Source organism: Candidatus Mycobacterium wuenschmannii (genome assembly GCF_030252325.1).
GTDB classification, from domain to species: domain Bacteria; phylum Actinomycetota; class Actinomycetes; order Mycobacteriales; family Mycobacteriaceae; genus Mycobacterium; species Mycobacterium wuenschmannii.
This window is the reverse complement of sequence record NZ_CP126981.1, coordinates 113,794-169,454: the sequence shown is the minus strand read 5'-3', so window position 1 is coordinate 169,454 and position 55,661 is coordinate 113,794. Positions and strand designations below refer to the sequence as shown.

The 55,661-nt window shown below is 65.6% G+C and carries 58 protein-coding genes, 1 tRNA gene and 1 pseudogene (2 of these 60 only partly in view); 34 read left to right on the top strand and 26 right to left on the bottom strand.

What is annotated here, in order from left to right; genetic code table 11:
- Positions 1-573 carry the final stretch of a cytochrome P450 gene (locus PT015_RS00885; RefSeq protein WP_285188153.1) on the top strand. 906 nt of this gene lie to the left of the window's left edge, so only the last 573 of its 1,479 coding nucleotides appear in the window; its start codon lies off the left edge, out of view; its stop codon occupies positions 571-573.
- A 70-nt stretch (positions 574-643) separates the two neighbouring features.
- On the opposite strand, the gene PT015_RS00880 is transcribed toward PT015_RS00885, so the two are convergent.
- From PT015_RS00880 to PT015_RS00870, 3 genes are all read right to left on the bottom strand, one after another.
- Complete coding sequence (locus tag PT015_RS00880; RefSeq protein ID WP_285188152.1) at positions 644-1,126, bottom strand: 2-isopropylmalate synthase; 483 nt, start codon at positions 1,124-1,126, stop codon at positions 644-646.
- Positions 1,127-1,292: 166 nt separating this feature from the next.
- Positions 1,293-2,654 carry a FadR/GntR family transcriptional regulator gene (locus PT015_RS00875; RefSeq protein ID WP_285190852.1) on the bottom strand — a complete coding sequence of 454 codons (1,362 nt, stop codon included), beginning with the start codon at positions 2,652-2,654 and terminating at the stop codon, positions 1,293-1,295.
- A 79-nt stretch (positions 2,655-2,733) separates the two neighbouring features.
- Positions 2,734-3,927: a thiolase family protein gene (locus PT015_RS00870; protein WP_285188150.1), complete on the bottom strand. Its 1,194-nt coding sequence runs from the start codon at positions 3,925-3,927 to the stop codon at positions 2,734-2,736.
- A gap of 60 nt (positions 3,928-3,987) precedes the next feature.
- Between PT015_RS00870 and PT015_RS00865 the strand changes: the two genes are divergently transcribed.
- On the top strand, positions 3,988-4,338 hold the full coding sequence (locus tag PT015_RS00865) for a Zn-ribbon domain-containing OB-fold protein (protein WP_390887909.1): 351 nt from the start codon (positions 3,988-3,990) through the stop codon (positions 4,336-4,338).
- A gap of 31 nt (positions 4,339-4,369) precedes the next feature.
- Here the strand turns inward: PT015_RS00865 and PT015_RS00860 are convergent, their stop codons facing one another.
- Together PT015_RS00860 and PT015_RS00855 are read right to left on the bottom strand one after the other, a co-directional pair.
- Positions 4,370-6,535 (bottom strand): acyl-CoA dehydrogenase, encoded by a 2,166-nt coding sequence (locus PT015_RS00860; protein WP_285188147.1) that lies wholly within the window; start codon positions 6,533-6,535, stop codon positions 4,370-4,372.
- Positions 6,536-6,642: 107 nt separating this feature from the next.
- Positions 6,643-7,401 carry an SDR family NAD(P)-dependent oxidoreductase gene (locus tag PT015_RS00855; RefSeq protein ID WP_285188145.1) on the bottom strand — a complete coding sequence of 253 codons (759 nt, stop codon included), beginning with the start codon at positions 7,399-7,401 and terminating at the stop codon, positions 6,643-6,645.
- A 97-nt stretch (positions 7,402-7,498) separates the two neighbouring features.
- Here PT015_RS00855 and PT015_RS00850 point away from each other — a divergent pair, with 97 nt between their 5' ends.
- From PT015_RS00850 to PT015_RS00840, 3 genes and pseudogenes are all read left to right on the top strand, one after another.
- Complete coding sequence (locus PT015_RS00850; RefSeq protein ID WP_285188144.1) at positions 7,499-9,034, top strand: ATP-dependent DNA ligase; 1,536 nt, start codon at positions 7,499-7,501, stop codon at positions 9,032-9,034.
- Between the two features lie 44 nt (positions 9,035-9,078).
- Positions 9,079-11,340: a carbon starvation CstA family protein gene (locus PT015_RS00845; RefSeq protein WP_285188142.1), complete on the top strand. Its 2,262-nt coding sequence runs from the start codon at positions 9,079-9,081 to the stop codon at positions 11,338-11,340.
- 203 nt (positions 11,341-11,543) lie between these two features.
- Positions 11,544-12,617: pseudogene (locus PT015_RS00840) on the top strand (phosphatase PAP2 family protein); the annotation flags it as partial.
- Here the strand turns inward: PT015_RS00840 and PT015_RS00835 are convergent.
- Positions 12,603-13,535 (bottom strand): D-2-hydroxyacid dehydrogenase family protein, encoded by a 933-nt coding sequence (locus PT015_RS00835; protein ID WP_390887908.1) that lies wholly within the window; start codon positions 13,533-13,535, stop codon positions 12,603-12,605. The pseudogene PT015_RS00840 and the gene PT015_RS00835 overlap by 15 nt on opposite strands.
- Positions 13,536-13,632: 97 nt before the next feature.
- Here PT015_RS00835 and PT015_RS00830 point away from each other — a divergent pair, with 97 nt between their 5' ends.
- Both PT015_RS00830 and PT015_RS00825 read left to right on the top strand, forming a co-directional pair.
- Positions 13,633-13,806, top strand: coding sequence for a CsbD family protein (locus PT015_RS00830; protein ID WP_285188137.1), 174 nt, complete (start codon positions 13,633-13,635; stop codon positions 13,804-13,806).
- A gap of 110 nt (positions 13,807-13,916) precedes the next feature.
- Complete coding sequence (locus PT015_RS00825) at positions 13,917-14,360, top strand: SRPBCC family protein (protein WP_285188135.1); 444 nt, start codon at positions 13,917-13,919, stop codon at positions 14,358-14,360.
- Positions 14,361-14,380: 20 nt separating this feature from the next.
- Here the strand turns inward: PT015_RS00825 and PT015_RS00820 are convergent, their stop codons facing one another.
- A complete protein-coding gene (locus PT015_RS00820; RefSeq protein ID WP_285188134.1) occupies positions 14,381-14,863 on the bottom strand; it encodes a VOC family protein in 483 nt (160 codons plus the stop codon).
- Positions 14,864-14,944: 81 nt separating this feature from the next.
- On the opposite strand from PT015_RS00820, the gene PT015_RS00815 reads away from it, so the two are divergent.
- Positions 14,945-15,721 (top strand): enoyl-CoA hydratase/isomerase family protein, encoded by a 777-nt coding sequence (locus PT015_RS00815; protein WP_285188132.1) that lies wholly within the window; start codon positions 14,945-14,947, stop codon positions 15,719-15,721.
- Here PT015_RS00815 and PT015_RS00810 read toward each other — a convergent pair.
- The 3 genes from PT015_RS00810 to PT015_RS00800 all read right to left on the bottom strand — a co-directional run bounded on the left by PT015_RS00810 (position 15,718) and on the right by PT015_RS00800 (position 16,915).
- Positions 15,718-16,458 carry an SDR family NAD(P)-dependent oxidoreductase gene (locus PT015_RS00810; protein WP_285188130.1) on the bottom strand — a complete coding sequence of 247 codons (741 nt, stop codon included), beginning with the start codon at positions 16,456-16,458 and terminating at the stop codon, positions 15,718-15,720. The genes PT015_RS00815 and PT015_RS00810 overlap by 4 nt on opposite strands.
- Positions 16,445-16,708, bottom strand: a complete 264-nt coding sequence (locus PT015_RS00805; RefSeq protein WP_285188128.1) for a hypothetical protein — start codon at positions 16,706-16,708, stop codon at positions 16,445-16,447. Before PT015_RS00805 ends, PT015_RS00810 begins: the two co-directional genes overlap by 14 nt.
- A gap of 63 nt (positions 16,709-16,771) precedes the next feature.
- Positions 16,772-16,915 (bottom strand): long chain fatty acid-CoA synthetase Faa4p, encoded by a 144-nt coding sequence (locus tag PT015_RS00800; RefSeq protein ID WP_285190850.1) that lies wholly within the window; start codon positions 16,913-16,915, stop codon positions 16,772-16,774.
- Between the two features lie 536 nt (positions 16,916-17,451).
- Between PT015_RS00800 and PT015_RS00795 the strand changes: the two genes are divergently transcribed.
- Complete coding sequence (locus tag PT015_RS00795; RefSeq protein ID WP_285188127.1) at positions 17,452-18,141, top strand: cutinase family protein; 690 nt, start codon at positions 17,452-17,454, stop codon at positions 18,139-18,141.
- Between the two features lie 266 nt (positions 18,142-18,407).
- On the opposite strand, the gene PT015_RS00790 is transcribed toward PT015_RS00795, so the two are convergent.
- Positions 18,408-19,457 carry an aldo/keto reductase gene (locus PT015_RS00790; protein ID WP_285188126.1) on the bottom strand — a complete coding sequence of 350 codons (1,050 nt, stop codon included), beginning with the start codon at positions 19,455-19,457 and terminating at the stop codon, positions 18,408-18,410.
- A gap of 74 nt (positions 19,458-19,531) precedes the next feature.
- On the opposite strand from PT015_RS00790, the gene PT015_RS00785 reads away from it, so the two are divergent.
- From PT015_RS00785 to PT015_RS00770, 4 genes are read left to right on the top strand one after another with little or no spacing between them, the layout of a single operon-like run.
- Positions 19,532-20,059, top strand: coding sequence for a TetR/AcrR family transcriptional regulator (locus PT015_RS00785; protein ID WP_285188125.1), 528 nt, complete (start codon positions 19,532-19,534; stop codon positions 20,057-20,059).
- Positions 20,060-20,097: 38 nt separating this feature from the next.
- Positions 20,098-20,439: a VOC family protein gene (locus PT015_RS00780; protein ID WP_285188123.1), complete on the top strand. Its 342-nt coding sequence runs from the start codon at positions 20,098-20,100 to the stop codon at positions 20,437-20,439.
- A 28-nt stretch (positions 20,440-20,467) separates the two neighbouring features.
- Positions 20,468-21,169, top strand: coding sequence for a DUF6308 family protein (locus PT015_RS00775; protein WP_285188121.1), 702 nt, complete (start codon positions 20,468-20,470; stop codon positions 21,167-21,169).
- Positions 21,166-21,459: a hypothetical protein gene (locus PT015_RS00770; RefSeq protein ID WP_285188120.1), complete on the top strand. Its 294-nt coding sequence runs from the start codon at positions 21,166-21,168 to the stop codon at positions 21,457-21,459. Before PT015_RS00775 ends, PT015_RS00770 begins: the two co-directional genes overlap by 4 nt.
- On the opposite strand, the gene arr is transcribed toward PT015_RS00770, so the two are convergent.
- From arr to PT015_RS00750, 4 genes are all read right to left on the bottom strand, one after another.
- The gene (gene arr / locus PT015_RS00765; RefSeq protein WP_390887907.1) at positions 21,456-21,905 is read right to left on the bottom strand and encodes an NAD(+)--rifampin ADP-ribosyltransferase; all 450 of its coding nucleotides are present in this window, start codon (positions 21,903-21,905) and stop codon (positions 21,456-21,458) included. The two genes, PT015_RS00770 and arr, sit on opposite strands and share 4 nt — an antisense overlap.
- The gene (locus tag PT015_RS00760; protein ID WP_285188116.1) at positions 21,886-22,497 is read right to left on the bottom strand and encodes a hypothetical protein; all 612 of its coding nucleotides are present in this window, start codon (positions 22,495-22,497) and stop codon (positions 21,886-21,888) included. Before PT015_RS00760 ends, arr begins: the two co-directional genes overlap by 20 nt.
- A gap of 303 nt (positions 22,498-22,800) precedes the next feature.
- Positions 22,801-23,031 carry a hypothetical protein gene (locus PT015_RS00755; protein ID WP_285188115.1) on the bottom strand — a complete coding sequence of 77 codons (231 nt, stop codon included), beginning with the start codon at positions 23,029-23,031 and terminating at the stop codon, positions 22,801-22,803.
- 266 nt (positions 23,032-23,297) lie between these two features.
- The gene (locus PT015_RS00750) at positions 23,298-23,591 is read right to left on the bottom strand and encodes a hypothetical protein (protein WP_285188114.1); all 294 of its coding nucleotides are present in this window, start codon (positions 23,589-23,591) and stop codon (positions 23,298-23,300) included.
- A gap of 241 nt (positions 23,592-23,832) precedes the next feature.
- On the opposite strand from PT015_RS00750, the gene PT015_RS00745 reads away from it, so the two are divergent.
- Positions 23,833-24,708: an alpha/beta hydrolase family protein gene (locus tag PT015_RS00745; RefSeq protein ID WP_285188113.1), complete on the top strand. Its 876-nt coding sequence runs from the start codon at positions 23,833-23,835 to the stop codon at positions 24,706-24,708.
- Between the two features lie 125 nt (positions 24,709-24,833).
- On the opposite strand, the gene PT015_RS00740 is transcribed toward PT015_RS00745, so the two are convergent.
- From PT015_RS00740 to PT015_RS00720, 5 genes are all read right to left on the bottom strand, one after another.
- Complete coding sequence (locus PT015_RS00740) at positions 24,834-25,091, bottom strand: DUF3297 family protein (protein ID WP_285188111.1); 258 nt, start codon at positions 25,089-25,091, stop codon at positions 24,834-24,836.
- A 175-nt stretch (positions 25,092-25,266) separates the two neighbouring features.
- A complete protein-coding gene (locus PT015_RS00735) occupies positions 25,267-25,560 on the bottom strand; it encodes a hypothetical protein (RefSeq protein WP_285188110.1) in 294 nt (97 codons plus the stop codon).
- A 70-nt stretch (positions 25,561-25,630) separates the two neighbouring features.
- Positions 25,631-25,753 (bottom strand): hypothetical protein, encoded by a 123-nt coding sequence (locus tag PT015_RS00730; RefSeq protein WP_285188109.1) that lies wholly within the window; start codon positions 25,751-25,753, stop codon positions 25,631-25,633.
- A gap of 778 nt (positions 25,754-26,531) precedes the next feature.
- Entirely contained in the window at positions 26,532-26,687 is a 156-nt protein-coding gene (locus tag PT015_RS00725; RefSeq protein WP_285188108.1) for a hypothetical protein, read from the bottom strand.
- On the bottom strand, positions 26,687-27,772 hold the full coding sequence (locus tag PT015_RS00720; protein WP_285188107.1) for an S-(hydroxymethyl)mycothiol dehydrogenase: 1,086 nt from the start codon (positions 27,770-27,772) through the stop codon (positions 26,687-26,689). Before PT015_RS00720 ends, PT015_RS00725 begins: the two co-directional genes overlap by 1 nt.
- Before the next feature lie 246 nt (positions 27,773-28,018).
- On the opposite strand from PT015_RS00720, the gene PT015_RS00715 reads away from it, so the two are divergent.
- From PT015_RS00715 to PT015_RS00705, 3 genes are read left to right on the top strand one after another with little or no spacing between them, the layout of a single operon-like run.
- Entirely contained in the window at positions 28,019-28,585 is a 567-nt protein-coding gene (locus PT015_RS00715) for a TetR/AcrR family transcriptional regulator (protein ID WP_285188105.1), read from the top strand.
- 60 nt (positions 28,586-28,645) lie between these two features.
- On the top strand, positions 28,646-30,322 hold the full coding sequence (locus PT015_RS00710; protein WP_285188104.1) for an acyl-CoA synthetase: 1,677 nt from the start codon (positions 28,646-28,648) through the stop codon (positions 30,320-30,322).
- 30 nt (positions 30,323-30,352) lie between these two features.
- On the top strand, positions 30,353-31,966 hold the full coding sequence (locus PT015_RS00705) for a 4Fe-4S binding protein (RefSeq protein ID WP_285188103.1): 1,614 nt from the start codon (positions 30,353-30,355) through the stop codon (positions 31,964-31,966).
- A gap of 47 nt (positions 31,967-32,013) precedes the next feature.
- On the opposite strand, the gene PT015_RS00700 is transcribed toward PT015_RS00705, so the two are convergent.
- On the bottom strand, positions 32,014-33,369 hold the full coding sequence (locus PT015_RS00700) for an alpha/beta hydrolase domain-containing protein (protein WP_285188101.1): 1,356 nt from the start codon (positions 33,367-33,369) through the stop codon (positions 32,014-32,016).
- Positions 33,370-33,519: 150 nt separating this feature from the next.
- On the opposite strand from PT015_RS00700, the gene PT015_RS00695 reads away from it, so the two are divergent.
- The 4 genes from PT015_RS00695 to PT015_RS00680 are packed head-to-tail and all read left to right on the top strand — an operon-like array spanning position 33,520 to position 36,477.
- The gene (locus tag PT015_RS00695; protein ID WP_390887906.1) at positions 33,520-34,746 is read left to right on the top strand and encodes a cytochrome P450; all 1,227 of its coding nucleotides are present in this window, start codon (positions 33,520-33,522) and stop codon (positions 34,744-34,746) included.
- A gap of 15 nt (positions 34,747-34,761) precedes the next feature.
- Positions 34,762-35,382, top strand: a complete 621-nt coding sequence (locus tag PT015_RS00690; RefSeq protein ID WP_285188099.1) for a TetR/AcrR family transcriptional regulator — start codon at positions 34,762-34,764, stop codon at positions 35,380-35,382.
- A 26-nt stretch (positions 35,383-35,408) separates the two neighbouring features.
- The gene (locus tag PT015_RS00685; protein ID WP_390887905.1) at positions 35,409-35,828 is read left to right on the top strand and encodes a cupin domain-containing protein; all 420 of its coding nucleotides are present in this window, start codon (positions 35,409-35,411) and stop codon (positions 35,826-35,828) included.
- Positions 35,829-35,832: 4 nt separating this feature from the next.
- Positions 35,833-36,477: a TetR/AcrR family transcriptional regulator gene (locus PT015_RS00680; protein WP_285188098.1), complete on the top strand. Its 645-nt coding sequence runs from the start codon at positions 35,833-35,835 to the stop codon at positions 36,475-36,477.
- 31 nt (positions 36,478-36,508) lie between these two features.
- Here PT015_RS00680 and PT015_RS00675 read toward each other — a convergent pair whose 3' ends face one another.
- Together PT015_RS00675 and PT015_RS00670 are read right to left on the bottom strand one after the other, a co-directional pair.
- Positions 36,509-37,429 (bottom strand): alpha/beta fold hydrolase, encoded by a 921-nt coding sequence (locus PT015_RS00675; RefSeq protein WP_285188096.1) that lies wholly within the window; start codon positions 37,427-37,429, stop codon positions 36,509-36,511.
- Positions 37,426-38,337: a helix-turn-helix domain-containing protein gene (locus tag PT015_RS00670; protein WP_285188094.1), complete on the bottom strand. Its 912-nt coding sequence runs from the start codon at positions 38,335-38,337 to the stop codon at positions 37,426-37,428. Before PT015_RS00670 ends, PT015_RS00675 begins: the two co-directional genes overlap by 4 nt.
- Positions 38,338-38,442: 105 nt before the next feature.
- Between PT015_RS00670 and PT015_RS00665 the strand changes: the two genes are divergently transcribed.
- The 13 genes from PT015_RS00665 to PT015_RS00605 all read left to right on the top strand — a co-directional run bounded on the left by PT015_RS00665 (position 38,443) and on the right by PT015_RS00605 (position 53,917).
- Positions 38,443-39,912 carry an aldehyde dehydrogenase family protein gene (locus PT015_RS00665; RefSeq protein WP_285188093.1) on the top strand — a complete coding sequence of 490 codons (1,470 nt, stop codon included), beginning with the start codon at positions 38,443-38,445 and terminating at the stop codon, positions 39,910-39,912.
- Positions 39,913-39,968: 56 nt separating this feature from the next.
- Positions 39,969-40,406 (top strand): nitroreductase family deazaflavin-dependent oxidoreductase, encoded by a 438-nt coding sequence (locus PT015_RS00660; RefSeq protein ID WP_285188091.1) that lies wholly within the window; start codon positions 39,969-39,971, stop codon positions 40,404-40,406.
- A 3-nt stretch (positions 40,407-40,409) separates the two neighbouring features.
- Entirely contained in the window at positions 40,410-41,678 is a 1,269-nt protein-coding gene (locus tag PT015_RS00655; RefSeq protein WP_285188089.1) for a cytochrome P450, read from the top strand.
- Positions 41,679-41,716: 38 nt separating this feature from the next.
- Positions 41,717-42,133, top strand: a complete 417-nt coding sequence (locus PT015_RS00650) for a carboxymuconolactone decarboxylase family protein (RefSeq protein ID WP_285188088.1) — start codon at positions 41,717-41,719, stop codon at positions 42,131-42,133.
- Positions 42,134-42,183: 50 nt separating this feature from the next.
- A complete protein-coding gene (locus PT015_RS00645; protein ID WP_285188086.1) occupies positions 42,184-43,623 on the top strand; it encodes an MmgE/PrpD family protein in 1,440 nt (479 codons plus the stop codon).
- Between the two features lie 4 nt (positions 43,624-43,627).
- Positions 43,628-44,404: an SDR family NAD(P)-dependent oxidoreductase gene (locus PT015_RS00640; protein WP_285188085.1), complete on the top strand. Its 777-nt coding sequence runs from the start codon at positions 43,628-43,630 to the stop codon at positions 44,402-44,404.
- 97 nt (positions 44,405-44,501) lie between these two features.
- Positions 44,502-45,698, top strand: a complete 1,197-nt coding sequence (locus PT015_RS00635) for an MCE family protein (RefSeq protein WP_285188084.1) — start codon at positions 44,502-44,504, stop codon at positions 45,696-45,698.
- Positions 45,699-45,763: 65 nt separating this feature from the next.
- Positions 45,764-46,750 (top strand): MCE family protein, encoded by a 987-nt coding sequence (locus PT015_RS00630; RefSeq protein WP_285190847.1) that lies wholly within the window; start codon positions 45,764-45,766, stop codon positions 46,748-46,750.
- Positions 46,737-47,801, top strand: a complete 1,065-nt coding sequence (locus PT015_RS00625) for an MCE family protein (RefSeq protein WP_285188083.1) — start codon at positions 46,737-46,739, stop codon at positions 47,799-47,801. The genes PT015_RS00630 and PT015_RS00625 overlap by 14 nt, the downstream gene beginning before the upstream one ends.
- Positions 47,798-49,057 (top strand): MCE family protein, encoded by a 1,260-nt coding sequence (locus tag PT015_RS00620; protein WP_313825632.1) that lies wholly within the window; start codon positions 47,798-47,800, stop codon positions 49,055-49,057. The genes PT015_RS00625 and PT015_RS00620 overlap by 4 nt, the downstream gene beginning before the upstream one ends.
- A 44-nt stretch (positions 49,058-49,101) precedes the next feature.
- A complete protein-coding gene (locus tag PT015_RS00615; protein WP_285188082.1) occupies positions 49,102-50,280 on the top strand; it encodes an MCE family protein in 1,179 nt (392 codons plus the stop codon).
- Positions 50,280-51,947 (top strand): MCE family protein, encoded by a 1,668-nt coding sequence (locus PT015_RS00610; protein ID WP_285188081.1) that lies wholly within the window; start codon positions 50,280-50,282, stop codon positions 51,945-51,947. The genes PT015_RS00615 and PT015_RS00610 overlap by 1 nt, the downstream gene beginning before the upstream one ends.
- A 101-nt stretch (positions 51,948-52,048) precedes the next feature.
- Positions 52,049-53,917: an exonuclease domain-containing protein gene (locus tag PT015_RS00605; RefSeq protein WP_285188079.1), complete on the top strand. Its 1,869-nt coding sequence runs from the start codon at positions 52,049-52,051 to the stop codon at positions 53,915-53,917.
- A gap of 112 nt (positions 53,918-54,029) precedes the next feature.
- On the opposite strand, the gene PT015_RS00600 is transcribed toward PT015_RS00605, so the two are convergent.
- From PT015_RS00600 to pgm, 3 genes are all read right to left on the bottom strand, one after another.
- Positions 54,030-54,105: transfer RNA gene (locus tag PT015_RS00600), tRNA-Ala, on the bottom strand.
- Positions 54,106-54,160: 55 nt separating this feature from the next.
- Positions 54,161-55,426, bottom strand: coding sequence for an MFS transporter (locus PT015_RS00595; protein ID WP_285188078.1), 1,266 nt, complete (start codon positions 55,424-55,426; stop codon positions 54,161-54,163).
- Positions 55,423-55,661, bottom strand: partial view of a phosphoglucomutase (alpha-D-glucose-1,6-bisphosphate-dependent) gene (pgm, locus tag PT015_RS00590; protein WP_285188077.1) — the 3' end only. 1,393 nt of this gene lie beyond the right edge of the window; 239 of the gene's 1,632 nt are visible here — the last part of the coding sequence; the start codon falls outside the window, past its right edge; it ends in the stop codon at positions 55,423-55,425. Before pgm ends, PT015_RS00595 begins: the two co-directional genes overlap by 4 nt.

Sequence of the window (55,661 nt, the reverse complement as noted above, 5' to 3'; positions counted from 1 at the left end):
GCGGCGCACGACACCTCGACGTCGACGACCACCACGATGGCCTACAACCTGGCCGCTAACCCGGAGTGGCAGGAGCGCTGCCGCGACGAGTCGGACCGGCTCGGCGACGGGCCGCTGGACATCGAGGCATTGGAGAAGCTGGAGACGCTCGACCTGGTGATGGACGAGTCGCTGCGCCTCGTCACCCCGCTGCCGTTCAACATGCGCCAGACCGTGCGCGACACCGACCTGCTCGGCCACTACCTGCCGGCCGGCACCAACGTCGTCACCTGGCCGGGTACCAACCACTGGCTGCCCGAGCTGTGGACCGACCCGCTGAAGTTCGACCCCGAGCGGTTCCTCGAGCCGCGTAACGAGCACAAGCAGCACCGGTATGCGTTCGCGCCGTTCGGCGGCGGTGCGCACAAGTGCATCGGCATGGTCTTCGGCCGCCTCGAGGTCAAGACGATCCTGCACCGCCTGCTGCGGCGCTACCGCCTCGAACTCGCCCGGCCCGGTTACCAGCCACGCTGGGACTACGGCGGCATGCCGATTCCGATGGACGGCATGCCGATCGTGCTTCGTCGCCTCTAGTTCTGCGCTCCGAACGTCGACTTGTTGTGGCAGAGAAGCGGTCTCGAGGCCGAAAAGTCGACGCTCGCGGTCAGCGGCTCGTCGAGTACAGCCGGTTCGCGCAGGCGATGACGGCCGACAGGGCGGACTGCGTCGGGTCGGCAGCGTGGCCCATCGCCCACTCGGCGCGGCAGCCGTCGGTGCCGCGGATGAACGTCGCGGTGGTGTCGTCGGACTGCAGCTGATGGAACTTCAGCATCTCGACCGCAACCCCGCGCTCGTGCAGCATCGCGGTGAGCGCGGCGACCGGGCCGTTCGCGGTGGCCGTCGCGGTTTCGATGCGGTCACCGAGCGCCAGGGTTGCCTGAAACGTGCGTGGTCCGAGCCGGGTGGCGGGCCGGCCGTCGTCGGCGCAAGCCCAGTGACGTAAGCGCAGCGGTCCACCGCTCGGTGCATAGGTGGCGGTGAAGGTGCTCCACGACATGGTGTCGGCGTCTTCGCGAAGCCCGCGCGGCAACGGAACACCGTCGAAGAGCAGCGTCGGAGATTCGGGTGAAGCGAAGGTGATGGTCATGTGCCGGTCGTCTTCTCTGGTCTGAAGGAGTGACCGACGGGTAGTAGCTTCCGACCCACAGCGGGGGGTCGGTCTGGATCAGACCCCGCTGCGGGTGCTGGCTACTACGAGACGATGTTGCACGTCGCCGAGGGTAGACGCTGCCGGGCGGGCGCTGCAACCTCTTTTACAGCCACCAGGAGGCGGCGGCGTCCAGATGACGGCGGATGCGGTGTCGCGCCAGGCTGTCGTCACCCCGGCCGATCGCCTCGACGATGCGCAGGTGGGCGCGCCGCACTTCGACCAAGTCGCCATGGCTGGGAACCGGCTGGTCGGTGCTCGCCCAATAGCGGCGGAAGACCTCGACAAGGATGCGCAGGAACAGCTCCAGCACGGCGTTGCCGGCCAGCGTGGCCAGCCCGGCGTGGAACAGGAATTCCTCGACACCGGCCTTGCCGGGGTCGTCGCCGGCGGCCTCGATCGTCCGCCGTTGCCTGTCCAGGAAGTCGCGAACCTCCGGCTCGTCGTGGCGGGCGACGACCTTGGCCACGTTGTCGATCTCGATGGCGTCGCGGATGAGGGTCAGGTCCTCGCGGCGGGGGCGGCGGTACTGGAGATACAGCGCGATGGTGTCGATGCTGGCCTGCGCCTGGGGTTCGGCAACCACCAGCCCGCCGCCGGGCCCGCGCCGGGTGGTGGCGACGGCGTGATACTCCAGGAGCCGCACCGCTTCCCGCAACACGGCGCGGCTGACCTGATAGCGCTCCAGCAGCGCCACCTCGCTGCCGAACACCTCTCCCACCGGCCAGCCGCTGCTGGCGATGTCGTCGCGAATGGCAGCGGCCAATACCTCGGCCAGCTTGCCTTGCGGCGCTTCATGATTCACACGACGTCGACGTGCGCGGGGCCGGTGGTGATCCTGCAGCCACTTGGTCACCGACGCCGCGTGCTGCTCGCTGAGCGTCATGGCGCGGGCCGCATCCCCGGCGGTGACGGCCGCGACGATGGCCGAGTGGTCGCGGTGCCGGTGCTCGATCGCCTCGAACGCGTCGTGGGCCGAGTCGAGTCGCGAGTCTTGCGCGTACCGGACGGTCAGCCGCATCAGGATGTCGATAAACAGTTGCAGCACCGGGTTTTTCGATTGCTCCGCTAGGGCCGCGTGGAATTCGTCGCTGGGCGGACCGGGCTGCCGGTGCTCGGTACGAACCACCTCCCGCAACCGCTCGATGCCCGATTCATCGATGAGCTGCGCGGCCCGCGACGCCGCCAGCGGCTCCAGCAGCAGCCGGGCGTCGAGCAGATCGCCGATGGTGATGCCCAGGTACTCCAGGTAGATGATGATCGCGTGGGTGGCCGGAGCGGCGTCCGGTTCGCAAATCAGCAGGCCGCCGTTGGGCCCGCGCCGCATCTGCGCGACCCGATGATGCTCGACGAGCCGAACGGCTTCCCGCAGCACCGAGCGGCTCACCTGGTAGCGCTCCTGCAGTGACTGCTCCGAGCCGAGCGACTCCCCGACCGGCCAGCCTCGGCGGATGACGTCGGCCTCCATCAGACGGGCGATCTGGGACGCCCGCTTGTCGGCTCCGGCGTGCGCAGGAGAGCTCGATGGAGCTCTCACACAACCGGATTCAGCATGTGAACAACATGCATCCGGCGATCGGTCCACCGCCGACCGCGGCGACAGCGACCTCGGGACGACGCGTCACCTGCCGCTCCCCCGCCTCGCCACGCAACTGCAGACAGGTCTCGTGCAGCAGCCAATAGCCGTGCATCCGTCCCGCCGAGAGTTGGCCGCCGTAGGTGTTCAGCGGTAGCGCACCGTTCAGTGCGATCCGCTCCGCACCCTCGACGAACGGTCCGGCTTCGCCGTCACCGCAGATGCCCAGCGCTTCCAGCCACGCGAAAGTGAGGAAGGTGAACCCGTCGTAAAGTTCCGCGAGTTGCAGGTCGGCCGGCGTCAGGTTGGTGCGTGACCACATCTGCGCGGCGGCATCGGCGGACGCCATCTTCGGGTAGTCGGCGCGGTGGAACCAGCCGCCCGCGCCGTTGCTGCCACCGACCGCCTCGACCTTGACGGCCCGGTGCGGACAGTCCTTGGCGTACTCGGCGGAGGAAACAACCAGCGCGACCGAGCCGTCGATCGGCACGTCGCAGTCGAGCAACCCCAACGGCAGCGACACCGGCCGCGCGGCCAGGTAGTCGTCCATCGTCATCGGATCGCGATACACCGCGCGGGGATTCAGCGCGGCGTTACGCCGGCTGTTGACCGCCAGCCAGCCCAGCTGTTCCTTGGTGGTGCCGTACAGCTCCATGTGCCGACGGCATACCAGCGCCAGCCAATTCGCCGCCGAATACGCTTGGGCGGCAACAAGATCCTGAACGTCGTCCATGGGCCCGACAATGGGCGGAATCTCACCCTCGACGGGATCGAACATCTTTGCCATCGGCGGTGGTTCGGCATTCTCGTCCGGCTTCACCGGGACCGTGCCGCCCAGCATCTGGATCGTCCGATAAACGAGGACGTGTCGCGCGTGGCCCTCGGAGACCGCGCGGCACGCGGAGATCACCGGATTCAGCAGACCGCCGTGATTGAAGCCCGTCCCGCAGTCGCCCGCTTGGATACCCAGTTCGGCGTTGACCTCGGCGGCGGGAGTGTCACCGAGGGTGGCGATCCCGTCGATATCACTCGGCGTCAGGCCGGCGTCCTCGATGGCCTCGTGCACCGACTCCATTGTCAGCTCGAGCCCGGGAATGCCGGTGCGACGGCCGATTCGGGAGATACCGATGCCGGAAATGATCGCGTCTTTTTCGAAGTAGCTCATCTGCGCCGTCCGTTAGACCAACCCGCTGCTCACCAGCCCAAGGCAATTGAGTGTACTGTATTGCCCGTGTCCACCGAGGCGACCTCTCAGCTGCAGATCGAGCACTGCGAGAACTGCGCACACTGGGTCCATCCCGCGGCCGACACCTGCCGGGACTGCGGCGGCGCGTTACAGGCCAAGCCGGTCTCCGGGCAGGGCAGCGTGTTCACCTACACGATCAACTACCACGCCTTCAACCCCGAGATCCCGACGCCATACGTCATCGCTCTGGTCGAACTCGCCGAGCAGGACGGGCTCAAGGTTGCGGCCAATATTGTTGACTGCGAACCCGATTCGGTGAGATGCGGGATGCGGGTCGAAGTATTGCCGGAGCCAGGCCCCGGCGGCGCGCCCCAATTCGCCCCGGCCTGATCCGTCGCCGAGCGTAGCGCTGCGGCGAGGCCTAGTTGATCAGCGGGTCGCGCGGCATCCCGAGAATCCGCTCGGCGATCTGGTTACGGGTCACTTCCGAAGTGCCGCCGGCGATGGCCATCGCCCGGGCGCTCATCACCAGCCGGCCCGCCAAAGCGCCGGCCCCGTCGTACAGCGCGGTCTCCGGTCCGGCCAGCGCCGCGGAGATCGCACCGCCCTCCACCATGTGGTCGGCCAGTTTGAGTTTGGTGACGTTGCCTTCCGGCCCCGGGCCCGCGCCCTCCACGCTGCGCGCGACCCGACGTAGGTTCAGCAGCCGCAGGGCGTTCTCCTCGGCCAGGTAGACCCCCACCCGAGTTCGCCCACCCGACAACCGATCTGGCTGCGCCTTGACCTGCTCGACCAGCTGGGTGGCCAGACCCGCGTAGAAGGACCCGCTGCCGCCGATGCTCACTCGCTCATTGCCCAGCGTCGCCCGCGCCACCGTCCATCCCGTGTTGGGCTCGCCGACCACGTCCTCATCGGGCACGAACAGGTCGTTGAAGAAGACCTCGTTGAAGTCCGATCCGCCGGTGATCTGACGCAGCGGCCGCACCTCGACCTCGGGGGCGTTCATGTCGACGATCACCGTGGTGATGCCGGCGTGCTTGGGCGCATCGGGGTCGGTGCGTACGGTGGCGAGACCGCGCGCGCAGTAGTGCGCCCCGCTGGTCCAGACCTTCTGGCCGTTGATCTTCCAGCCGCCATCCACCCGGGTGGCCTTGGTCTTGATCGACGCCGCGTCCGAACCGGCTTCGGGCTCGGAGAACAGCTGGCACCAGATTTCGTCCTTGCGCAGCGCCTTCTCGACGAATCGCTCGATCTGCCAGGGTGTTCCGTGCTGCACCAGGGTCAGGATCACCCAGGCGGTGATGCCGTAGTCGGTGCGCTTGATGTTCGCGGCGCGGAACTCCTCCTCGATCACCAGCTGCTCCACCGGATCTGCGGCCAGGCCCCACGGCTTGGGCCAGTGGGGCATCACGTAACCGGTCTCGATCAGCTTGTCGCGCTGCGCCTGCTTTTCCAGACCGGCGAACTCGGCGACCTCCGTGTGGATCCGCGCCCGCATCTCCTCGGCCTCGGGCGGTAGGTCCAGGCTGTTCTCCCGGGTGACACCGGCGGAGGTGCGGTCGAAGACGTCCTCGGCGGGCGCGTCGCCGCCGAACAGCGCCGTCGTGACCAGCGCGCGGCGCAGGTGGAAGTGCGCGTCGTGCTCCCAGGTGAAACCGATACCGCCGTGTACCTGAATGTTCAATTCCGCATTGCGCGCATACGCTGGAAATGCCAGTGCCGCAGCCGAAGCCGCGGCAAGCCGGAACTGTTCCTCGTCTTCGGACTCGGCCCGCGATGCGTCCCACACCGAGGCGATGCCCGATTCCGAGGCGACGAGCATGTTGGCGCAGTGGTGCTTGATCGCCTGGAAGGTGGCGATGGTGCGGCCGAACTGCTGACGCACCTTGGCGTAGTCGACCGCGGAGTCGACGCAGTCCGCCGCTCCCCCGACCGCCTCGGCGGCGAGCAGCGTCCGGGCGCGCGCCAGCGCCGAATCGTGGGCGCCGGACAGGATGTCGTCGTCGCCGACGCTGACCTTTACCAGCTTCACCCGCCCCGAGCGACGGGTCGGGTCCAAGTTTTCCGGCACCTCGATCGAGACGCCCGACCGGTCGCGCTCGATCAGCAGCACGTCATCGCCGGCCGCGATCAGCAGCAGGTCGCCGAGCCCCGCGCCCAGCACGATGCCGGCATCACCGTCGGCGACGCCGTTGCTGACGCCGACACTGCCGCCCAGTCCGATGCCGGCGGTGACAGTTCCGTCGATCAGTCCCGGCAGTAGCCGCGACTTCTGTTCCGCGGAACCGTCTTTGGCGATGATCGACGATGCGATGACGGTCGGCACGAATGGGCCGGGTGCCACCGCGCGGCCGAGTTCATCGATGACCACCACGAGTTCCGGCAGCCCGAACCCCGAGCCGCCGTGCTCCTCGTCGATGTGCAGGCCGAGCCAGCCGAGCTCGACGATGCCCTGCCAGAACGGCGGCCGACTCTCCTCGGGTGCGTCCAGCAGCGCCCGCGCCGCCGCGCGGACCTTCTGCGACGTGAGGAACCCGCGGGCTACGTCGGCGAGTTCGCGATGATCGTCGGTCAGTGCGATACCCATGACAGGGCCTTCCTCTAGGACGCCATTGGCCGGTTTGGAAAGAGTGTACTTAAATGCGGAACGCCTCCCAACCGGGTGGTCGGTCGGGAGGCGTCGTCGCTAGCGCATCACTTCGGGGCGAAGCGCTGGCCGGCGTCGAGCCGCAGGCACTGGCCGTTCAGCATCGGGTTGTCGACGATCGCGGCCACCAGCTTGGCGTACTCCTCCGGGCGGCCCAGCCGCTTCGGGAACGCCGCGTCTTTGGTCAGCGCCGTTGCGAATTCGTCCGGGATGCCCTTGGTGAGCCCGGTCGCGAACAGGCTCGGTGCGATCGCCAGCACGCGGACGCCCACCGACCCCAGGTCACGGGCCATGGTCAGGCACATTCCCGCGATCCCAGCCTTGGCAGCGGTGTAGGCGACCTGCCCGATCTGGCCTTCGAACGCGGCGATCGAGGCGGTGTTGATGATGACGCCGCGCTCCTCGTCCTCGGGCTCGTTCTGGCTCATCAGGTGCGCGGCGATCCGGCTGATGTTGAACGTGGCGATCAGGTTGAGATCGATGGTCTGCTGGAAGGACTCGAGGTCGTGCGGACCGGTCTTCGAGATGGTCCGCTTGCCGATGCCGCCGCCCGCGGTGGTGACCGTGACGTGCAGCCCGCCGAGCTTCTCGGCGGCCGTCTTGAGGGTCTCCTCGGTGGCGGCGAAGTCGGTGACGTCGACCGGGTAGAAGTCGCCGCCGATGCCGGCCGCCACCTCCTTGCCGTCCGAGCCCTCCCGGTCGAAAATCGCCACGCTGGCACCGCGGGCGTGCAGCAGCTCGGCGCTCGCGCGGCCCATGCCCGAGGCACCGCCGATCACGATGACCTTCTTGCCGTTGATCTCCATCCAAACCTCCTTGTTTGTCCGGGGCAGCGCCCGCAGGTTAGCTGCACGTTATCGCGGTGACGCATGACGTTGTCGGTCAGGCATGTAAAGGTGGGTTGTGCTGCTGATCGACGTCGCGACCGCTTCCACCGAGGTGGGCGGCTCGGCGTCGCGGAAGGCCAAGACCGCGCGGATTGCCGAGTTGCTCGCCCAGGCCACGTCCGAACCCGCCCTGGCGGCGATCGTCGTCGCCTGGTTGTCCGGCGAGCTGCCACAGCGCCAGATCGGTGTGGGTTGGGCAGCGCTGCGGTCCATCCCGCCGCCCACGGCCTCGGCCAGTCTGACCGTTGACGGCGTCGACGCCGCCCTCTCGGCCATCGGCGCGGTGTCGGGAAAGGGTTCGCAGGCCAGGCGCGCCGAGCTACTCGCCCAATTATTCTCGGCGGCAACCGAAGTCGAGCAGACGTTCCTGCGCCGCCTGCTGACCGGCGAGCTGCGACAGGGCGCGCTGATCGGCGTGATGGCCGACGCGGTGGCCGCGGCGGCGGGCGTGCCGGCCGCGGCCGTGCGCCGCGCGGCGATGCTGGGCGGCGCCCTGCCCGCGGTCGCGGCGGCGGGACTGAGCGGCGGGATCGCGGCGCTGGACGAGTTCACCCTGCGGGTCGGGCGCCCCGTCGGGCCGATGCTGGCGCAAACCGCGGCCGGCGTCAGCGAGGCCCTCGAAAAGCTAGGCGGCAAGGGCGTTTTCGAGGCGAAGCTGGATGGCGCCCGCGTGCAGATCCACCGCTGCGGCGGCGAGGTCACCGTGTACACCCGGAGCCTCGACGACGTCACCGCCCGACTGCCCGAGGTGGTCGAGGCGACGCTGGCGTTGCCGGTCCGCGACCTGATCGCCGACGGCGAGGCCATCGCGCTGCGTCCGGACGGACGGCCGTATCCGTTCCAGGTCACCGGGTCGCGGTTCGGCCGCTCGGTCGACGTCGCGGCCGCCCGCACCGCGCAACCGCTGTCGGTGTTCTTCTTCGACATCCTGCACCGCGACGGCGACGACCTGCTCGACGCGCCGACCAGCGAGCGGGCCGCGGCGCTCGACGCGATCGTGCCCCGGCAGAACCGAGTCGACCGCTTGGTCACATCGGATCCCGTTGCGGCAGAGGAGTTTCTGAGGGCGACACTGGCAGCCGGTCACGAAGGTGTGATGGCCAAGTCGCTGACCGCACCCTACGAGGCGGGCCGGCGCGGGGCGGGCTGGCTCAAGGTCAAACCCGTACACACCCTGGATCTCGTGGTGCTCGCCGTAGAGTGGGGTTCGGGACGGCGACAGGGCAAGCTGTCCAACATCCATCTCGGCGCGCGCGACCCGGCCAGCGGCGACCTCGTCATGGTGGGCAAGACGTTCAAGGGCATGACCGACGCGATGCTCGAGTGGCAGACGGCGCGGTTCTCGGAGCTGGCCGTCGACGGCACCGACGGCTACGTCGTGCCGGTGCGGCCGGAACAGGTGGTCGAAATCGCGCTCGACGGGGTGCAGAAGTCGACGCGCTACCCCGGCGGCCTGGCGCTGCGGTTCGCCCGGGTGCTGCGCTACCGCGACGACAAGGGGCCCGCGGAAGCCGACACAATCGACACCGTGCGAGACATGTACGCGGGCTAAGCTGCGAGCGCCCAATCCGGCGTGTCCCCACGACAGGAGACGCAGTGGTAGCAACACCGCAGCCCACGCCCGACGTCGACAACGATCACCTGAGCTACGTCCACACCGATGCCGACCTGCCGCCGGTGGCGATCATCGACCGCTCACCGATCGGCACCCGCCACAAGATCCTCTTCGGCCTGATCGCCGTCGTCGGCGCAGCGGCCTGGGCGATGATCGCGTTCGTGCGCGGCGAGTCCGTCAACGCGGTCTGGTTCGTCGTCGCGGCGATCTGCACGTACGTGATCGGATACCGGTTCTACGCGCGATTGATCGAGACCAAGGTGGTCCGACCGCGCGACGACCATGCCACGCCCGCAGAGGTTTTCGACGACGGCACTGACTACGTGCCGACCGACCGGCGGGTGCTCTTCGGCCACCATTTCGCCGCGATCGCCGGCGCCGGGCCGCTCGTCGGACCGGTCCTGGCCACCCAGATGGGTTATCTGCCGAGCATCATCTGGATCGTCGTCGGCGCGGTGTTCGCCGGAGCGGTGCAGGACTACCTGGTGCTGTGGATCTCGACTCGCCGCCGCGGGCGCTCACTCGGTCAGATGGCCCGCGACGAACTCGGTGCGACCGGTGGCGCGGCCGCCCTGGTCGGGGCGTTCGTGATCATGGTGATCATCATCGCGGTGCTCGCCCTGGTGGTGGTGCGCGGACTGGCCGAAAGCCCCTGGGGCGTGTTCTCCATCGCGATGACCATTCCGATCGCAGTGTTCATGGGGTGCTACCTGCGGTTCCTGCGTCCCGGACGGGTCACCGAAGTGTCCGTGATCGGCTTTGTGCTGCTGATGGCCGCAGTGGCATCCGGCCGCTACGTCAGCGAAACGGCTTGGGGCGCTTCGTGGTTGAACCTGTCGCCGGTGACGGTGTCCTGGCTGATCGTCGGCTACGGGTTTGTCGCATCCGTGCTGCCGGTGTGGTTACTCCTCGCTCCCCGCGATTACCTCTCGACGTTCATGAAGGTCGGCGCGATCGCCCTGCTGGCGGTCGGCATCTGCGTCGCCCACCCGGTCATGCACGCGCCCGCGGTGTCCCACTTCGCCGGTCACGGTGGCGGACCGGTGTTTTCCGGATCGCTGTTTCCGTTCCTGTTCATCACGATCGCGTGCGGCGCGCTGTCGGGATTCCATGCGCTGATCTCATCGGGCACCACTCCGAAGTTGCTCGAAAAGGAGAGCCAGATGCGGCTCATCGGCTATGGCGGCATGCTGACCGAGTCGTTTGTCGCGGTGATGGCACTCATCAGCGCATCGATCCTCGACCAGCACCTCTACTTCGCGCTCAATGCGCCGATCGCCCGCACCGGCGGCACCGCATCGACCGCCGCCGCGTACGTCAATCACCTTGGTCTGCAAGGACCTTCGACAACAGCGGCCGAACTCACCGAGGCCGCCGCCAGCGTCGGCGAGAAATCGATCGTGTCGCGCACCGGCGGCGCGCCGACCCTCGCGGTCGGGATGTCCGAAGTGCTGCAACGGTTTCTGGGCGGGTCGAACCTGAAGTCCTTCTGGTATCACTTCGCGATCATGTTCGAGGCCCTCTTCATCCTCACCGCCGTCGACGCGGGCACCAGGGTCGCGCGCTTCATGCTCTCCGATGCGCTCGGCAATATCGGCGGACCGCTGACCAAGCTGAGGAACCCGGGCTGGCGACCGGGCGTGTGGCTGTGCAGCCTCGCCGTCGCGGGCGCGTGGGGCGGCATCCTCTTGATGGGGGTGACCGATCCGCTGGGCGGAATCAACACGCTTTTCCCCCTGTTCGGTATCGCGAACCAGCTGCTGGCCGCGATCGCGCTGACCGTCGTCACGGTGATCGTGGTGAAAAAGGGTTACCTCACGTGGGCGTGGATCCCCGGCGCGCCGTTGGTGTGGGATCTGACGGTCACACTCACCGCGTCGTGGCAGAAGATCTTCTCCGCCGATCCCGCCGTCGGATACTGGGCGCAACACGCGCAGTACGTGGCGGCCGAAGCGGCGGGCAAGACGTCGTTCGGATCGGCCAGGACGCCCGAGCAGATCTCCGACGTCGTCAGAAACACCTTCATCCAGGGCACCCTGTCGATCCTGTTCGCGGCCGTGGTGCTGATCGTGCTGATCGCGGCAATCACGGTGATAGTCAAGGCAATTCACGGCAACGGGCCGCCGCTGTCCGAAGACGACCCGGTACCGTCGAAGATGTTCGCCCCGTCCGGCATGATCGCCACCGCGGGTGAACGCGGTATGCAGCGCCAGTGGTTGGCACTCCTACATCTCGACCACTGAATCCGATAACCGGCAGCGAATTCACAGGTGCCGCCTAGGCACCCGCTAGAACCTTCATAACCAGCGGGAAAACCACTCGCCGACAGCGTCTTTCGCCGATCTGTCCGCCGAAACAGCTATCGCGGCGACAATGAACGGATGGAATACGGCGGGCAACGAATAAGGTCGGGCTGGTGTCAGTAACCACCGCCCGACGGATTCGCCTGTCCCCGCGACAGGCCGCCGTAGCACCGCAGCCGCAGCACGCCGGCCGCGCGCGTCGTGAGCGCCTGCTCACGCTCGCGCGGCGGACCGCCATCGTCGGCTGGGCGACGGTGGTCGCCTACCGGACCGTCACCGAGGGGTTGGCATTCGACCGCCAACTGCTACTGCTCTACATCGCCACCGGACTGATCGCCGCGAGCATCGGCCGCGGGCACAAAGTGTTCGCGGTGGTCCGCGACTGGCTGCCGTTCGCGCTCGTTCTGGTGCTTTACGACCTCAGCCGGGGCGCGGCGGACATGCTCGGCGCCCCGACGCTGTGGCAGTTCCAGCCCGCGGCCGACCGGTGGCTGTTCTTCGGCACGGTTCCTACGGTGTGGCTGCAGGAGCACATCAAGCTGGCACAACCGCCGTGGTGGGAAGTGCTCATCAGCAGCATCTACATGTCGTTCTTTGTGCTGCCGTACGTGGTCGCAGGCGTGCTGTGGTTGCGCAACCGGACCGAATGGGCGGCGTTCGTCCGGCGATTCGTCGCGCTGTCCTTCGCCGCCCTCGTCGTCTATGTGGTGCTACCCGCCGCACCACCGTGGGCGGCCGCGAGTTGCACCGCCGCCGACGTCACCGGTGGTCCGTCAAACCCGCCATGCATGTTCCATGGTCCCGCCGGCGTCGCCGACGGCGGTCTGCTCGGCGCCATGCGGACGAGCCAGCCCGGCGCCCACCAGTTCGTGGAACGGATCTCCACCCGCGGTTGGGGCACGCTGCACCTCCAGTCGGCCGGGGCGTTGCTCGACTCCGGCCAGGCGAGCGTGAACCTGGTCGCGGCGATCCCCTCGCTGCACGCAGCGGTGACCGCGATGATCTCGATGTTCCTGTGGCGTCGGGTCAGGCGCGGTTGGCGTCCATTACTGATCGCCTATCCGCTGGCGATGGCGTTCGTGCTGGTGTACTCCGCCGAACACTTCGCCGTCGACATCCTGCTCGGCTGGGCGCTCGCCGCGCTGGTGTCGGCGGCGATGAGCCTGCTCGATTCGTGGTGGGATCGTCGTCGCGCGGCGAAGTCAGCCGTGCTGACTCAGCCACCGGGCGATCTTGGCGACGGAGTCCCCGTAGAAGACGCGGTAGACCTGTTCGGCCACGTAGCCGATGTGCGGAGTGGCGACGACGTTGTCCAACGTCCGCAACGGGTGCCCGGCCGGCAACGGCTCGGTGTCGAACACGTCGAGGCCGGCGCCGGCGATGCGCCGCGACCGCAACGCCTCGACGAGCGCTGCCTCGTCGACAATCGGTCCGCGAGAGGTGTTGACTAGCAACGCCGTCGACTTCATCAACGCGAGCTCGTCGGCGCCGACCAGCCGGTGCGAGCGTTCGCTGAGCTTGAGGTGGATCGTCAGCACGTCGGCGCGGCTGAACAGCTCCTCCTTCGAGACGTAGGTCGCGCCGGCCTCTTCGGCGGCCTCGGGGGTCAGGTTGGTGCTCCACGCGATGACGTCCATGCCGAACGCCTTGCCGACCTGCGCGACGCGGCTGCCGATGCGGCCGAGCCCCAGCACGCCCAACACGCTGCCGCCGAGTTGCAGGCCGACCGATGTCTGCCAGCCGCCGCCGCGCACCGAAGCGGCTTCGTCGCCGATCCGGCGCGCGGTCGTCAGTATCAACGCCCAGGTGAGTTCGATCGTCGACTCGACGTACCCGCCCGTGCCGCTGACGTAGATCCCACGTTCCTTGGCGGCGTCCGTGTCGATCGAGGCGTTGAACGGCCCGGTCGAGGCGATCATCTTCAGCCGGGGCAGCCGCTCGATGACGGCCCGCGGCAGCGGTGTGCGTTCGCGCATCACGCAGATCACGTCGAACGGAGCGAGGCGTTGCACCAGGGCGTCCGGGTCGGCGACATGGTCGTTGAACACGGTGATCGCCGCGCGTTCGGCCACCGGCGACCAATCGGCCATGGTCAGCGCCACATCCTGGTAATCGTCGAGGATTGCGACCCGCATCGTGCCAATCTCGCATACCGCGTTTGGCCGCCAACACCGCCGGGTACAGACCCCCAACGCAATCCGCGGTGTTCAGACAACGAGGGAGCTGAAGAGCATGGGTCTTCACGACAAGGTCAGCAACAAGATCGACGATGTTGCCGGCAAGGCCAAAGAGGGTCTCGGTAAGGCCACCGACGACAAGAGCACTGAGACCGAAGGCAAGCTCGACCAGGCCAAGTCCAGCATCAAGGACGCAGTCGAGGACGTGAAGGACGCCTTCAAGAAGTAACCCACAGACCAGCACAGAGGACGGCCACCGGTGTACCTGACCCCGGTGGTCTTCCGCTTTTTGGGCTCGGCATGCCGCGTCGAATTCGCGCGAGCGGGTAGACCACTTTCATGCCATCCGTGTCACGTCACTTTTCCGTCCGACCGTCGCAGGCTCAAGTCGTTGACTACCTCAAGGATTTCGCCCACACGACGGAGTGGGACCCGGGCACTCAAGCGTGCACACGGACAGACAGTGGCCCTGTCGCCGTAGGTGCTACCTGGCACAACGTTTCCAGGATATTCGGCATCACCGCGGAATTGACCTACACGTTGAAAGAGCTGACCGAATCAAGGCTGGTGTTCGTCGGTGAGAATCAATCGTCGATCTCGACCGACACCATCGCAGTGGAGGCGCACGGTACCGGCTCGACGCTGACTTACCGGGCCGACCTGACGATGAAGGGTCTGGCCAAACTGCTGAACCCGTTGATGAAGATCGTCTTCGAGAAGCTGGCCAGCGATACCGAAACGCAACTGACGACGGTGTTGAACCGCCTCGCGACGGCAAACTAGAAGCGGTACTCCGGCGCGGCTCACCCCGCCCGGTCGGCAGGGCTCGTCCAGTGCTCGCCCGATGAGACCCCTTCCGCGGGCTCGTTGACAGCGAAGACAAAGGGCGCGAACACCACCTCACGGCCATCCGGGTCGAGAAACGTGAATGCCCCCGTCGCAGCCCAATACGGATGCGAGTCAACGGGTTTCGCTCCTGACTCGACAAGTCTGGTCGTCGCCCGCTGTCGAGATTCGGCGTCGGGAAAATACAGGCAGAGCTGTTCGTGACGGTCGACCGCGACGGGTTCGGTCGCCGCCACGATCTCGAAGGTCAGCGCCGAGTCGGGTAGGCCGAAGATCGCTCCGGTGCTGCCGAAGCTCTCCTCGAAGGTCGCGCAGAGTGGTAGGCCGACCAGGTCGCGGTAGAAGCGGACGGTCTCGTCGAAATGCGCTGAGCGGCGGGCGAATCGGAGCGCTCCGAGCGATGCGAGGTGGGTGGGCCACGTTGGTGCAGGTTGAGCCATGTCGATCACGCTAGAACATCAACCAATATTGAGGTCAAGGGTCGGTTCAGTCGAATTCGCCGCACCGTGTTCAATGCCTTCATGAGTCATCACATCCGCGTCGAGGTGTCCGACGATCACGTCGCCACCGTCGAATTCGCGCGCGGCGACCGCAATCACTTCGATGCCGCGCTGATCGCCGACCTCGCCGACACGTTCGAGCGCCTCGACGCTGACGCCCACGCCCGGGCGATCGTGCTGTGTTCGTCGGGTCGACACTTCTGTGCAGGCGCGGATCTGCCGGGCGCACTCAGCGGGACCCAGCCGACGGTGGAGCGATCGAGCGGATCGCTGTACGACGAGGCGGCACGCCTGTTCGCCGCGCGCACCCCGGTCGTCGCCGCCGTGCAGGGTGCCGCGGTCGGCGGTGGCCTCGGGCTCGCCCTGGTGGCCGACTTTCGCGTCGCCGGCCCGTCGACTCGATTCGTCGCGAACTTCAGTCGCCTGGGTCTGCATCAGGGGTTCGGCATCACGGTCACGCTGCCGGCAGTCGTCGGAGCTCAGCGCGCCCAGGAGTTGCTGTACACGGGACGTGCGGTGCCCGGTGCCGAAGCGACCAGCATCGGGCTGTGCGATCGACTGGCCGCGGACGACACCGTGCGTTCGAGCGCCCACGCATTCGCCGCCGAGATCGCGGCGAGCGCCCCGCTCGCCGTGGCGTCGATCCGCCAGACGCTGCGTGGCGATCTTGCGGATCGGGTCCGCGCGGCGACGGCCGTCGAGCAGACCGAGCAGATCCGGCTCGCGGCGACCGCGGACTTCGTCGAAGGCGTGACCGCCACGGCCGAGCGGCGGGAACCCCGGTTTGTCGGGTCTTAGCCGGCGCCCTTGCCGTTGTCGACCCGATAGACGGCGCCGTGGACGGCGGCCGCTGCGTCACTGGCCAAGAACGCGATCACGTTCGCCACATCGAGCGGCTGCATGATGCCGCGCGGCGATGCCGTCCGCATGATCAGGTCGAAGTTCGGGTTCTCGGGTGCGACGAACTGCTCGATCTGCGGTGTCAGCATGCCGCCGGGGCAGACGGCGTTGACGCGCAACCGATCCGCGGTGTACTCGACCGCCAGCGCGCGGGTGAGGCCGATCAGGCCATGCTTGGCCGCGCAGTACCCGGCCGAATACGCCTGGCCCTCGACGCCGGCGATCGAACTGACGTTGACGATGTTGCCGCCACGCTCCAGCAGATGCGGCAAGGCCGCCCTACACAAGTGAAACGGCCCGTTCAGGTTGACCGCGAGATCCTGATCCCAGTCGTCGTCGGTCATCGACTCGGTGCGGCGCATCTGGTGTCGCCCAGCGATATTGACCAAGACGTCCAGGCCGCCCCACTCGGCTGCGCACTGCGCGATCGCGTCGCGGCATGCTTGCGCCGATGAGATGTCCACCGATGCGTGGGTGCCGCGGTCGATCTCGGCGAACACCTCGGCCAACCGTTCGGCGTCTCGACCGACGCCGAAAACCGTTGCGCCCTGGCGGGATAACAGTCGGGCCGTCGCCGCACCCAAGCCCGACGATGCACCGGTGACGAAGACGATTTTGCCCTCAAGCGTTGACATGCCAGCGCCTCACCCACATCCGCGTGACGCTACTCCGACGCAGACCGAGCGATGCGAGCATTCTCAGGCGAATCCGACGCACGGCAACCAGGACCAGCAGATCGACGGCCCGCCTGCTCAACGCGACCCGGCTGGTGCGCCGCCTCCAGGTCGCCGGGGCCGACGCTGCGCGCCGTCCACAGACATAGCCGGCGGACGCCGCCAGCACCAAGGCGGCGAACACCGCGAGCACCGTCATGGTGATGAGCATTTCTGGTCACCGTCGCGCTGAGGTCACGCGCGTGACACACCTCGGCCACTACCGGGCCAGCGGCTAGCCGAGCTCGCTGTCGACGTGGACGGCAACGTAACCGATCGGGATCCCGGTCCACATCGCGATGCACTCTCGCGCCGCAAGCTCGACCGCTGCGCGACGGGTGGCGCGGGTCGCTCGGCCGATTTCGGGGATCTGGATCATCCAGCCGTCGGCGTCGCGAGTGACTTCGATGTCGAAGCACTGGCCGACCGTCGGGCTTGTGACGCGGGACGTAAATCGCTGGGCGCTGCGCACCTGTCGGGGGCGCACCAGCACGGACTGAATGGGCATGGCCGCTTTCTGAAGTCGAGAACTAACCGCGCGCAAGCGTATTGCGGATACGACCGAAAACCTAATCGACGGCGGACGCATCTACGCCGATCTTGAAAAGAGGGATCTGAACTGCGATTTATTGCCGTGTCGACGAACGAAAACCACCACGTGTCACCCGCAGTTTTCCGGACGGCAAACACAGCCGGAATGAACCCGGCCGGCCGTGGCGTTGATAGGAGCTGAGTTTGACCAGCGTGACTACGGGATATCAAGATGACCATTGGCATCGACGCCGAAGTCCACGCTGCGGTGGAGTCTTCCACCACATACGCTGCAAAAATCGCGACCTCGCTTTAACGAAAGGCCCCACCGTGCATTACTCGACCGGCTCTGGCATTTCGCCACTGGCATGGTGTGCGCAGTCGATGACCAAGCTGCTTCAGTGGGCGGCCGTTCTGACCCTGCTGTACGCCGCGGCCGTGACCACGCCTGCGATCAGCAAGGCTGCCGCCGACGGACAGTGCGCCGACGTCGAGGTCATCTTCGCCCGCGGCACCCTCGAGCCCCCCGGTCCCGGGACCGTCGGCCAGGAATTCGCCGATGCCCTCACCGGGCGTCTCGGCGGCCGCTCGGTCGACGTCTACGGCGTGAATTACCCTGCGTCGCTGAACTTCTCTCAGGCGGCCGACGGAGTCGCCGACGCCGCCAACCGGGTCATGGACACCGTAAACACCTGCCCCGCCAGCAAGATCGTGCTTGGCGGCTACTCACAGGGCGCCGCGATCGCCGGTTACATCACCTCGGACACCGTCCCACCCGGCTACACCCTGCCGGCGGGCATCTCCGGGCCGTTGCCACCCAACGTCGCCTCGCACGTCGCCGCGGTCACCCTGTTCGGCAAGCCCTCCGCCGGGTTCCTCAACCTGGTCGACCGCGACGCTCCGCCGATTGCCATCGGCCCGCTGTACGCGGGCAAGACGCTGGAACTCTGCACCCCGCAGGACCCGGTGTGTTCCTCGGGCGAGGGATTCAGCCGGGCCGCCCACAGCGCCTACAAGACCAACGGCATGACGGATCAGGCGGCCGACTACGCCGCTAACAAGCTCGGCCGCTGAGCCCGGCGATCAACACGTCGAGGCACTGCTCGAATCGGGAGTCCGGCGACCCGCTAGGGACATGCGGGCCGACTCGCGCCGCGATGGCGGGACGCCCGCATCGACGACGAGTCGTTGCGTCAGCGAATCAACTTGCTGCGCAGCGCTTTTAGCGGGCTGATTCCGACAGTTCCACTGAGGCGAGCGTGGCCTCGGCGATGAGGTTCAGCAGGTCAGTTTTTTTGCACCGTTAACTTCTCGCCGACGAGGCTGCGGCGCCGCCTCCGTCAGGCGTTGACGAAGCCCGGAATCCGGTCCCGGATCCGTTGGGCGACAGCCTCGTCGGAGATGCCCTGGAAGTCGTACCGCGGGGTGTACGGCCGTTCCAGCGAGTGGACTTCATCGGACGTCAGTGTGATGTCCAGTGACGCGACCGCGTCGTCGATCTGAGCGGTGGTGTTGGCGCCGACGAGCGGTGCCGCGACGACAGGCTGATGGCGTAGCCACGCCAGGGCGATCTGGGCCCGCGAGACGCCGCGACGCTCCGCGATAGCGCCGACGGCGTCGATGATGTCGCGGTTGGCCTGCTCCCCCGCCGGCGAGTAAAGCATGTCGGCGAAGGCCCCGTCGGTCTCGGCGCGCGCGGTCGACTTCGCATCGTCCCAGGCGCGGGCCAACCGGCCGCGAGCCAGCGGACTCCACACGATCGTGCTGACCCCTTCGTCGAGGCAGAGCGGAATCATCTCGCGCTCCTCTTCACGGGCCAGCAGGTTGTAGTGATTCTGCATCGACGCGAAACGTGCCCAGCCGTGGTTCTGTTGGAGGTGCAGCGCCTTGGCGAACTCCCACGCCGGCATCGACGAGGCACCGAGGTAGCGGACCTTGCCGGCCTTGACCAGATCGTGCAGCGCTTCGAGCGTCTCCTCCAGTGGCGTGCCGTGATCGTTGCGGTGGGCTTGGTAGAGGTCGATGTAGTCAGTGCCGAGCCGTCGCAGGCTGTGCTCGACCTCGGCCATGATCGCCTTGCGGGACAGGCCCGCGCTGTTCGGCCCCGAACGCATCGGGTGGCGCAGCTTGGTGGCAATTACAACGTCGTCGCGAACGGCGAAGTCGGCGAGCGCGCGACCCAGGATTTCTTCACTGGAGCCGTAGGAATACATGTTGGCGGTGTCGAAGAAATTGATGCCGGCCTCGAGGGCGTGGCGAATGAGTGGGCGGCTGGCCTCCTCGTCGAGCGACCAGACCGGGTGGCCACGGTTAGGGTCGCCGTACGTCATGGCGCCGATGGCGATCGGTGAGACGTCGAGGCCAGTGCTTCCAAGCTTGATGTATCGCACGGTGCTCCTTTAGGATTTGTGGAGAGGTCTCCATTTAACTTAACGGAGATCTCTCCGGATAACAAGGAGCGGCCGTGGTGCGATCGGATGCCCGAGAGAATCGGGCTCGGATACTGGCCGCCGCGCTCGAGGCGTTCACCGAAGACGGCAATGCCTCGATGAATCAGATTGCCCAGCGCGCCGGCGTCGGCCCCGGGACGCTGTATCGCAACTACCCGTCGCGTGAAGTGCTGGTGTTGGCCGTCTATCAGGACGAGGTCGACCGACTGGTCGAGTTGGCACCGGAATTACTCAGCGCCGCAACACCATTGGCGGCGCTGAGGGAGTGGACGACGGCTCTGGTGGAGGCGATGCGGAAAAAGCATGCCTTCGGCGACGCACTCAGCCCAAGCGCACACCAGACGATGGCCGAGAGCTCCTATGCGCCGGTAATCGCGGCGATTGCAAGCTTTCTCGATGCCGGCAAGGACGACGGGTCCATCCGAGCCGATGCGGAACCGGACGACTTCCTGCAACTGACGGGCGCCTTGTGGCGCGCCCCATCAGAACGGTCGCAGCCGATGCTGACGCTCATTCTCGACGGGCTGAGCACGCGGCGCTGACGGCGGGATCTGTCGGAGCCTCGCGCAATACTGCCGTGATGCCGCTCAACGCCTCAGCCCTGATGCAGGTTTCCTTGCTCGTCTCTGACCTAGACTCCGCCGCGGATTTTTACCGCGCCCTCGGGCTGAGTTTCGCGTTTGTCGAGGAATCTGGCCGAACGCGATACGCGGAGTGCGTGGCAGACAGCGTCGCGATCATCCTCTACCCCCGTGGCGCCGAGAACGCGACGCGCATTGCGCTCGGTTTTCGGGTTGACGACATTGACGACGTTTCCGCGGCCCTCACTCATCTGTCGGTGCGGTTCGAGCAGCCGCTACCGCATTTCCTCAGGACAACAGACCCCGACGGCAACCGCGTTCACGTCTCGCAGCCGCGTTGAAGGGCGCGGATTTCGTAGAGTGCAGCGCATGACAGCTGATCTGGTTGCGAAAGACATCGGTGAAGCGCTTCGCGACGAGCTCGGACTCGGCCATCGCGAGCCGTTCGAGCCACAGACGGCGGCCGATTTAGTGCGCGACTATATGGGCGGCAGGTTCACGGGTGCGGCATTCGATACCTATGGCAGCAACGACCCGGGTCGCATCTCCTCCGACGATTTGGTCGCGGTGACCATGCTGTCGATCTCGATCAGAGAAGGAAGCACGTCGGCACTGCGTCCGTCGACAATCCTCAAGCTGCAAGCTGATTCGGTCCGCGTTGAGTCGTGGCTGCAGGAACTGCCGACGAACCGGGGTCTGCATACGCTGAGCTCGACTGAGTTCGAGTCGTGGCTAGGGTCGGAGTCGCCCGGCGACCAGCTCTACCGCTTCCTACGCAGAGAGCTCGACGTTCCACGCGTGGCCACTCACAAGCTACTTGCGCGAAAGCGCCCGCTCCTCCTGCCGATCCGCGACTCCGTTGTCGAAAAGGCTCTCGGGTTGGGCAATCGCAACGACCTGTGGTGGCGTCCATGGTGGTCCGCATTGCACACCAACGACGCCGTCGTCGCGCGGCTTCGGGAGATACGCGATCTCGCCGAGGTGCCCGATCTAAGCCTGTTGCGAATCGCCGACATCATCATCTGGCTCAGAAACCGCAGAGGGCGTCAGTCTCCGGTATCTCCCGGATGATCGAGCATCTGCTCGAGCCGTCGCTGTTGCAGGTCACGGCGTCGGTCGCGGACCTCCGTGTGCAAAGTCCGCATGTCCTCAAGAAACTCTGTGGGCCATTCGGCGATCGGCGGCAGCATCACCATCAGTTCAAGGATTCGTGCCCGCCGTTCCGGATCGGGTGTCCTGTCCGCGATCTGGCCCAACAGCTCGTGAATATCAGCATCTCGCGAATCGACGAGATCGGATGGATCCATCCGCACAACATAGGAGCCGCCACCGACATCCGACTGACTCAGCGCGCGCCCTAGTCGTAGATGACCGCCAGTCCCCGACGGCGGAGATCGTCGAGGAGCTCTCGCATCGTGCCGAGTTCTTCGGCAGAGTGTCCGACCCAGCCGGTCAGCTCGCCGACGATCCGCACCGGCTCGCGGGTACGAAACGACTGCGTCGGATTCCCGGGGAGCTTCTTGTCGGTGACGTTGGGGTCGTCTTCGATCGTGCCTTGCGGCTCCACGAGGTAGATCCGGCACGGGCCGTCGCCGAGGGCCATCTCGGCGCCCCAGGCGGCCGCGTCCAGTGTTCGGGCCATGTACACGTGGTTGGAGATGCGCCCCGCTTCGTAATTCGACGGCATCCCGGGGACCAGCAGCTCCCCCTCCGCGAGGTCGGCTTTCGTGCCGTGCAGCAGAGCACCTGACTCGTGAACTTTGAAAGGGACTGGCCCGCTTGTCATCTCAATCCAACCTGTCGTCATGGTCGTCAGCGGTACGTGTCGAAGGGTCCGCGATCGCGGCGAATTCGGCCGCCAGACCGGGACGGTACGGCGAGTCGGATGGGCACGCTGCTTCGAGATAGGCACGCGCCCGGTCGCGTTCGCCGAGCACCAGAAAGGCGGCGACACCGTATGTTTCCCGCCCGCCGCGAAAACCGCCGCCTTCGGCGAAGCCACGGACGGTCCGACGCGCATCGAGATACGGCAGCACGCGCTCTCGCAGGTACCCCTCGAGCCACGGCACGTACCTGTCCAGATCGGCCGGTGCACGAAATGTCATGGGCGGCGGGTTGCGCACCAGCGTTGCCAGAAGCTGACGATCGACCAAATCCGGCAAGGGGCCGGACAATTCGGCCTCGGCTCTGATCGAGCGAGCCGTCTCAGCCACTTCGGGCATCTGCAGCGAGGTGTGGAGTGACAGCACGATCGAGTCCTTGGCCCAGTTGGGCCGCAGCATCAGGTAGAACTCGATACGCTGCTTGCCGCTGTCGACCGCACGGATGTAGGCGACGCCTTTCGCGGGGCGCTTGAATCCCTCTGCCGCCAAGGCCTCGTCGAGGTTCGCGCGCAGCATGTCCCGCACCCACGCCGTTGCGGTGCGGCGGTCGACCAACCCAGCACCCGCGCCTGTTGCACCATCCACAGTCCACCCGCTTCTTGCCATGATTTGCTCGTGGCCCGCGATTCTGCTCGATCACCCCGGTCTTGCCGCAAGCCCCCCAGTCGGCTATAAATTGAAAGGGGCGGAGGTACAGCCCATTTCATTCGCGCAATCGACCCTGTAATCGACGCGGCGTCTGACGTGTCTAAGTCGTGGTGCGCGGAAATCGAAATCAATTGCCGGACTGATTAATCCGCGATCCGATCGACAGGAATGTCAGTTAGCGGGAGGCGGCGGGTCAGCCGAGATCGCCCCGGCGCAGCCACCGGGCGGCGGCGGTCCGGGAAGAGGTTCGTCGCCGCCGACGCAGTCGTAGTGGAACTGCGGGCCGGCCGCCCAGGTTTTCATCCACTGGTGCCAGAACGAGCCATCGGGGTACTTGTCCCCGTCGCATACGCCGAGACTGTGGTAACCCCATCGCCCACCCGGACAGAAGCCCTTCGTCATGTCCGGCTGATGCGGATCCGGCGGATCCGCATAGGCGACCGCGGTTGAAAAAGAGAGCGCCGCAACGCAACCGAGTATCGCGACTGCGCGGCGAGTAAGTGTGAGTAACACTGCGACCCCTTCGCGCCCAGCGGATTTCCGCGACGTCCTACTCGAACACCGCGATGCTACGTGCGGTTGCTGTCAGGTAGCTGACGACTTGGAAAGAGGTGCTTGAGCACACTCGATATCCGCGGGCGGTGTTGCCCCTCGACGCTTCAGACGCCCTAGGAGACGACCTCGAGGTGTCGCGGTGTCACCGCCGGCTCGTCGGCCTCGACGGCCGCGGCCAGCTTGGAGAATTCGAAGCAGGCCCGCGAGACCAAGTAGTTCGTCGGTTCACCGGCACGGGCCGCGAAGGCGATATCGAGGAGCGCGAGAGTCAGGGGCCCGTCGTACATCCCGCTCCCCGGCGGGAGTATCGATCCCGACAAGACACGGCCGAGCGCAGTTTTGAACTCGCGCAGCAATTCGTCGTAGGTGGGCGGTTGCCGCAACGACTCCGCGAACGCAGATTCCACTTTCACTCACCTTCCAAGCCACGGAAAGACGGCTGGCGGTCTCAGCGTCCGGTTGGCGTCGTTAGTACCCGAATGTGGCAGTCACAAACCCGGAATCGCCGAGCCGCACTCGTCATCGTCGCCCTTGTGGGCGGGTGACCAGCGATTCTGTGGCATGGCCCGGACCTTGCCGGACGCGCCCAGGTGAGCTATACATTCAAAAGGGCGGGGATACAGCACTTTTCAATACGGGGAGATCACGATGGGGCTATCGCAGCCCCCACGATGCAGCCGACGCGCGGCCCTGGCCGCCGCGGGCGGTTGCGTGATGTCGCTGGCAGGCTGGGCGACGGCGCGATCCCGGGCCGACGACGGCGACAGGAAACCCGCGCGACTCGACTACGGGCAGCTCCCAAGCCAGTACGTCGACATCACGCTTCCGAGCGGCACGTCACCGGCGCCTGTCGCGCTGATCATTCACGGCGGCTTCTGGAGCAACGGGTTCGGCGCCGACCTCGGCCGGCCCCTAGCGGACGATCTGGCCCGTCGCGGATTCGCCGCGGTCAACGTCGAATACCGACGGGTCGGCGTCGGCCCCAACGGCGGGGGCGGCTGGCCACAGACCGGCGCGGACCTGGCGGCGGCCCTCGCCGCACTGGGCGGTGACGGCCAGCGGATGGCGAATGGTCGACTGGATCTGGGTCGGGTTGTGGGACTTGGACATTCGGCCGGCGGCCAGCTGGCGGCCTGGCTCGCCGCTCAGCGCGCGGGCGTGCGCTTGTCAGGTGTGGTCTCGCAAGCCGGTGTGCTGGACATGGTTCAGGCCGCCGAGACCGGGGTGGGCGGTGGCGCCGTCGAGGATTTCCTCGGCGGGTCGCCCGCCCAGGTGCCGGCCGCCTACGCCGACGCCTCGCCGATAGCCCGAGTGCCGTTGGGGGCGCCCTCGATCTGCGTCCACGGCCGCTCGGACAGCGTGGTGCCGATTGAGCAGTCCGAGCGGTTTGTGACGGCTGCGCGTGGTGCTGGCGACCGCCGTGAGTTGCGCGCCTTCGACGGCGGTCACTTCGACCCGATCGCGGTGGGGTCACCCGCGTGGTCGCTGTGCGTTCAAGCGTTGAGCGACCTGACGGGACGCTGACGAAGTTGCGGATGTCTAAGGGTGACTCGCGTCGCCAGAAGGGTCTGCGCCGTAGGGCGGGCGGGGCTCGAACACGCGACCAACGGGCTACGAGCCCTTAGCGGTCACCGCGAAGCGTCCGCAACTCACATCTTCTCTCGGAAGAACGGCTCGACAGTACCGCTGAGCTTTATGACCATGGGATTTCCGCGGCGATCCTTTGCGGTAGAGACCTCAACACGAATCCAACCCTCGGCCACGTTGTATTCGTGAACGTTGGTCTTCTCGGCTCCGTTGAAGCGAATTCCCACATCGCGGCGGAGCACTTCTTCGCTATAGAAGGCGCTGCGCGGATCGACGGAGAGGTGATTCGGTGGAAGGTCTGCGTTCCGATCTTCTGGCATGACAGCTCTCGTTGTTGCTGCGTTGGGTTTTCGGATAAGACCCAGGCCGCAGCGGGTTCTCTTTTGTGGAGCTAAGGGGATTCGAACCCCTTCCCTGAACAGGTAAAACCATAGCTTAACTGCAGTCTCAGTCCGTCTCGTTCCGGTCCGGTCCCATTCGTCACCTTCGGATTCGTCATTGGGTCTTGACGCCGTCAATGAGGCAGCGCCGCACGCCGGTCCGAGCTATGCCGGCCCGCGCCGTGCTCACATTCGGGCTCTGCCATCGCGTATCGCCGACGCCGCACGCGGCGTCATTCCCCGCGAGGATGTCGCCGCCGCGGCAGAACACACAGTCGCACTCGAACAGCCCGACATCGTCGCCGAGATCGCGTCGTTCACCTCCCGTGGCCACGCCGGTAGGCGGGCAACAGTTGGAGACGACCCCGTCGGCGGACAGCGGGCGCATATCCCAGATGGCAAGGATCACTGCAGCAAGCTGTCGGTGCGCCGAGCCTCCGCCCGACATACGACCGGGCCGGCCACTCACCGAGCAGGTTCTACTGACCGGGATTGCTGATGCGCACGGCGGTGATGAACCGGGCAATCTCGAGCATGAACCCTAGCAGCGTTAGCGCCGCGCCAACGGTGTCCCGGTACTCGGGCCACAAGACGAATGTCACCAGTGCCGCGCACGTCACAATCACACCCAGAACAGCGATTACGACCGCTACACGGCTGGGCGACCTCGGCGCAGGACTTTGCCCTGACCAGCGGTCGTCGTCTATGTTCATTTTGTCTCCTCCGTTGAGTTGGAACAGTGGGTGGAGTTCGAGGCGGCTCCCGTTCGTGCGGGGGCCGCTTTCTTTGAGTGATTGGGCCACTGTCGCCCCGAACCCTCCAGGTCAGTACGGGTTTAGCAGCCCACCCAATAGGCGATCAAACATTGTGCACTCGATCACTTTTCTTGACGTGTTGTGATGTGTTGCACAGCGTTCGGGTAGATGCCGAGATCACAGCATTATTCGAAGTGTTATTTGAACCGTGTCGAATAGTTGCCGATTGTCTACAGTTGGCTCTCGCATATTTCTTTTTGGAGCCAATATTGCTATCGCGCAACCGTTTTGAGACCCAGCCGATCCGCGCAACGGTCTTTAGTAAAGTGTTATTAGTCACCGCGACCACACGGCTCGATAGTCGGTCGGCCTGACGGTTACCGCAGCCGGAACTGCGACGGCAGTCAGCGACCGCGGCTAACGGTTGACCGCTGTCCGTCGCGATCGAATTTGCCGTCGGCGATCGCAACAATCCCGCTGATGAACCCGACACCGAAACCGCCAAGATCCGGTATCTGTTATGCCAGCTGCGAATTCGACCGACGCCACGAACACCGCACCGCACTAAGCGGTGGCCGCAGAGAACGACAACGGGACCGCACCCAAGGCCGCGGCGGCTGGCTTATTACGGCTTCGGTCTCGAGCTCATCGCGGAACGTCGCGGCGTCTCGGCGGTCACGATCTGGTCGGTCTTGACGGCGGCATGCGGCCGCGGGCGCGCTCCGCTGCTGCCGTCGAGTTCGAAGGTTCCGTGGGTGACGATTCTTTCGATGTTGGCCATTACAGGATCACCACCGAGCGCAGCACCTTGCCGCCGTGCATCTTGTGGAACGCGTCTTCGACGTCGTCGAGGGCGATGCGTTCGGAGACGAACTTCTCCAGGGGCAGACGACCTTGCAGATACAGATCGACCAGGGTGGGGAAGTCGCGTTCGGGCAGACAGTCGCCGTACCACGACGACTTCAGCGACCCGCCGTGGGAGAAGAAGTCGACCAGCGGCATCTCCAGTATCATGTCCGGTGTCGGAACACCCACCAGCACAACGGTTCCGGCGAGGTCGCGGGCGCAGAACGCCTGCTTCCAGGTCTCCGGCCGCCCCACCGCATCGATGACCACGTTGGCGCCGAAACCGTCGGTGAGGTCCTGAACGGTCTTAACGACATCGAGCTCGCGGGCGTTGACGGTGTGGGTGGCCCCGAACTTGCGGGCCCACTCCAGCTTGGTGTCGTCGGTGTCGATCGCAATGATCCGCCTGGCGCCGACCAGGGCCGCGCCGGCGATCGCCGCATCGCCGACGCCACCGCAGCCGATGACCGCGACGGTGTCGTCACGGGTGACCGCACCGGTGTTGATCGCCGCGCCGAGGCCGGCCATCACGCCGCAGCCCAGCAGGCCGGCGACCGCCGGGTCGGCCTCGGGGTTGACCTTGGTGCACTGCCCGGCCGCCACCAGCGTCTTGTCGGCGAACGCGCCGATGCCCAGCGCCGGGGTGAGCTCGGTGCCGTCGGTGAGCGTCATCTTCTGCTCGGCATTGAAGGTGTCGAAGCACAGGTGCGGGCGACCGCGCTTGCAGGCCCGGCACTGGCCACAGACGGCCCGCCAGTTCAGCACGACGAAATCGCCTGGCTCGACGGCGGTTACGCCGGGGCCGACCGATTCGACCGTGCCCGCGGCCTCGTGGCCCAGCAGGAAGGGGTACTCGTCGTTGATGCCGCCCTCGCGGTAGGTCAGGTCGGTGTGGCACACCCCGCACGCGGTGATGTCGACGACGACCTCACCCGGCCCCGGATCGGGGATCACGATGTCGACCACCTCGACGGGGTCGCCCTTCTTCCGCGAGATCACTCCGCGCACTGTCTGGCTCATGACTTTCCCACCTTCACTCATCGGACCGCGGGCCGCTGCCCTAATCGAGTAATTTTAGACATCTGTCTCAATTAGCGAGCATCAGAGATGGAGAAGCAGTGCTCGGAACCCCGGCCAGGCAGCGCTTGGGTTGCGAATATGCTCTTAAAATGTGTTCTTAGAACGGTTTTAACCTGCGGTGTTGGTGGTTCATCCGCGTTGATCTATTCTGGACGAGTGTCCAGTAATTGTGTGACTGTTGATGCGGTGCCCGCCGGTTCCGCGTCACGACGCCCCGATCGGCGTCCTGCACAGACGATCCGCAAGCTCCTTGATGCCGGCCTGGAGGAGCTTCGCACCTCGACCTATAGCGGGGTCACGATGCGCGCAGTGGCTGCACGGGCCGGGGTGTCCCCGGCGAGCGCCTACAGGTATTTCCCATCGAAAGATGCGCTGGTCGCCGGGCTGTATCTGGAGTTGCTACAAGACGCTCCCCGCCATGTCGACGTCAACGATTCCGCTTTCACCCGGGTGTCGTCAACGATGCGGGATATGGCTCTCGTGGGCGCTGACGAGCCTGAACTGACCGCGGCTTGCGCCGCTGCGTTGCTGGCCGACGACCCTGCGGTGAGCCCTGTGCGTCTCGAGATCGCCAACGAGGTGTCGGCGCGCATCCGATCGGCGTTGGGGCCAGGGTGGACCGAATCCGCGAAGTCCACATTGGAGATGGCGTTCGCGGGCGCCATGATGGCCGCCCGCGTGTTAACCGTCGATCAGATTTTTGACCGCCTTGATGACGCCGTCGCCTTGGTTCTGGGTTGCGGAGCTCCCTGAACCTGTTGTTGTCCAACATATCTGGCCGTGTGCTATCACAGCACGAGCTGAAGGAGCCCAATGCCGCCTGACGCAGATTTCAACCTTGCTGAGGTATTTCGCACTGTGGCCCGCGCGGTGCCGGATCGCCGAGCTGTGTTGTGGGGCGACCGTGACGTCACCTTCGCTGAGATGGATCGCCGCTGTGACGGTGTCGCTCACTACCTGGTGTCGCGCGGTCTCGGTTGCCGCGCCGAGCGTGACGATCTGCTGCCTCACGAATCCGGGCAGGATCACGTCGGGCTCTACCTACGTAACGGCAACGAGTATCTCGAGTCGATGATCGGCGGGTATCGGGCCCGGGTGGCACCGTTCAACGTCAACTACCGCTATGTCGATAACGAGCTGATCTACCTGCTGCAGGACTCTCGGGCTAAGGCGTTGGTTTACAACGCCGAGTTCGCGCCGCGCGTGGCCGCGATCCGCGATCGCGTCCCGGATTTGGAGATCCTCATTCAAGTAGCCGATGACAGCGGCCACGCGTTGTTGCCGGATGCGGTGGACTACGAGTCGGTCGTAGCGACTCCCCCACCACGGACCGGTATGCCCACGCCTCGTGGCGAGGATGTCTTCCTGCTCTACACCGGTGGGACGACGGGCATGCCGAAAGGAGTGTTGTGGCGTCAGCACGACATCTTCGTGTCGTCGATGGGTGGAAGGCCGTTCGGTTCGGATCTACCGTGCGGCTCGTATTCCGAGCTCGCCGACCGCGCAGGCGCTGCAGCAGGACCGGGCGGGGCGGCGTCGGTTCTGCTGATCACACCGCTGATCCACGGTGCCGCGCAGTGGGCAGCGTTCACCATCTTCAGCATGGGCGGATGGGTCGCCTTCCCCGACGATGTCGAATCGCTGCGGCCGCAGCAGATCCTGCGGCTGGCCGAACGGGAGCGCGTTATGAGCATCCCGGTCGTCGGGGACGCGGTTGCGCGCCCGCTCATCGACGAGCTTGAACGCGGCGGCTACGACCTTTCCGGGTTGGTGTCGATCAGCAACGGTGGTGCAGCATTGACCCAGACCGCGCGATCGCGGCTGTTGGCGATCCTGCCGAACCTGTTAGTCATTGACGCCGCCGGCGCCTCGGAATCGGGTCTGCAGATGAACTCGATATCGACACACGAATCATCGGCCGATGCTGCAATGTTTACTCCCAGCGCCGAAACCGGGGTCATTTCTGTAGATTTCGGCCGGGAGCTGTCCCCCGGTGAGGGTGACGGCTGGCTGGCCCGGCACAGCCTGATCCCGCTGGGCTACCTCGGAGACGCCGACAAGACCGCGCGTACCTTCCCCGTTATCAAAGGAGTGCGATGGTCGGTCCCCGGAGACCGCGCCCGCCTGCTGGCAGACGGCCGCATCGAGCTTCTGGGCCGCGACTCCATCACGATTAACTCCGGCGGCGAGAAAATCTTCGTCGAGGAGGTCGAACGCGCTCTCGCAACCCACCCCGACGTCTACGACGTCGTCGTAGTCGGACGGCCCTCCGCGCGGTGGGGCAGCGAAGTCGTGGCGATCATCGAGGCCGTCGAAGGTACTGACCCTTCCGATGCCGACCTGATCGACGCATGCGGGCGCCATGTGGCCCGTTACAAGCTGCCCAAGGCGATTCTGCGGACCACCGCGATCGCGCGTTCACCGTCCGGCAAAGCCGACTACCGCTGGGCGGCGCAGATCGCCGCTGAAAACGCTGCTCCGACAGCCTAATTCACAGAGCAATTTTCGCGGAGGTCATCCATGCCCTATGTCATTACACAAAACTGCTGCAAGGACGCCAGCTGCGTGCCGGCGTGCCCGGTCGACTGTATCCGCCCTGTCGGTGACAGCGCGGGATCTCCCGACACCGACATGCTTTACATCGATCCCGAAGCGTGTATCGACTGCGGCGCCTGCGTCGAGGAATGTCCCGTGGATGCGATCCACTACGACGAGGACTTGCCTGCCCAGCAGGCGCGCTTCAAAGAGATCAACGCCGCATATTTCGCGCACCATCCGCTCGAGCCAGCGGCACCGGTGAGCTCGCCCAGTCGTCGTGCGGTATCGGCCGGCCCGCTACGCGTAGCCGTCGTGGGTGCCGGTCCTGCAGCGTGCTACACCGCGACCGAACTGCTGGCCATCGACGGGGTACACGTCAACATGTTTGAGCGCCTGCCGGTGCCCTACGGGCTGATCCGCGCCGGTGTCGCACCGGACCATCAGAACACCAAGTCAGTGGTGCGTATTTTCGAAAACGCCTTGAAGAGCCCCCGGTTTGGCTGCTACCTCGACACGGAAGTCGGCGACATACTCACCCACGACGATGTGATGGCCCACCACCATGCGGTGGTCTACGCCGTCGGGGCGGCGGCCAGCCGCGACCTCGGCATCCCCGGTGAAGATCTGCCCGGTTCCCAAGCCGCGGCGCATTTTGTTGGCTGGTATAACGGCCATCCCGACCATTCCGCGCACCAGTTCGATCTGCGCGGTGAACGCGCGGTCATTGTCGGCAACGGCAACGTGGCCCTCGACATCGCGCGCGTTCTGCTGATGGAGCCGCAGGCATTGGCCCGCACCGATATTGCTGACCATGCATTGCAGACGCTGTCCGACAGCAGCATTCGCGAGGTGGTGATCCTCGGGCGCCGCCAGCTACGCGATGCGGCCTTCTCCGTGGGCGAGTTCCTTGCGCTGGGCTACATGCCGGGTGTGCAGGTAATGGTCGAGGGCGCAGACCTGGCCGCGCGTCCGGGCGACGGTGTCGACACCTCAATCAAAATGGCGATCGCGACCGACTACGCGGGCCGCCCCAGCGAACCGGCCGACAAACGAATCGTCTTCCGGTTCGGTGTAGCGCCCGCTGCCGTCCTGGGCACTGACCGGGTGCAGGGGGTGCAGCTTGTACCCACCGATTCCGCTGGCTCCGGCGCCTCCTGCGTCCTGGACACCTCCTTGCTGTTGCGCTCGATCGGCTACCGCGGTGTCACGCCGCCGGGGCTGCACGCTGATGCGACCAGCGGCGCTGTCGCCAATGACGACGGTCGAGCGATCGACGGCGACGGCAGGCCTCTCAACGGTGTCTATGTCAGCGGCTGGATCAAACGGGGACCTCGCGGCGTTATCGGGACCAACCGCGCATGTGCGCAAGCCACCGTCTCGCGCCTGTGGGATGACTATCAGGCCGGCCGACTTAACAGTGATATCGCCCCCGACGGTGAGTTGGATGAGCTTCTGGCACAACGCGGTATCTCCCCTATCGATTGGGCCGGGTGGAAGGCCATCGACAGCGTCGAGCGTGACCGCGGGGCAGCGGCATCACGGCCACGAATCAAATTCACAAGTCTCGAGCAGATGCGCGCCGTGGCGCAGCATTAGAGTCGCCACATACCGATCACGCGAGGGCAGCGGCGCGATCGACCGCCTTATCCCGGGCTCGCCGCGAAGCCGAAAGCCGCTGCGGACAGCGCGATCTGGTGGTCCAGCAACGGCGCCCGGTCGGCGGCCAGCACGCGGCCGTCGCCGACCGCGGCATCGAGGCTGGCGGTGAACTCAGCCAGGTAGCTGTCGCGATCGCGGTAGCGCCGGTGTAGCAGCGGCACCGCGAGCAGGGTTTGGTCGCCGCCCAATTTGCACAGGATGCCCGGAGTCGAGTGCACCGCATAGCACGCCAGCGGGACATCGAGATGCGGTGCACGCACACCCCCAATTGCGTTTCCGTACTCGTCGGTCGACGCTACCGAGATCTGACCTTGTTCTGCTAGAACGATTCTGGGCACCCGTGGCGGCGCCACACCGGCCTCGACCCAATCGAACAGCCTCACCAAGCAGGCCCGCAGCATTGCTGACAGCGGGTAATCCGAGCGCCCGTCGCACCCGGGCATGGCACCGATGTGCGCGGCGCCGGCAATCTCATAGAGCCGATACCGATCACCGTCGGTGTCGGCGTCGTTTCGCCGGACCCATGCGCCTCCGGGGTTGAGGTAATCCTGGTCTGCGGTCAGCCGGGCGATGAATCCCTCGACGTCGGTCTGCGGTATCACTTCGAGCACGGGTGCCGGGCAGGGCGCGATCGGGCCGATCTCCATCGGGAGGATCCAGCTGTTTCCCGAGGAGATCGGAGCCAGGCTCGCCGCGCGCGCGGCTGGAAAGTAGCCATCGAAGAGTGTTGTGTGAGCACCGAATGCCACTGCATAAGTGGCAGTTTCGGTCCCACTCTGCGAATAGCCTCCGAGATATAGACGGGTGATGTCGTGCTCGAGCAGCGGGCTGTGCTTCGACGCTGAGCGCAGCAGGTTCCCGACGTGGGTGATGATGTCCCAGCCGAAATCGTTGGTCGCGATGTCGATGTCGGCGTACCGGGCCGGGTCATGCTCGCGCAGTCGCAGGCCGGAGACGGCGTGGGTGGAGATCCCGACCCAGGTGTCCCCGCACCACTCGAGTAGTGCGCCGACGTGGCACCAGAGCGGATCGTGATCGGCGCCCGAACTGGTGTTGAGTGGCTCCATCAGCACGCGGCCGCTGCAGGCCTCGCCGTCGCGCGGCCGCCGGACGATGATGCGGGTGACATAGTCGCACGGCGGTGCCTCGACTACAGCTATCGGGCCGGCTGCGTTACCGGTGTAGCTGTGCGCTTGGCCATAGATGAGGTATTCGCGTTCGACGTAACCCGTTGCGAGTGCGTCGATTTCATAGCCATCGCAAATTCGCGCGACATGCGCGCTCGTCATGGGTGTTCCGGTGGTGAGCTCGCGCACCACCAGGCTGCTGGGTTGCGTCATCTGGGAAAGCCTGACGGCCGCTGCGGTTGCGGCCTGTATGTGTTGACCGGCATCGTGCCTACTTCGTCGAGATGGCAGATTTGACCATACATATAATCATCCGTGTGTATGGTCATAATTTTTGGTGCCGACCCGGAGGTTTCCCCCGTCATGTCCGTAACCGATGATCCACGCGTCGTGTCGGTGGGCACACGCCCCAACATCGATTTGACCGACGGCGCGTTTTACGCCGACCGTCCACGTGCCGCGTATGCGTGGATGAGGGATCACGAGCCGGTTTTTCGTGACCGCAATGGCCTGGCGGCGGTGTCGACGTACGCCGCGGTAGTGGAGGCCGAGCGCAATCCGGCGTTGTTTTCCAATGCTGGAGGTATCCGTCCCGATCAGCCTGGCTCGCCGATGATGATCGACATGGACGATCCTGCTCACCTCAAACGGCGCAAACTCGTCAACGCCGGCTTCACCCGGAAACGTGTGCAAGACCTTGCCGAATCTATTGATACGTTGTGCGACACCCTGATCGACGCGGTGTGCGAGAAAGGCGAGTGCGACTTCGTCCGCGACATCGCGGCCCCGCTACCGATGGCGGTGATCGGCGACATGCTCGGTGTGCGCCCCGAGCAGCGCGAGATGTTCTTGAAATGGTCCGACGATCTTGTCACTGGATTGAGTTCGCGAGTCAGCGAGCAGACGGCCGCGCACATGGTGCAGACCTTCGCCGACTACAGCGAATTCACCCGCGCCACACTGGCTCAGCGGCGTCTCGATCCTGGCGAGGATTTGATCAGTGTGCTAGTTAACGCCGAAGTCGACGGCGGTCGCCTTGACGACGACGAGATCGTCATGGAGACACTGCTCATCCTGATCGGTGGCGATGAGACCACGCGTCACACCCTGTCTGGTGGCACCGAGCAGTTGCTGCGCCATCCCGAGCACCAGCGCGCGCTTGGCGACGATCTGGACTTGGTGCCGCAAGCCGTTGAGGAGATGCTGCGCTGGACCTCGCCGGTCAAGAACATGTGCCGCCTGCTGACCGAGGACACGACATTTCACGATGCATCACTGCGCGCCGGGGAGAAGGTCATGCTGTTGTTCGAGTCCGCGAATTTCGACGAGTCGGTATTTGATGCGCCCGAGGAGTTCGATCCGTGGCGTTTCCCGAACAATCACATCGCGTTTGGTTTCGGCAGTCACTTCTGCCTAGGCAATCAGCTGGCTCGCCTCGAGCTCTCGACCATGTTGCGCAAACTGCTGGCTCGGCTGCCTGATCTGCGCCTGGCTGATGCCTCGGCACTGCCGCTGCGCCCGGCCAACTTCGTCAGCGGTCTCGAGCAGATGCCGGTGGTGTTCACCCCGTCGGCGCCGGTACTGAGCTGAGAGGCCTGAAAAGCCATGGCGCGTAGGCACGGGTGGGGTGGCGATCCGCCCGCCGACGACGGCGAGGCGACCGAACGCATCGTGGCCGCCGCGGTCGAGCAGATGAGCCGCAACGGCGGGGCTGATATCAGCCTGGCCGATGTCGCCAAGTCATTGGGCGTCATCCGGCAGACGGTGTACCGCTACTTCTCCACCGCAGAGGCATTGATGAAGGCGGCGGCGCTGGCCTCGGTGGAGCACTACATGGCGCGGCTGCAGCGTCATCTGCTCGGAATCCATGACCCTGCAGAGGCGTTGACCGAAGCGGTGGCCTTCACGCTGGAGAACCTCCACCGCACTCCCCAGATTGGGCATTTCCTCGAACACCCCTACGTGGAGGCCAGTAGCGTCGCCGTCACCTCGCAGCGCGCCGCCGTGTTCGGTCGCGAGATGGTGGAGCGGTTCGACGTCGACTGGGCTGCAGCGGGATTTGATGACGCCTTGCTCGAGGAGACGGTGGAATTCGCGCTGCGCACGATGCAGTCGTTTTTTCTGAGCCCGAGTCGTCCACGGCGCAGCCGAGAGCAGCTGCGCACCTACCTTCGCCGGTGGGTAGGGGGCGCACTGGACGCCCACGCCGCGGCGCTGCACCCGTAATGAGTTGTGAGCCGAAGGGATTGGCGATGCCTGTCAGCAAACCTACCGAGCTTCCCGCCGATGGCGGGGGTCGCTGGCCGCACACCGGATTTCGCTCGGTGCGCTGGGGCGACATGGAGGTCGGCTACACGGTGGCCCCCGCGGTCGACTGCGCGCCGGGCTATGTCGGGCTGCCGGGCGATCTGTGCCAGTGCCCGCACTACGGTTATGTTTTCCGCGGTCGGCTGCGGGCGATTTACCGTGGTACGGACTGGCCCGACGACGTCGCTACCGCAGGCGACGTGTACTTCTTCCCAGCTGGGCACACCCTGGTCTACGAGAAGGAGACCGAATGTCTGGAGATCAATCCCGCCGCGGCGCTGGAGGTGTTGATGAACCATTTCGAGCTGATGCTTAGTGGAGGGTGGCCCAGCCCCGGACACGAGTCGTCTGCCACGGAAGGCTGACCCGATGCCGCTTTCGGCGGATAAGGACTGGGCGTGCGACATCGGGCCCGGTCACACCGAACCCGACACCGATCCCGAACCGCATTCCGATGTTCGTCACTACCGTGCAGACATCCTCACCGCAGCGATTGAGAGTGCAGGCTGCGGCGGTTTCCACGATGTGCACATGCGCGATGTCGCCACGCGCGCAAACGTTTCCATCGCAACGCTGTATCACCACTTTCCCTCGAAAGTGCACCTGCTTGTCGGTGCGCTGTCTGCGGAGCTCACCGCCTACGCGGCTGCGCTGGGCGCCACCGGCGCCGGCGCCGTAGGTCGCGTCGAGAGTTTGCGGGGCGGGATCAACGCCTTGATCGACGTGATGCAGCGCCGGGCCGCGGCGACCGACGCGATGACCCATGCCTATGCCGCCGCGTACGCGATGGGCATCGCTGAGGCCGATGTGGTGCGCGCGCAGACGGTCGCGATCTTCACCGACCTGCTAGGTGAGGGGCCTACGCGGCCGTACGGTGAGGTCGCCGAGCTGTTGACCGACGTGTGGACATGGGAGATCTTCGGCCTGGTGCAACGTCGCCGCACCTTCGAGCAGTTCCGAGCCCGGCTGATGGCCACCACTGATGCGCTTGCCCGCCACACCTTATCGGGCTAGTACGACCTGAGCTGACACCGGCGGGGCTGGGTCACGTTGCGATGGCGATGATTTCGGCGGCCAGACCGGCCGGGTTGCTGGATTGAATGGTGTGGCCCGCATCAGGCACCACCGCCCAGCTGGCCCCTGGAATTAGCCCGGCCAGCTCCGCAGCGGCCTCATTGTCGATGACCTTGCTGCGCTGGCCTCTCAGAACCCGTGTCGGAGCATCAATGCGGGCGGCGACGGCGCGCAGCTCGTCACCGAGGGGCAGGTCGATCCCGGCGAATTGGGCGGTGTCGTATTTGAAAGCCAACCGCCCATTGGCATCCCAGCGCAGGTTGGCCGCCGCGCTGTCACCGGCCGCCACGCTGGGGGTTGTGCCGCGGGCAAAAAAGCGGTCGACGTCGTCGAGGTCGGTGAATGTCGGGTTGGCGGCAACGAATTCGTGAACACTGCCCGTGCCCTCTTGATTCATGCCCGGCGCGACATCGACGATCATCAACGCGGCCAGTCCCTCCGGTGAGCGGGCCGCCCAGACCATAGCCCCCATTCCGCCGACCGAATGACCGACCACGACCACCGGCGCCAGCTGCAGTGCACACACCACAGCGTCGATGTCGTCCGCGATGGCTGACGCGCCGTACTGTCCGGGACCGGCCCACCCGCTCTCGCCGTGTCCGCGCAGGTCGAGTGCGACGCAGCGCGCATGGCGCGACACTAGGTTGCCCACAAGATCGAACGTATGCGCGTGCAGCCCGCCGCCATGCAGCATCAGCACGGACGGGCCGCGCTGCGGCCCAGGCCATTCCAGATAATGCAGCTCCGGATCGCGCCCGCGCAGCAGACCTTCGGCGGGCAACACGAGCCGCTCAGCGGAGATTCCGTGCCGGTGCGCCGCCGCGTACAAGCGGTCCAGTCGCGTTGCCGCGGAGTCGAAACGCAATGAGCGCGGCGACAGCGGCAGGCTCATATCGCTGCGGCGGGCTCACCGAGACGCATCTCGCGCGCCTGCGTGGTCGCGCGGTCCGCGGCCGCAACCACGCGGCCGGCCAGCTCTTCGAGTTGGTCGCCGCGCATCGGGCGCCGCGTGCCCAGCACCATTAACGACGCGCTGACCGTGCCGTTGGCGTCGAACACCGGCGCTGAGATTTGCAGGAACTGCACGTCGGCGTCGGAGTCGACTTCGATGGCCAAGTATTCGCTGTGGCGCAAGCGTTCGATCAGCATGTCGCGCTCGCGTCGGCTGGGCTCTGAATCCGGTGCTAGCACTAGGTCTTCGAGGACCTGGCCGAACTGGGGACCGGGTGCGGCGTACACCGAGAAGCTATAGCCGTGGCGGCGGGCGAACTGTAGTGATTGTTGCCACCGCTGCAGGTCGTCGGGCTCGGGTTGCGGGCCCCCACGGGTCAGCCACTGCTCGCTGGCCGCTGGGTCCCAGGCCACGAATACCACGCCGAACGGCGGCGCCAGCGGGATCGCATGTCCGACACGGGCGCGATACATCGTGGAGGGTGCGCGGTCGAAGACGGCCACCGCGCGCGCCTCACCGGCGATGACGGTCGAGACCACCACGCAGGCACCCAGATCGCGCGCGAGCTGGTCGGCCTGCCGGTTGGCCACACTGAGCACGGTATTGGCAGCCTGAGCAGCGCTGGCCAGCGCCAGGCACGATGCGCCCAGCTCGTAGGTCATCTCCCGCTCCCGGCGGTTGACAAAGCCTTGGGCGGTCAGCGCTTGCAGGATCGAATCGCACGTCGCGCGCGGTATCTCCAACACCCGCGAGATCTGGGCGACGGTGTGGGACTCCGAGGGGTGCTCGGCCAGGTACCAGAGAACTTGACCAGCGCGCTGCACCGCGGGCGATGGGTTGATCGGCATAACCGCAATCTTGTCGAATTTTCTTGCCGGACGATAGTCCAGCAGTTAGTGTGCTTAAATAGCATCATTAATGCTGAAATACTAGCACCTAGGAGTGATCTGCGGATGGGGTCGTGGTACGCATCGGAGCACCTGGTCATCGGAGGACGCCAGGTGCCGGGCGAGGGTGCACCGCTGCCGGTGGAAAACCCGGCCACCGAGGAGGTGTTCACGACCGCGCCCACGGTCAGCGCGGCCCAGGTCGAAACGGCCATCGCCAGCGCCCGCCGATCCTTTGACACCGGGGTGTGGGCCTCTCAATCCCGCAGTGCGCGGCTGGCGACGCTGGCCTCGATGGCCCAGTGGCTGGCCGATCACCGCGACACGTTGGTCGAGACCGCGGTTCGCGAGGTTGGTGCGGTGCGCTCGCTGGCACGGCTGGCTCAGGTGGACATGGCGATCGACCAAGCCCGCCAGCTACCTGAGCTGTTCGCAACCCTGCCGGAGTGGGAGCACAACGAGATGCCGGTGGACGCGCTGGTCACCAGCAAAGACGTCCTGCTCAGCATCCGTAGCTACGAGCCGGTCGGCGTGGTCGCCGCGATCAGTCCCTATAACTTTCCGCTGCAGACCAACGTCTGGAAAGTGTTCTCCGCGTTGGCAACCGGATGTTCGGTCATCCTGCGACCCAGCCCCCTGACCCCGCTGACCGCGCTGGCCATGGGCGAGGCCGGGCTGGCTGCCGGACTGCCCGACGGGGTCCTCAACATCGTCGTCGAAGAAGGCACGGCAGCGGCCACCCAGCTGACCAGCGATCCGCGGGTGGACTGCGTGTCGTTCACCGGCTCGACGTCGGTGGGCCGCCAAATCGCCGCGCAGGCGGCGCCCACCGTGAAAAAGATGGTGCTTGAGTTGGGCGGCAAATCGGTGCAGCTGTATCTGCCCGACGGGCTCGACAAGCTGGGAACCGGGGCGCTAACCGTATTCGCCTCGCATTCTGGGCAGGCGTGCACCGCGCAGACCCGCGTGCTGGTACCCCACGACAGTCTCGATGCCGCGCTGGACACCATCACCTCGGTGCTTCCGTTCCTGCCGGTTGGTGATCCCGACGACGAGAAGACCATGATCGGTCCAGTCATCAGCGCCGCGCAGCGTGAGCGCATCGAAGACCTCATCGCCGCCGGCGTTAAGGCCGGCGGCGATGTCGTTACCGGCGGCAAACGGCCGCTGGGCCTGCAACGCGGCTACTACCTCGAGCCCACCGTGCTGCGCATCGCCGACAACGCCAATCCCGTTGCCCAGCAAGAGGTCTTCGGTCCAGTCCTGACCGTGCAGGGCTACCGCGACATCGACGACGCCGTCGCGATCGCCAACGACTCCGACTACGGCCTGGGCGGGGGCGTCTACACCGCCGACCTGCCCGCCGGCTTAGGAGTCGCGCGGCGCATCCGCTCGGGCACCGTACAGGTCAACCGCTCCGCGGCCTCGGCCTACACCCCCACCGGCGGTGTCAAGCAAAGCGGAGTCGGCCGCGAACGCGGCGTCGCCGGGCTACGCGAGTACCAGGACATCAAACACCTCGTGGTCGGACCGTGACCCGCGCTACGCGCGCCCACGCCCCGAAACCGTCTGTCGCTGAGAGGAATTCCGTCGTGACCCACGATGCCCCCCCGCCGAGTCTGGACCTGACACTGTTCGGCGACGAACACATCCGCCAATACCAGGACACTGACGGCGAGGTCGGCTACCTCTGGAACGGGGTGCCCACACTCATCCTGACCACCACCGGCCGCAAAACTGGCCAGCCGCGCGACAGCGCCCTGATCTGTGCCGCTGACGGCGATGACCACATCGTGATCGCCTCCCAAGGCGGGGCACCCAGCCACCCGCACTGGTATCACAACCTGCGCGCCGACCCGCACGTGCGCGTGCAGGTCAAAGCCGACCGATTCGATGCGCGCGCCCGCGTCGCCGAGGGCACCGAACGACAGCGACTGTGGGATCTGGCCGCCGCGACCTGGCCCAGCTACAACACCTACCAGAACCGCACCGAGCGTGTAATCCCCGTCGTCGTGCTCGAAAGGGCCTGAAATATGTTGGCCAACACGGCATTCACCCTCGATCCGGCCCGACTCAAAGAACTGTTCGACCTGCGCAGTGACGTCTATGAGATGCGCGGCGGATCGTTCGAAGGCGACCCCTATCCCGCATTCAACACTCTGCGCGAGTCCGGGCCGGTGCACCCGGGCACACCCGGCGAACTAGCCGGCTATCACGGTCCGGCGTTCTTCTCCGGGCTGCCCTTCGAAGACCGCCCCCACTTCACCGCCTTCGACTACGCCACCTGCAGTCAGGTGATCCAGGACCCCGACACCTTCCCAGCGTCCCAGCACGAACCGGGCACACCGGAATACGAAAGCCAGGCGATGCTGCTGTTCATGGACGGCAAACGGCACCGCCGCCTGCGGTCACTGGTCCGAAACGCGTTCACCCCCAAGCGATCCGGGTGGTGGCTCGACAACTGGGTACACGACATCATCGACGCCCTGTTCGCGCTGATCGCCGACAAAGGCCATGCCGACCTTAACGTCGAATTCTTCGCGCCTATCCCGCTGCTGACCATCTGCAGCAGCTTCGGGGTCAGCGTCGAAGAAGCCCTGCAGGTGCGCGCCGCGATCGTCTCCGACACCGCCGGCATCACCGCCATCTCCGAGATCGTCAAACCCATCGTCGCGGCGCGACGCCACAACGCGCGCGACGACCTGGTCAGCATGCTGGTCAACGAGGAATTCGAAGACGAAGACGGCACCCGCCACCGGCTCTCCGACGACGAAGTGCAACTGTTCTCTCTGCTGCTGCTCGCGGCCGGATCAGGCACCACCTGGAAACAACTGGGCATCACCATGCTCACGCTGCTGCAGCGGCCCCGCTGGCTGGCCCGCATCACCGCCGACCCCGACTGGATCCGCCCGTTTCTGGAGGAAACGCTGCGCTGGATGCCCACCGATCCCGCCTTCGCGCGATTCGCCAGCCAAGACACCACGCTGGGCGGCGTGGCGATCCCCAGGGGCGCGGTCGTGCACGCCTGCTTCGCCGCCGCCAACCGCGACCCCGCGCGCTGGGACAGTCCCGACGACTTCCTTCCCGGCCGGCCCATCCAAACCAACCTCGCGTTCGGCCGCGGCACCCACGTCTGCTTAGGCCAGCATGTCGCGCGCGCCGAAATCTGCACCGCCATCAAAGTTTTAACCCAACGCCTGCCCGGACTACGTCTCGATGACCGCGCGGAAACCCCCCGCATCATCGGCATGTATGAACGCGGCCCCACCAGCGTGCCCGTGCGCTGGGACCTTCCCCGCTAAGCACTGAGCCCACCCACCGCACCGAACAGGAGACCCACATGACCACCACTCACAGCGTCGAAGACACCTCGCGTTACGACACCGCCGCCGCCGTCCTTGATGACATGTTCGGCCCGTCGTGGCGCGACAAACAACGCGCCACCGGCATGAAAGCCGTCGATGACTTTCAACGCATCGCCGTCGAGCACTGCTACACCGACGTGTGGGCTCGAAACACGTTGGACCGCAAGACCCGCAGTGTGGCCTGCCTGTCGATCCTGGCAACCCTGGGCACCTGGGACGAATTCAAACTGCACGTCGAAGCCGCGCTGGCCAACGGCTGGACCCACGAAGAAGTCATGGAGATCGTGCTGCACCTCGTTCCCTACATCGGGGTGCCCAAATCGATCAAAGCGCTGCGCACCGCCGGTGAAACCTTCCAGGAACTGTTCACCCGCGACGCCGCCACAAGCTGAACTGCCCCGCCGCAATCCATCACCTCACCACCGACACAAGGGAGAACGACATGACTGACACGCTGGAACAATCCAAGCAGGAATACCTCGAGAGCAAGGCCGCAACCGAACCCGCCAAGCGCCGCGCACAGAACGTCGCCGAATGGGTGCAGCGCCTCGACTACAAAGACATCGACTCCGCGACAACAGAATTCACCAAGGCTCTGTTGCTCAAGACTGTCGCCGGCATGCTGGCCGGCTGCCGCGAACCCGCCGCACGGATCCTGACCACCTACTACGCCGAGCAGGGCGGCACCCCCGAGGCCGGTGTCGTGGGCGGCGGGTATCGCACCACCGTGGCCAACGCGGCGTTCACCAACGCCACCTTCGCGCACTCCTCAGAGCTCGAAGACAACGAGATGCCCAACTTCACCAGCGCCTACTGGGTGCTGCCGGGGCTGTTCCCGCTGGCCCAAAAGCAAACGGCCAGCGGCAAAGACCTCATCACCGCCGCCGTGACCGCCTGGGAGGTGGCCTCGCGCTACAACTCAGCCGGACCCGGCGAAGCGTTGATGTCGACCCACATCTGCCCTCCCACCTGGTTCGGTCCACTCGGTGTGGCGGCCGGAGCGGCCAAGCTGCTCAAACTCGACGCCGACCGCACCGAGCACGCCATCACCATGGCCGGATCGTGGGCCTGCGGCCTAGGACAGGCCGGCTGTGACACCCATTTCATCGAATCCGGGCACACCGCCCAGATGGGTGTGCAGTCCGCGCTCCTGGCCCGGCTCGGGGCCACCGCCGAACTCGGCGTGATCGACATCAAGAACGGTCTCTACGCACCCCTGGTCGCCAACAACGCGATCGACCTGTCGATCATCGACACCGACCTTGGGGTGGCGCCGTACCGGATCAACCGGGCCTGCATCAAGAAGTACTCGGCTTGCACCTACGCCCACACCTCAATCGATGCGCTCGGGCTGATCATGGCCGAGCACAACCTGAGCTATGACGACATCGAGTCGGTCACCAGCCGACAAGGCGTGATCGGCAACCTCGCGGTCGGCATCACCCCGAACCCGGTCGATCTGCAGGGCTCCCGATTCAGCGTGCACTACCTGCTGGCCGAGGTGATGCTCAAAGGCAAAATCACCGACCAGACCTTCGAAGACCTGTCCGCACTGGATGATCCGCGCTACCGCGAGGCGATGAACAAAGTCATCTCCACCGGCGACCACGAAGATTTCGGTGTCCATGCACCCGGCGCGGAGGTATTTGTCACAACCACCTCGGGCAAAACGTTTTCCCAGCGGCTCGACGGCTGGCTGGGCAGCCCCGAAGCGCCGCTGACCACCGAACAGATCCGCCAGGTCTGCCGGCCCTACCTGGAAACAACGCTGGGCCCCGATGCCGCGGACCGCGTCGAGCAACTCGTTCTGACTCTCGACACCCAACGCGACATCACCGAACTGATGGACATCCTCACCTTCCCGCACGGACACCGGCGCTAACACCATGCGCCTCAAAGAGAAAGTCGCCATCATCACCGGCGCGGGCTCCGGAGTCGGACGCGCCACGACCCTTCGCTTCCTGCAGGAGGGAGCGAAGGTCGTGTGCGCCGACATCGAGCCTGAATGGCTCGACCAGACAGTGGACTTGGCGGGCGGCGACGACGAGTCGGTCACCGGCGTGCAGTGCGATGTCTCGCAGGAGTCCGAGGTGAGCAAGCTCGTCGAACAATGCGTCTACCGGTTCGGCCAGCTCGACATCATGCACAACAACGCCGGAATCACCGGCCTCAAACCCGGCGCCACCACCGCAGAATTCACCGACGCCGAGTGGCAGAAGTTGATGCAGATCAACATCAGCAGCGTGTTCTACGGCGCCAAATACGCTGTCCGGCAGTTCAAACAGCAAGGCGGCGGCGGCGTCATTCTCAACACCGGATCGGTGGCCGGCATGGTCGGATTCGGCAGCGTGCTCTACGGCGCCACCAAAGGTGCGGTCAACCAGATGACCAAGGGTCTGGCCGTCGAATTCGCCGCCGACGGCATCCGGGTCAACGCCATCTGCCCCGCAGCAATGCCCTTGACCAACTTCTCGGCCACCCCCGACAAAAAGTTCGCGCCCGCCGATCAGAACCTGGTCGATTTAGTCGCCACCATCCATCCGCTGGGCCACATCATCACCGCCGAAGACTGCGCCGAGGCAGCGGTGTTCCTGTCCTGTGAGGAGGCCCGCAACATCACCGGTGTCCTGCTGCCCATCGACGGAGGATACGTCGCCAAGTAGAGCAACACCACCTCGCGCCAGTCGCAGTCGACGCGAACATGACACACGTTGTGCCCGAACTGAATCAACCATCACACCAGCGCAGGGGAGGTAGGAAGTGCGCAGCCGTCGTCCAACGATCGTCCGTCTCGCCGCGGCGGCGATGGCGGCAGCGATCGCCGCTGTGACCGCGATAACGTACCTGGCCTACACCTCCGCCTTCACCCCCACTGACACCGTCACGGTGGATGCCGCGCGCGCCGGGCTGGTCATGGAGCGCGACGCCAAAGTCAAATACCTCGGCGTCCACGTCGGGCGCGTCGCCGCGATCGCCTACGACCAGGGCCGCGCACGGCTGACGCTGGCCATCCGCCGCGACCAGATGGGCTACATCCCCGCCAACGCAGCGGTGCGCATCGCCGGCAACACCGTGTTCGGCGCCAAAAGCGTGGAATTCCTTGCCCCCGAGCATCCCTCCACCGACACCTTGGCGCCCGGCAGCCGGATCGCGGCGTCGTCGGTGGCGGTGGAGGTGAACACCCTGTTTCAGACGCTGGTCGACACCCTGCACAAGATCGACCCCACCGAACTCAACGCCACGCTGACCGCAGCCGGACAGGGGTTACGCGACAACGGAAACAATCTGGGTGCCGCCATGGCAGACCTGGACACCTACCTGTCGACGATCAACCCGAAACTACCAGCGCTGCAACGGGTCACGCAGAAAACCGCGGCCGTGGCCGACATTTACGCTAGCGCCGCACCCCACCTCGTCACCGTCGTGGACAACATCCCCGCCCTCAGCAACACCGTTGTCAGTCAACGCGACAATCTCAAAGCCACCCTGTTGTCGGCGATCGGGCTCGCCGACAACGGTTACCTGACCCTGCAACCGGCCGCCGATGACTACATCGCCACGATCAATCGGCTACGCGCCCCGCTCAAAGTGCTCGGTGACTACTCACCCGAATACGGCTGCCTGGTAACAGCATTGAGTTCGGCCAACCAGAAGTTCGGGCCCTACCTGGGTGGCTACGTGCCCGGTATCTCCCTGACCGCGAACTTCATGCTCGGCCAGCCCGCCTACACCTATCCCGAGAGCCTGCCCATCGTCAACGCCTCCGGCGGACCCAACTGCCGAGGTCTGCCCGACCTGCCCAGCAAGCAGTACGGCGGATCCTGGTTCCACTCCCCCTTCCTCGTCACCGACAACGCCTACGTCCCCTATCAACCCAACACTGAACTATCCATCGACGCGCCCTCGACACTGCAATTCCTCTTTCACGGCGCCTACGCAGAACGCGACGACTACTGATGCGCAGCAACACATCTGACTTGTCTGACCGCACAGCACTCAAGGTCGGCATCTTCACCATTGTCATGGTGTTGGTGCTCGCCGGGCTCGTCGTCATCTTCGGCCAGTTCCGGTTCGCCTCCACCACCACCTACCACGCCGACTTCACCAACATCTCCCGACTCAAAGCCGGCCAAGACGTCCGCATCGCCGGTGTTCCGGTCGGGTCGGTCTCCGACGTGGGGATCAACGGTGACCACGTCACCGTCGCCTTCACGGTAGACAAGCGCTACCAGCTCTACACCTCCACTCGCGCCGTCATCCGCTACCAGGACCTCGTCGGCAACCGCTACCTCGAGATCACCTCAGGGCCCGGCGAATTGCTGAAAATGCCGCCCGGAGCCACCATCGCGCGATCCCACACCCAGCCCGCCCTGGACCTCGACGCGCTGCTCGGCGGTCTGCGACCGGTCCTCAAAGGCCTCGATGGACACAAGATCAACGAGATCAGTAACGCGATCCTGGAACTGCTCGACGGCAAGGGCGGCGCACTGGCCGACATTTTGTCCAGCACCGGCGCGTTCACCCAGAACCTGGCGGCCCGCGACCACCTCATCGGTGAGGCCATCACCAACCTCGACACCGTGCTGCGCACCGTCGACGACAAAGGCACCCAACTCGACACCAGCATCGATCAGCTGCAGCACCTCGTGCACACCCTGGCCGCCGGGCGCGAACCGATCGCCGCAGCACTCGAGCCTCTGGCGTCGGCCGAAACCGACCTCACCGACATGCTGACTCACTCTCGACGCCCTTTGCGCGGCATCATCGAACACGCCCGCCCCCTGGCTGGCGCACTCGACGACCACAAAGATGACGTCAACCACATCATTGAGCCGCTCGCCGAAAACTACCTACGCCTCAGCGCCCTGGGCTCCTACGGCGCGTTCTTCAACATCTATAGCTGCTCGTTGAAAATCAAGATGAACGGCCCGGCGGGCAGCGACATTTACCTTCCGCTCGGTGGGCCCTCCGACATGGCAACCAGCAGGTGCGCCGATGCCCGCAAATAGTCCCCAACCCCGCGGACCGCTGCGCACCGGGCTGCTGGGCATCGTGCTCGTCACCTGCCTGGTGTTGGTCAGCGCGGGCTACACGACGCTGCCGTTCTATCCCCAGGGCCGCCCCTACACCGCCTATTTCGCCAATGCCGCCGGACTGTCCGTCGGCGACGACGTGCAGATCTACGGCTTCCCCGTGGGCAAAGTCACTGCGCTGCGGTTGTGCGCCACCGGCGCCCAAGTCGAATTCACCGTAACCCGCGGCATCGCAGTCGGCGACCAAACACTCGCCGCGATCAGAACCGACACAGTACTTGGCCAACGAGCGCTGTCGGTAGCCCCGGCCGGCTCTGGAACCGCGACATCAATCCCGTTGAGCCGCACCACAACCCCCTACACGCTATCTGGAGCACTGCAAGACATCGGCCGCTCGGCCACCGACATCGACCAGCCGCGGTTCGCCCGCGCCCTGCAGGTGCTCACCGACGCCCTGCACGACGCCACACCGCCGCTGCACAACGCGTTGACCGGGCTGGCGGCGCTATCGCACAGCATCAACGCCCGCGACCGGCAAGTCGATGACCTGCTGCACGCCGCACACACGGTGTCGGGGGTACTGGCCCACCGCGCCGGCCAACTCGACCAGATCATCAACGACGGCGACGACTTGTTCGCCGCACTGCACGCCCGCCAGCAAGCCCTCGCCACCCTGATCGGCGGGATCGACGACGTTGCCCGCCAGATCTCGGGATTCGTCGCCGACAACCGCGTCGAGTTCGGGCCCGCATTGACCAAACTCAACCTGGTCCTTGACAATCTCAACGCCCACCGCGAGCACCTCGATGCCGCCCTGACCCGGCTGCCCGCGTTCTCCACGACGCTGGCCGAAGTTGTCGGATCCGGGCCGGGATTCGACGCCAACATTTACGGTGTTCCCCCGCCCAACATCTCGGCACTGTTGTTAGACACCATCTTTCAGCCCGGCAAGCTTCCGGCCAGCCTGCATGACTACCTCGCCGGGCTGGTCTCAGAGCGCGCCCGGATCAGGCCGCAGACACCATGAGCGCGCCATGGCCGCCGATCCCGCGGCGCATCGCGCGCCTGGCGCTGGCGGCCGTGTTGGTCGCCGTTCTCGCCAGTGTGCTGATCGTGGCCCGTCCCGGCCGACGCCCGCCGCTGGTAGTGACTGCACAATTCGCCTCCTCGATCGGGCTCTACCCCGGTGATGAGGTGAAAATCGCCGGAATACCCGTGGGCTCGGTCGTCTCCATCACCCCCCGCGCCGAGGCCACCACCATCGTCTTGTCGATCGACCCCACCGTGCGGGTGCCCGCCGAGGCCCAGGCCATCCTCATCGACCCCAACCTGGTCTCGGCACGCTTCATCGAACTGGCACCCCTCTACACAAGCGGACCCACCCTGGCCTCAGGAGCGGTCATCCCGCAGTCCCGCACCGCGACCCCGGTCGAGTGGGACCAGGTCAAAGACGAACTGACCAAGCTCGCCACCCAACTCGGTCCACAAGCAGGATCGCTGCAAGGACCGCTGACCCGGGTGGTCAATCAGGCCGCAGACACCTTCGACGGCCAAGGCGAATCATTTCGCACCGCCGTGCACGAACTCGCGCGCACCGCCGGGCGCCTCGGTGATGACCGCACCGACCTGCTCGGCACCATCAAAAACCTGCACATCGTCGTTGATGCGCTGTCGGCCAGCAACACACAAATTGTGCAATTCTCCAACCACGTCGCCGCGGTGTCCCAGGTGCTCGCCGACAGCACCGCAGACCTCAACACCACCCTCGGGACCCTCAACCACGCACTTGGTGATGTCCGAAACTTCCTGCGTGACAACAACGACGCACTGATCGGGCAGGTCGACCGACTCAGCGAGTTCACCACCTTACTCAACGACCACAGCGACGACCTGCAGCAGGTTCTGCACATCGCCCCGCACGGGCTGGCCAACTTCTACAACATCTACAACCCCGCCCAAGCGTCCCTGTCAGGCATCTTGACGCTGCCCAACCTCGCCAACCCCGTGCAGTTCATCTGCGGAAGCTTCGACGGGGGCGGGGGAACTGACAACATCAAGCGCGCCGAAATCTGCCGCGAACGCATGGCGCCGGTCCTCAAACGGCTGACCATGAACTATCCGCCGATCCTGTTTCACCCCATCAACGCCATCAACGCCTACAAGGGCCAAACCATCTACGACACCCCCCAAACCCAGGAGAAAGCCCAAACCCCGATCTCGCAGCTGCAGTGGATACCAGCTCCCGGCGTCACACCACCCCACATCGCCCCCGACGCCCCCTGAGCGACCTCATGCTCCCACCGCCACCTCAGCCGAAACGGTAATCAATGCGCCTGCCTCACAGAGCTTTCCGCGCGGCGCGGTCGCTGTCGGCCATCGCCGCGGCGATGCTGACCATCACCGGCTGCCATTTCGACGGGGTCAACTCGCTGCCCTTGCCCGGCACCGCCGGACACGGACGCGGAGCCCTGCGCGTCACCGTTGACGTTCCCGACGTGTCCACGCTGCCGCAGAACTCACCGGTCATGCACGACGACGTCACCATCGGCAGCATCGCCACCATCGCGGCCCGCCAACGCCGCGACGGCACCTTCTACGCCGAAGTCACCCTCGCCCTCAACCCTGACGTCGCTCTGCCGGCCAACTGCGAAGCCAAAGTCGCCCAGACCTCACTGCTGGGCTCACAGCACATCGAACTGGCCCCGCCGGCCGCCACCACCCCGACCGGCGCGCTGCGCGCCGGCGCCCGCATTCCCATCAGCCGTTCCGGGCACTCCCCCAGCACCGAGGAAGTGCTCTCCGCCCTGGGCGTCGTGGTCAACAAAGGCAACCTCGGTGCCCTAGGCGAGATCACCGATGAGCTCTACCAAGCCGTCGCCGGGCGCGCCGGCCACTTCACCGACCTGCTACCCCGCCTGGCCGAGCTGACCGCCTCGATCGACGCGCAAAGCAACGACATCCTCGCCGCCGTCGACCACCTCAACCGCTTCGCTGCAACCGTGGCCCACAGCAGCAACGCCCTCAGCGACGCCCTGCAGTCACTGCCCGCGGCCCTGCAGATCCTCAACAGCGACGGCGACACCATTGTCGCCACCTTCGCCGCGCTGCGCCGCCTGGCCGACGTCGCCGCCCACACACTGGCACGCACTAAAACCGACTTCGCCGCCGACGTCAAGGAAGCCAACGCCGTCATCGCTCCCCTCGCCGACAACATCAACAAACTCATCGACGCACTGCCGATCATCCCGGCATTTCCCCTACCGCTGAACGGGGTGCCTCGGGCCGTGCGCGGCGACTTCCTCAACACGTTCCTCACCCTCGACCTCACCGTGCGCCGTCTCGGTGAAAACATCTTCACCACCTCAGGACTGGACGCCAACATGAAACACCTAGCCGAGGTGGTCAAGCCGCCAGAATTCCTCATCGGCGAACTCGCCGGCCTGTCCGGGCAAGCCGCCGACCCCTTTCAGATTCCGGCACCCCCATCACCGAACACGGGTCGCTGATGCTGACCCGCCTCATCCGCTGGCAACTCGCCATCTTCGCCACCGTGACCGTCGTCGCCGTCGGCGCCGTCGCTATCCTCTACCTACGTCTCCCGACACAGCTGGGCATCGGAACGTACTCGGTCACAGCGAACTTCGCCGCCAGCGGCGGTCTGTACGCCAACGCCAACGTCACCTACCGAGGGGCCACCATCGGCCGCGTCACGGCCATCACCCTGACGAAAAATCGCGGTGTCGATGCGCACCTCACCTTGAACTCCAAGACCCCGATTCCCGCCAACGTCACCGCCAGCGTGAAAAGCCGCTCCGCGATCGGAGAGCAATTCCTCGACCTCACCCCGCCACCAGGTGCCTCGAGTTCCTTGCTGCACAATGGTTCACACATCGACCGCGCCCACACCGTGCTGAGCCAAGACGTCACCGGACTGCTCGCCCAAACCGACCAACTCGTGAACTCGGTGCGCGACAGCCGAATCCGCGAACTGCTTCACCAAACATTCCAGGCGTTCGACGGCACCGGCCCCGAACTCGCGCGGCTGATCCAATCCACACAACTGCTTATCCACGACGCTAACGCCGACTCCGCTGAGGCCACCGCACTCATCGACCAAGCCGGACCATTCCTTGACGCACAACTTGCCAGCGGCCCCCAAATCAACCGTATCGCCGACGGCCTGGCGCGTCTGACCACCCATCTCAACAGTGCCGATCCCCAAATCCGCGACCTACTGTCCACCACGCCGCAAGCCGCGACCTACATCAACACCGCATTCACCGGCATCCGACCGACATTCCCGATCCTGGCGGCAAACCTTGCCAACGCCGGCCGCATCGGCGTCATCTACCACAAGTCCATCGAACAAGCCCTCGTGCTGATACCGGCGCTGACCGCGATGCTCATCACCGTCGCCGGCCAAAGCACCTCCGACGAGGGCGTCAAAGCCGACTTCAAACTCAACCTTGGCGCACCACCGCCATGCTTGACCGGCTTCTTGTCACCCCACGAAATACGCACCCCCGGCGACCTCACCCTGCGTGACGTTCCCAAAGACCTCTACTGCAAAGTCCCGCAAAGCGATCCCACCGTCGTCCGTGGCGCGCGTAACTATCCGTGTCAGGAGTTTCCCGGCAAGCGCGCGCCCACCGTCCAGCTCTGCCGTGATCCCAAAGGCTACGAACCCATCGGATCCAATCCGTGGCGCGGCCCCCCTGTCCCCACCGGTATCCAGCCCACTAACCCACGAAATATCTTGCCTCCCAATAATTATCCCTACATACCACCCGGCGTCGACTACGACCCCGGCAACCCAGTCGTGCACCTGCCCCCCGGGGTTGCACCAGGCCCCGGACCCGCACTGGTGCCGCCCTACCCAACCCAAGCTCCGCCCGCCGACGGGCCCCGCCCTCCACCACTGCCCTATAAACCGCCGTCCGACCAGCGTGTGCCGCCCTACGGGCAGTCACCCGCGGCATCGAACAGCGCAGCCACAGCCACCCACGCGGATCCAGTGACAAGCGCCGAGCCGGCCGTCGTGACCTACGACCAGCACCGCGGCACCTACCTCGATCCAGCTAGCGGCCAAATTGGTGTCTTCGCCTCCGGAGCGAAAAAGATTGCAACGCCCGAAAACTGGGTCGACCTTATGACCTACCCGAGAACTGACTGAGGGCTACCCCCGCTGCTTTCGATCACTCTCGAAGTCGGCGGATTTCGTCGGTCCCGTTCAGTAATGTCCCGTGCGATTCGTTTAACTGCATTGGGGAGTCCATGTCAGCTGCAGCCGGTTGGTACTCAGATCCTTGGAGTCAGGCCACGCTCCGCTGGTGCGATGGTATTCGTTGGACGAAATGGACCTACGGCTCGGAACCGCCGATTGCTCCCGGCAATGCGACGCAGCCGGGCCGCGGATTACAGGACTCGACAGCTGGCAGCGAGAGCGGGCTCTCTGCGCTGCTGAGTGACGCCGATCGGATCGCCGTCATCGACGTAGAGACCACAGGACTGTTCAGCGCCGACCGCGTCGTTGAGGTCGCGGTCGTTTCGCTAGATCGCAACGGTTCGGTGGTAGACGAATTCGAGTGTTTGATCAACCCGCTGCGTGACCCTGGCCCTACATGGATTCACGGGCTAACACCGTCGATCCTGCAGGGCGCACCGGCGTTCGACGACATTGCACTCCATCTAGCCGCCCTAATCGACGGCGCGGTCGTCGCTGCTCACAATCTTTGCTTCGACCGCCGGCTCCTGGGCTACGAGTTCGACCGCCTCGGTATTGACGTCGACTGGGGAGACGGCCTCGACACCCTGCGTGCCGTGGGCGGCTGCAAATTGAGCGCCGCCTGCATGGACTACGGAGTCCAGCTGCACGGCGCCCATCGCGCATTAACCGATGCGCGCGCGACGACCGAGCTTCTGCTCAAAGTCGTCGACTTCTTCCGCAGTTGCCGGCCCGCGTCCGCGCGTCCCGTGTCCGCGTCGTTTCCGAGAGTGCTGACGCGCGACGGGTTGACCGCCGTTGACGTCGAACGCCCCTACGTGACGCGGCTGGCGGCGAATCTACATAGTTCAGCTGATTTTGCCCCGTACGTGACTCTGTTGGATTACGCCGTGGCAGACCTGAGATTCGACGCCGATGAGCGCCGCGAATTGTCACAACTGGCCGAGGACCTAGGCCTCAACGAACGCGGCCGTGCACAAGCGCACCGAGAGTTTCTTCAGGGTGTGATCGATGCTGCTCTGGATGACGGCGCAGTGACCGATGACGAATTCGATCAGCTCTGTCGGACGGCGGCTCTGCTCCAGCTCGATGACGCGGTGGTGTACGCGCGCACGAATCCCTACCGCATCACCACCGAGGCGCTCCACCTTCACCCCGGCATGCGGATTTGCTTTACCGGAGCCGCGCTGCGGCCGAATGGTGACCCATTAGAACGGGACGATCTCGAAACTCATGCGCGCCAACATGATCTCGAACCGGTAAGCGCGGTGACGAAAAAGAACTGCGATCTACTGGTAGCTGCCGATCCCGCATCGATGTCCAGAAAGGCAAAGGATGCAAAGAAATTCGGCATCCCCATCGCATCGGTGTCCGACTACTTGACGGCGCTGCGTACCCGATCACCACTCCTGGCAAATCGACTTCCGGCCAAGGGCGTGGGGCTCGTGTGCTCGATATGCGGCCACACGTGGATCGCCGCGCGACGTCGTGGTGAGCCTGTCTGCGATGGGTGCCGTCAACCGGCCAAGCCGTCTTCTGGGCCGAACGACGGCCAGAACGCCACCAATACGAATACTCGTGCTGATCGCCTCGATCGCTGTCGCGAGGCCGTCGATCTTCAACAGAAAGGATTGAGCCGCCGGGACATTGGCGCAACGATTGGCGTAAGCGACGACACAGTGAAGGGCCTCCTTCGCGATGGAAAGTTCTACGCCGACCCAACGACAGACCCCACGCGACTTGACCTGGCGAAGCTAGCTGCGGCAGCGAGATCCGAGGGCGTTCCGCGGGCAGTCTTCTGCGATCAGGCGCGGCTATCGAAAGGCAAAGCCGACGAGGTTTGGAAAGATGCCGATGTTCTGTTCAGCGAGTCCAACGCAACGCGCCACTTAGGAAGAGTTGTCGATGAAACAAGCTGACATGAGTGCAATCGCCGTAGTGAATAGCGATTCTGACAGAGTGGCAATCTGGCACGACGGTCTTGACGGCGTCGCAGTCTCGAGGTCTTTTGGCCTTTGAGCTGCGACTTCCTGGTGGAGCTAAGGGGATTCGAACCCCTGACCCCCACACTGCCAGTGTGGTGCGCTACCAACTGCGCCATAGCCCCGAAAGTTGTGCCTGTCGAAGTTACACCACGGCCTACCCGCCTTCAAAGTCGCTGCTCAGGCGAGCTCCGAACTGCCCCCGGCCTCCCACGTGTCCGAGCCTTCATGTCCCACCACCCGCGTTTCCGGGGCGAATATCCACACGACCCCCGCGGCGAACAGCACGACCGCGCTGATCACGAAGCCCCACTGGAAGCTCAGATGCTGGGCAATCTCGGTCACGGTCATCGAGCCGACGATCGCACCGAGATCGACCGTCATCTGGAACGTCGACACCGCGGTGCCGGTGCGCGCCGAGCTGCCCAGAATGTCGGCGATCGCCGCCTGCTGGGGCGAGGCAACAATTCCCGACGCCGCGCCGCCGAGAAAGGCGGCAACCAGGAACACGGGCAGCATCGTCGATGCACCCAGGAGCAGCGTCGCCACGCTGCAACCCATCAGCCCGCCGATGAGCAGGTGGCGGCGGCCGATCCGGTCGGAAAGATGACCACTGGGCATTGCGACCGCGAGGTTGCCCAGCGCGAAAACCCCGAGGGCCAGACCCGTCATCCGCGGACCGCGACCCAACACGTCGGAGATGAACAGCGGCACCACGGCCATTCGCAGCCCGAACACCGCCCAGCCCGTCGCGAAGTTGGACACCAATGCGGCGCGGTAGGCGGGGTGCCGCATCGCAACGCGAACCGTCACCGCCGGCTCGGCGTGCTCGGCGGGTGCGCCCAGCGTCGATCTCCGCAAGGTATGTGCCACAACGAATGTCGTGAGCAGAACCGCGACGCCGTACATCAGGAACGGCGCCCGGAGCCCGAGTCCCGCGGTGAGGCTGCCGACCAGCGGGCCGGCCGCCGCCCCGACCAGAAACGAGGTCGCGAACAGGCCGGCCACCCGGCCACGCGCGTCGGGCGGGCTGATCCGAATCATCAGGCCCAGCGCGGAGATGAAGAACATCGTCGAGCCGATGCCACCGATCGCACGGAGCAACAGGAGTTCCCAATAGCTGTGGATGAACGCGCACACCCCGGTGGCGACCGACACGATCAGTAGCCCGGTGAGGTAGATCCATTGCTCCCCCAACCGCTGCACCAGCAACCCGGTCGGCGGGGCAGCAAAGAGCCGCATCACCGAAAAAATGGTGATCGCGAACGTCACGGCGCCCATGCTGGCGCCGAACGATCGGGTGAAGGCCGGCAACACCGGTGACACCACGCCGTAGCCGAGCGCGGCCACCGCGTTCGCGGCGATCAGCACCCACGCTTCGCTCGGTAACCTCGCTTTACGGCGTCGCCACGCTGTGTAACGGGCGCGCGGAGAGACGAGGATCACCCAATGACTTTATCCACCACCATTTGGGCCTCTCGCTGCACCTCCGCTAGGTGCTCAGGTCCGCTAAATGATTCCGCGTAAATCTTGTAGACGTCCTCGGTGCCCGACGGCCGCGCGGCAAACCAGGCGTTCGCCGTAGTGACCTTCAATCCGCCGAGCGCCGCGCCGTTGCCAGGAGCCGTCGTCAGCTTCGCGATGATCTCCTCGCCGGCCAGTTCGGTCGCGCCGACCTGCT

Coding starts and splice junctions, on each gene's coding strand:
- PT015_RS00880 (WP_285188152.1), bottom strand. CDS start 1,126: ATGACCATCACCTTCGCTTCACCCGAATCTCCGACGCTGCTCTTCGAC.
- PT015_RS00875 (WP_285190852.1), bottom strand. CDS start 2,654: ATGGAGGCCGACGTCATCCGCCGAGGCTGGCCGGTCGGGGAGTCGCTC.
- PT015_RS00870 (WP_285188150.1), bottom strand. CDS start 3,927: ATGAGCTACTTCGAAAAAGACGCGATCATTTCCGGCATCGGTATCTCC.
- PT015_RS00860 (WP_285188147.1), bottom strand. CDS start 6,535: ATGGGTATCGCACTGACCGACGATCATCGCGAACTCGCCGACGTAGCC.
- PT015_RS00855 (WP_285188145.1), bottom strand. CDS start 7,401: ATGGAGATCAACGGCAAGAAGGTCATCGTGATCGGCGGTGCCTCGGGC.
- PT015_RS00835 (WP_390887908.1), bottom strand. CDS start 13,535: ATGCGGGTCGCAATCCTCGACGATTACCAGGATGTGGCGCTGACCATG.
- PT015_RS00830 (WP_285188137.1), top strand. CDS start 13,633: ATGGGTCTTCACGACAAGGTCAGCAACAAGATCGACGATGTTGCCGGC.
- PT015_RS00825 (WP_285188135.1), top strand. CDS start 13,917: ATGCCATCCGTGTCACGTCACTTTTCCGTCCGACCGTCGCAGGCTCAA.
- PT015_RS00820 (WP_285188134.1), bottom strand. CDS start 14,863: ATGGCTCAACCTGCACCAACGTGGCCCACCCACCTCGCATCGCTCGGA.
- PT015_RS00815 (WP_285188132.1), top strand. CDS start 14,945: ATGAGTCATCACATCCGCGTCGAGGTGTCCGACGATCACGTCGCCACC.
- PT015_RS00810 (WP_285188130.1), bottom strand. CDS start 16,458: ATGTCAACGCTTGAGGGCAAAATCGTCTTCGTCACCGGTGCATCGTCG.
- PT015_RS00805 (WP_285188128.1), bottom strand. CDS start 16,708: ATGCTCATCACCATGACGGTGCTCGCGGTGTTCGCCGCCTTGGTGCTG.
- PT015_RS00800 (WP_285190850.1), bottom strand. CDS start 16,915: ATGATCCAGATCCCCGAAATCGGCCGAGCGACCCGCGCCACCCGTCGC.
- PT015_RS00795 (WP_285188127.1), top strand. CDS start 17,452: ATGACCAAGCTGCTTCAGTGGGCGGCCGTTCTGACCCTGCTGTACGCC.
- PT015_RS00780 (WP_285188123.1), top strand. CDS start 20,098: ATGCCGCTCAACGCCTCAGCCCTGATGCAGGTTTCCTTGCTCGTCTCT.
- PT015_RS00775 (WP_285188121.1), top strand. CDS start 20,468: ATGACAGCTGATCTGGTTGCGAAAGACATCGGTGAAGCGCTTCGCGAC.
- PT015_RS00770 (WP_285188120.1), top strand. CDS start 21,166: ATGATCGAGCATCTGCTCGAGCCGTCGCTGTTGCAGGTCACGGCGTCG.
- arr (WP_390887907.1), bottom strand. CDS start 21,905: ATGACGACAGGTTGGATTGAGATGACAAGCGGGCCAGTCCCTTTCAAA.
- PT015_RS00760 (WP_285188116.1), bottom strand. CDS start 22,497: ATGCTGCGCGCGAACCTCGACGAGGCCTTGGCGGCAGAGGGATTCAAG.
- PT015_RS00755 (WP_285188115.1), bottom strand. CDS start 23,031: ATGACGAAGGGCTTCTGTCCGGGTGGGCGATGGGGTTACCACAGTCTC.
- PT015_RS00745 (WP_285188113.1), top strand. CDS start 23,833: ATGGGGCTATCGCAGCCCCCACGATGCAGCCGACGCGCGGCCCTGGCC.
- PT015_RS00740 (WP_285188111.1), bottom strand. CDS start 25,091: ATGCCAGAAGATCGGAACGCAGACCTTCCACCGAATCACCTCTCCGTC.
- PT015_RS00725 (WP_285188108.1), bottom strand. CDS start 26,687: ATGGCCAACATCGAAAGAATCGTCACCCACGGAACCTTCGAACTCGAC.
- PT015_RS00720 (WP_285188107.1), bottom strand. CDS start 27,772: ATGAGCCAGACAGTGCGCGGAGTGATCTCGCGGAAGAAGGGCGACCCC.
- PT015_RS00710 (WP_285188104.1), top strand. CDS start 28,646: ATGCCGCCTGACGCAGATTTCAACCTTGCTGAGGTATTTCGCACTGTG.
- PT015_RS00705 (WP_285188103.1), top strand. CDS start 30,353: ATGCCCTATGTCATTACACAAAACTGCTGCAAGGACGCCAGCTGCGTG.
- PT015_RS00700 (WP_285188101.1), bottom strand. CDS start 33,369: ATGACGCAACCCAGCAGCCTGGTGGTGCGCGAGCTCACCACCGGAACA.
- PT015_RS00695 (WP_390887906.1), top strand. CDS start 33,520: ATGTCCGTAACCGATGATCCACGCGTCGTGTCGGTGGGCACACGCCCC.
- PT015_RS00690 (WP_285188099.1), top strand. CDS start 34,762: ATGGCGCGTAGGCACGGGTGGGGTGGCGATCCGCCCGCCGACGACGGC.
- PT015_RS00685 (WP_390887905.1), top strand. CDS start 35,409: ATGCCTGTCAGCAAACCTACCGAGCTTCCCGCCGATGGCGGGGGTCGC.
- PT015_RS00680 (WP_285188098.1), top strand. CDS start 35,833: ATGCCGCTTTCGGCGGATAAGGACTGGGCGTGCGACATCGGGCCCGGT.
- PT015_RS00675 (WP_285188096.1), bottom strand. CDS start 37,429: ATGAGCCTGCCGCTGTCGCCGCGCTCATTGCGTTTCGACTCCGCGGCA.
- PT015_RS00670 (WP_285188094.1), bottom strand. CDS start 38,337: ATGCCGATCAACCCATCGCCCGCGGTGCAGCGCGCTGGTCAAGTTCTC.
- PT015_RS00665 (WP_285188093.1), top strand. CDS start 38,443: ATGGGGTCGTGGTACGCATCGGAGCACCTGGTCATCGGAGGACGCCAG.
- PT015_RS00655 (WP_285188089.1), top strand. CDS start 40,410: ATGTTGGCCAACACGGCATTCACCCTCGATCCGGCCCGACTCAAAGAA.
- PT015_RS00650 (WP_285188088.1), top strand. CDS start 41,717: ATGACCACCACTCACAGCGTCGAAGACACCTCGCGTTACGACACCGCC.
- PT015_RS00645 (WP_285188086.1), top strand. CDS start 42,184: ATGACTGACACGCTGGAACAATCCAAGCAGGAATACCTCGAGAGCAAG.
- PT015_RS00640 (WP_285188085.1), top strand. CDS start 43,628: ATGCGCCTCAAAGAGAAAGTCGCCATCATCACCGGCGCGGGCTCCGGA.
- PT015_RS00630 (WP_285190847.1), top strand. CDS start 45,764: ATGGTGTTGGTGCTCGCCGGGCTCGTCGTCATCTTCGGCCAGTTCCGG.
- PT015_RS00625 (WP_285188083.1), top strand. CDS start 46,737: ATGCCCGCAAATAGTCCCCAACCCCGCGGACCGCTGCGCACCGGGCTG.
- PT015_RS00620 (WP_313825632.1), top strand. CDS start 47,798: ATGAGCGCGCCATGGCCGCCGATCCCGCGGCGCATCGCGCGCCTGGCG.
- PT015_RS00615 (WP_285188082.1), top strand. CDS start 49,102: ATGCGCCTGCCTCACAGAGCTTTCCGCGCGGCGCGGTCGCTGTCGGCC.
- PT015_RS00610 (WP_285188081.1), top strand. CDS start 50,280: ATGCTGACCCGCCTCATCCGCTGGCAACTCGCCATCTTCGCCACCGTG.
- PT015_RS00605 (WP_285188079.1), top strand. CDS start 52,049: ATGTCAGCTGCAGCCGGTTGGTACTCAGATCCTTGGAGTCAGGCCACG.